Origin of the sequence: Streptomyces sp. NPDC006516, from assembly GCF_040611875.1 — a bacterium.
GTDB lineage: Bacteria > Actinomycetota > Actinomycetes > Streptomycetales > Streptomycetaceae > Streptomyces.
The window spans coordinates 56,552-111,368 of sequence record NZ_JBEXPD010000006.1 but is presented as its reverse complement, the minus strand read 5'-3'; the positions used below and the strand labels follow the sequence as shown (position 1 = coordinate 111,368).

Here is a 54,817-nt window from a genome sequence, read left to right as displayed (position 1 = left end):
CCGGGCTCCAGACCGCCGCCCGCTATGCTCCCGCGCGCGACGGGCTGGACATCGGAGGCGACTGGTACGACGGGTTCCTGCTGCCGGACGGGGCGCTCGGCCTCGCCATCGGCGATGTACAGGGCCATGACGTCGAGGCCGCCGCCTTCATGGGGCAGATCCGCATCGCCATGCGCGCCATCGCCAGCACGGCAGCCGACCCTGGTGAGGTCATGGGCCGCACGAACGATCTGATCCTCTCGATGGATTCCAGCCTCTTCGCGACCTGTTCCTTCCTCCGTCTGGATCCGGAGACCCGGGAGCTGCGGAGCGCCCGCGCCGGCCATGTCGCCTGTGTGTGGGCGACCGCGGACGGACGCTCAGGCATCACCGCGGACGCGGGGGGTCTGCCCCTGGGGATCGCTCTCCGCCAGCACTACCCCGTCACTCGGCGCGACCTCACCGTGGACGGTGCGTTCGTCCTGCTCACCGACGGAGTCATAGAGGGACCGTCGCTGTCGATCGACGACGGCCTGGAGCGGATCCGGCGGCTGGTGAGCGCCCATGCCGGAGCCGACGCGGAGGAACTCGCGGACCGGGTGCTCCAGGCCGCGGTCTTCACGGGCCACGAGGACGACGCGGCCGTCCTCGTTCTGCGCCACGACGCCACCCCGCCGGAACCGGGATGAGCGAAGGGCCACCGCGCGTGTCACCGGAGCCTGCCGTCATCAGCGGTGTCTGATGAGATGCGTGATCCGCAGCGAGGAAAACAGACGTCGAGCCGTGCTGGGTGTGCAGATGCTGGTCATCGCCGCTGCCTACTTCGGGTCCGCACAGCTCGGTCTGCTCAGACAGGTGGCGGTGGAGAGCTCGGTCGTCACCCCGCTGTGGCCGCCGTCGGGCATCGCCCTCGCCGCCTTCCTGTACGCGGGTCTACGGATCTGGCCGGGAGTCGCGGTGGGATCCCTGCTCACGGTCATGTCCTTGAGCGACGGCCTCACCTTCTGGGGCGTCGCCATCGTGGTGGGCAGCGCCCTGGCACCGCTATGCTCGTTTCTCGCGCTGCGCGTCGTGGGCTTCCGCACCGAACTGGACCGCCTGCGCGACGGCGTCGCCCTGGTCTTCCTCGGGGCGATGGGAGGCATGACCATCAGCGCCACCGCGGGAACCGGCGTCCAGCTGCTGAGCGGTTCTCTGCCCGCCAGCCAGTTCTGGCAGGTCTGGTCGGCGTGGTGGGCAGGCGACGCCATGGGGGTCCTCATGGTCACGCCGCTCCTCATCGTCCTGCGCAGGGTGCGGATGCCGCGGATGGACGACCGCTGGATCGAGACGGTGGCGCTCTCGGTCGTCGCGGTGGGGGCGACGGTCATCGCCACCAGGAGCTCCCTGTCCATGATCTACCTGCTCTTCCCGGTACTGGTGTGGGCCGCCCTCCGCTTCCAGCTGGCAGGGAGCGCCCCGTGCGCCCTCCTGATGTCCGTCATGGCGATCATCGCCGGAACGGAAGGTGTGGGTCCGTTCGCGAACCACTCCGTGCTCGAGGTCATGCTCAACCTGTGCATCCTCAACGGCTGCGTCGCACTCACCTCGCTCCTGCTCGCGGCCATCGTGACCGAGCACAACAACATCCGTCACGAGACGGAGGTGGCGTGCGAGGAGCTGGCCGCACTCGTGGAGGAACTCGCGCCGCGGCCTTCGGCGGGGAGCTGACCCGCCGGCCACGGAGCGGCACGGCATTCGGTGGAGCTCAGGCGTCACGGGGGAAGTGGTGCGCCAGGAAGCCGTTGCGGAACTTCCCGGCGGGGTCGAACCGGGCGGCGAGCCGGTCGAAGTCGTCGTAGTGCGGGTAGAGCCCTCGCAGCGTCCCGGGTGCCATGGTGAACACCTTGCCCCAGTGCGGCCGCGCGGCGAACGGGGCGAGGGCCTCCTCGACGGCTTCGAGCGCGGGTGTGACCGCTGCGGTGTCGGGCACCCAGGTGAAGTGGAACGCCACGGAATCCCGGCCCTGCGCCGGACTCAGCCACAGGTCGTCGCCGGCCACCGTGCGGATCTCGCCGATCTGGAGCACCGGGGCGAAGCGCTCCCGGATGCGGTCCAGGGCCTCGTAGGCCGCCACGGCGTCGCGCCGGGCGACGAAGTACTCCGACTGCAGCTCCTCGCCGTTGCTCGGGGTGAATTCGAGACGGAAATGCGGCAGCCGGGCGTGCCAGGGGCCGGGGACGCCCAACTGCTGCGTGCAGTGCTCGGCGGCCACGCCAGGAACCGGGTGCCGGGGCCCCGTGGCGAGCTTCGCGCCGTGCCACCGTTGCGGTGCGGTGCGGGGCCCGTCCTCGGTGACGCGCTGCTTCAGCCACACCTGGTCGACGGCCCCGCCGTGCCAGCCGGTGAAGAGGCTCACGCTGTAGGCCTCGGACATCACCTCGTCGAACCGGGAGAGCAGTCGCTCCTGGGGGAAGGCTTCGTACACCCACTGCTGGATGTCGAAGGCGGGTACGAGATCAAGAGTGAGGCGGGTGACCACTCCCAGAGCCCCCATCGACACCACCGCGCCGGCGAAGCCGGAGTCTCCCCGGCGCAGGGTCACCAGGCTGCCGTCCGCGGTGACGAGTTCCAGGGCCCGGACCGCACCGGCCAGGCAGTGGTTGCCCACACCCGAGCCGTGGGTGCCGGTGGCACAGGCGCCCGCGACGGAGATGTGGGGCAGGGAGCCCAGGTTGTGCAGGGCGAGGCCACGGCGGTGCAGCGTGTCCGTGATCTCGCCGAAACGCAGACCCGCGCTCACCGTCGCTGTCCGGGCGTCCTGGTCCACCTCGATCACGCGGGGCAGCCCGGCGACGGAGACGAGGGAGCCGACGGTGTCGGCGACGGTGTTGAAGGAGTGACCGGTGCCCAGCGCCCGCACCGCCGTCCCACCGGCGACCATCTCCTGGAGCTCCCCCACCGATGCGGGCATGTGCAGCTGCTGCGCACCGAAGGTGATGTTGCCCGCCCAGTTCGTGCGTCGGGCGGACCGGGCCTGCGCGGAATGATCGATCATGCCTACGGAGCATACGCCCCGCTCGCCGGCGGTCTCAGGGCTTGCGGCCCACACCGCTGACCGCGTGACCGGCGGCCGTCTCCTCGCCCCGGCCAGGTTCCGGACGCCAGTCGGACGTCCTGACCACGCCGGGGTCGAGCAGCCGCAGACCGTCGAAGAACTTCGCGATCCGCGCCGGGCTCCGCAGACGGTAGGAGTTCGCGGAATGCGCGTTGTACGCCTCGATCGCGTCGCTGAGCGCCTCACTGGTGTCCGTGCCGTCCGCAAGGACCAGATGACTTCCGCGCGGGAGCGCCGCCATCAGACGGGCGACCAGGGCCCACGGATCGTCGCTGTCGGGCAGCTGGCCCATGATGCCGAGCATGGTGAGGCCGACGGGCGCGTCGAGATCGAGGGTGCGGGAGGCCTGGTCGAGGATCCGGCCGGTGTCGCGGACGTCCGCGTCGATGTACGCGCAGGCTCCCTCCGGGGTGCTGGTGAGAAGGGCCCGGGCGTGCGTCAGGACGAGCGGGTCGTTGTCGACGTAGACGATCCGGGACTCCGGCGCCAGCCGCTGTGCGACCTCGTGGGTGTTGTCGGCCGTGGGGAGCCCCGTGCCGATGTCCAGGAACTGGCGGATTCCGGCGTCGGCTGTCAGATGGCGGACGGCACGTGCGAGAAAGGCCCTCTGGTCGCGTGCGATGCCGGCGATGTCGGGGAACGCCGTGAGAATCGTCTCCCCCGCCTCGACGTCGGCGGGGTAGTTGTCCTTGCCTCCGAGCAGGTAGTTCCAGACGCGCGCGGAGTGCGCTACGTCCGGGCGCAACCCCTCCGGGGGCCGGCGGTGATCGCTCATGTCGGCCTCGCACATCCTGGGCCCACGAGTCCCTCCAGGTCCGCGTGGGCGTCAGTACGGCAGGGGCCGGCCGGACGGGGTTCTCAGGTCCAGCGGGGGCGGCCCCGTGGGGGGCTGCGGTCGGCGGACGATCCGGATGCGGCCCACGGCCACCACCTCCCTGGTCATCCGGTATCTGCCCAGCCAGCCGCTCTTCACACGTCGAGGCCCCCCACAGGACGCTTCGGCTCCTGTCGCGGATGCGGACCTGGCGATGTGCGGTGAGGGTGGATGCGTGGGGGGAAGCCGAGCGAGGAGGATCCGCCATGTCCGCGATGGACAAGATCAAGAAGATGCTCAAGGGCCACGAGGACCAGGCCGGAAAGGGCGTCGACAAGGCCGGTGACATGATCGACGACCGGACCCAAGGCAAGTACGGCAAGCACGTAGACACCGGTCAGGACAAGCTCAAGCAGCAGTTCGGATCCGACCGCGACCCGGACAACCCGCCCCGCTCCTGACACAGCGGGCGCCGGTACGCCGGCGCCCGCTGCCCGTGCGCCGGAGCCGGCGGCGTCCCTCACCCCCGCCGCCGGCTCCGGCGTCCGGTGCGTTCGGATCCGGGAACGGATATCGAGCGCATGACCGGATTCCTGTTATTGTCCCCGCCGCACAGCGTCTCCCGAGTGTGGGAAGTGACGGAACAGGATCCCGGAAGAGTGAGCAGAGCATGGGCGAGGCACGCGACACGGCGTTGATCAAGGCCGCGCAGAAGGGCGATCCCGAGGCGCAGGACCGGCTCGTCGCGTCCTACCTGCCGCTCGTCTACAACATCGTCGGCCGGGCACTGAACGGCCACGCGGATGTCGACGACGTCGTGCAGGAGAGCGTGCTGCGCATGCTCCGCGGCCTGCCGTCGCTGCGCACACCGAAGAGCTTCCGGTCCTGGTTCGTGGCCATCACCATGAACGAGATACGGGGGCACCTCCGCGAGCGCGGGAGCGGGCCCGTGTCGGCGGATCCGATGGGAGACACGTACGACGTGGTCGACCCTGCCGCCGACTTCGTCGAGCTGACGATCGTCCGGCTCGGGCTGACGGGGCAGCGGCGCGAGGCCGCCGAGGCGACGAGGTGGCTGGACGACGACGACCGCGCGCTGGTGTCGCTGTGGTGGCTGGAGACCGCCGGGCAGCTGTCCCGGGCCGAGATGGCGAACGCACTTGACCTGTCCCCTCAGCACACCGCTGTACGCGTGCAGAGGATGAAGGAGCGGCTGGAAGCCGCGCGCGTGGTGGTACGCGCGCTGGCGGCGGACCCACGGTGCGTCCTGCTCGAGGACCTGACGGCCGGATGGGACGGAACGCCGTCCGCCCTCTGGCGCAAGCGCCTGGTCCGTCATGCCCGTGAGTGCACGGTGTGCTCCGGGCACCGGTCGGGCCTGGTGCCCGCGGAGGGTCTGCTGGTCGGGCTCGCCCTGGTGCCCGTGGCCGCTTCCCTCGGTGGACCGATGTCCGCGTCACAGCCGATGTCCGCCGCCGGGTTCGCGCCCGCCCGCGAGCCGCACCGGGCCGATGAGCTCTTCCACGCCACGGAGCCGTACTCCGCCGGGGGACCACCGGAAGGGCCGACGACTCCGGCCGCGTTCCTGCCCGATGCCGCCTACGTGTCGGGGCCCGGGCGCGCCGAGCGCCGGCGGGACGGTGCCCGGCGCCGCCGCCGCACCACGGTCCTCGCCGGGCTGGTGGCCGTCGCGGCACTGGGCGGCGGCGGAGCCGCGGTCCATCTCTACACGGACGACGGGGAGGAGGGGCCGGCGACGGCGATCGAGCCCCTCGCGGGTCCCTCCGCCGCGGTGACGACCCCACCGTCCCACTCCGCTTCCCCCTCCCCCTCCCCCTCCCCCACGCCTTCATCGGCCTCACCGACACCGTCGCGAACGGCGTCGCCATCACCGTCCAAGAGCCGGACGGCCTCGGCGGCCCCCGAGAAGGCGCCCGAACCGCGTCCACGGTCCTCCCGGCCGGCCGCCGCGCCGAAGCCCTCGTCCGCCCCCTCGGTGGCAGAAGAAGTCATCGCGCTGGTGAACACCGAACGTGCCAAGGCGGGTTGCGCGTCCGTGAGCGGCAACAGCCTTCTGGCGACCGCCGCCTCGCGTCACTCGGCCGACATGGTGGCGCGGAACTACTTCTCCCACACGTCGTTGGACGGCACGGATCCCGGTGCGCGGATCACCGCCGCCGGCTACCGCTGGAGCACGTACGGCGAGAACATCGCCAAGGGCCAGCAGACGGCCGAGTCGGTGATGGACTCCTGGATGAACAGCGAGGGGCACCGCGCGAACATCCTCAACTGCGCCTTCAAGGAGATCGGGGTCGGCCGGGAGGACTCGTCCAGCGGTCCGGTGTGGACGCAGAACTTCGCCGCGGCGCTGTGACGTCCGGTGCTCCCGCCGGCCGTCACACACCGGAAACACGCCGGTAGCGCCCGCTCCACCTGAAGGATCTAGGCTGAGGCCGCGCCCAGGCCGAAGGCGTCCGCCGGCGAAATGACGTTTCCCCTCGCGGACAGGAGCCTCGTGCACTCCTCTCGTCTTGCCACCCGGGTCCCCCCGTGGCTCGGCCACGTACTGCGGGCCCAGCGTGGTCCGGTCCCGTGGAACGCCGTGCTGCGCGGGGCGCTGGCCGGCGTACCCCTGCTGGTGGCGGTAGTGGCCGGGCAGCCGACCGCCGGCGTCCCCGCTGCGCTCGGCGCCATGCTCGCAGGCATCAACGACCGGCCCGGCAGCCGCCGCGCGGCGGTCACCCGGCTGGGGGTCCCCGCGCTGGCGGGCTCGGGCGGGCTGCTGCTCGGCACCCTGATCGCCTCGGCTGTGGGTGAGGGCCGTTCCCTGGTCCTCCTTCCCCTCGCGTTCGGTTTGCTGGGTCTGGTCGCCGGCGCACTGAGCTCCACAGGGCCCGTCGCGTCGGCGTGCGGTACGCAGGTGATGGTCGCGGTCGTGATCGGCGCCGGAATGCCGCTCCCCGAGCCCGGTCCGGTGCGCGCGCTGCTCTTCCTCGCGGGGGCGAGCTGGCTGCTGCTGCTCCGGTTGCTCCTGCCGTCCGAAGGCAGGAGCGGCAGCGGGCCGTACCGGCTCGACGGGGAGAGGCAGGCCGTCGCCGCCGTGTACGAGGCGGTGGCGCGGCTCCTGCGGGCGACCGGTGGCCCGCATGCCCGTGCCGAGCGCGCGGCGCTGAGCGCCGCGCTCGACCAGGCACAGGACGCACTGGCCGGACCCCGTCTGCGTCGCTACGCCAGTTCGGGGGCCGAGCGGCGTCTCCACGCCCAGTACGCGGCGGCGTTTCCGCTGGCCGAGGCCGCGACCGCCCTGGCCTGGGCCGGAGCCCCGCTGCCCGACCGGATCGCCGAAGGCCCCGGCCGGCTCGCCGCGGCGGTGCGCAGCGGTGGCCCCTGCGGTCCGTTGCCGGCTCCGGCACGGACGGATGCGGGGCTGCGGGCCCTGGACGACGCCCTGCTGAGGGCCGCGTCGGTCTTCGACGGCCCCACCGGTTCACCGCTCGGCGCACGCGGGAAGCGGTCGTCCGCCTCGGTTCCGCGCCGGGCGTGGAGTGCCGCGGGACGCGAGTACGGAGTGCGGGTCGCGTTGTGCTGCGCGACGAGCACGGTCGTCGCGCAGTGGCTCCACCACGACCACTGGTACTGGCTGCCCGCCACGACGGTCTTCCTGGTCAAGCCCGACCTCGGGCCCCTCGCCTCGCGGGTGGTCTGCCGCGCCGTGGGCACCGTCGTGGGCGCTGCGGTCTTCGGTTTCCTGGCCCTGGTGGCATCGGGGCCGTGGCCGCTCTTCGCGGCCGTGGTCCTGTGCGGCGCCCTCCTCCCGGTCGCCACTCGCCACTTCGCCGTGCAGACGGCGGTGGTCACCGTGCTCGTGCTGTCCCTCGTCATGCTGGGCGGGGAGCCCGCCGCCTCCTGGGGCCGTGTGGTGGAGTCCCTTCTCGCGTGTGCGACGGTGCTGATCGTCGGGCATCTCCCGCTGCCGGGACGGCCGGGCCAGGGCGTGCGCGCCGCTCTCGACACGGCGGTGGGAGCGGCGCACCGCTACCTGGGGCACGTCATGGCCGCCCCGCAGGACCATGCCGGGCGGGGGGCGCTGCGCCGCGAGGCCTACCGTTCGCTGGCGGCGGCCCGTACGGCGATCGACCTGTCGGCGGCCGAGCTCCCGGCAGTGGCACGGCACTCCGCCGGTTCCGAAGGTGTCGCGAAGGCCTTGGAGCGGCTCATCGACACGACGACGGCCTGTGCGGTGGAGCTGGGGCACCCCACCGCGGAGCTGCCTCCGTCGCACGCCGAGCTGCTCGCCAGGCATCTGGCCGAGCTGGACCGGGCGTACGCGGCGCCGGTTCGGTGAAGCCGTGCCGCCGCCCGGTCCCGGTGCGTCAGGGAGCACCGCGGGCCGCCGGGCCGAGGCCCGGGGCGATGGGCGTTACCGCGCCCGGCCGGGCATGTGTTCCGCTGTCGCGGCACCGGACGCCGACGCCCGGACCGTGGTCCGGGTACCGGGCGTCCGGGGTCAGCGGCTGATGAGGGTGAGCGCGGCGCAGCCTCCGCCGACGGTCCCCACGGTCAGGACGGACACGGCCACGCAGCGGGCACGGAGCCGGTCGTAGCGTGCGGTGTACTCACCGCGCAGTTCCACGGCCCTGCCGGCGATCCGGGTGAGCATCTCCTTGGAGACGGCCACCCTGTCCGTGACGTAGACGCGCTCGACCTCCTCCCGCTGGGCGGTGGTGAGCCAGGGCAGCGCGTCGGCGAAGCGCCGGGCGTGCCTGCGGGCTTCCTCGACCTCGGCGTTCCAGAGCAGGTATCCCTCGACCTGGGCCAGCCCTCTGGCGCTCTCCTTCTCCGGCTCCACCAGCTCCTCCTCTTCTGGGGCAGTCGTCCCGGATTCCTATTCCTGCTTGTCCCCGGGCGCCACCGTGACGGATTCCTGGGGACGGTTGGCGGACTCCTCGAGTTCACGGATCGAGGGGTAGTGCAGGTCGAATGCCGGCGACTCCGAGCGGATCCGCGGGAGGGTCAGGAAGTTGTGCCGCGGGGGCGGGCACGACGTCGCCCATTCGAGCGAGCGGCCGAATCCCCACGGGTCGTCGACCGCGACCTGCTTTCCGTACTTCGCGGTCTTCCACACGTTGTACAGGAAGGGCAGCATCGACAGGCCCAGCAGGAACGAGGCGATCGTCGAGACGGTGTTCAAGGTGGTGAAGCCGTCGGCGGCGAGGTAGTCCGCGTAACGACGCGGCATGCCCTCGGCACCGAGCCAGTGCTGCACCAGGAAGGTGCCGTGGAAGCCGATGAACAGCATCCAGAACGTCATTTTCCCCAGTCGCTCGTCGAGCATCTTGCCGGTGAACTTCGGCCACCAGAAATGGAATCCGGCGAACATCGCGAAGACCACGGTGCCGAAGACGACGTAGTGGAAGTGCGCCACGACGAAATACGAGTCGGACACGTGGAAGTCCAGCGGCGGTGAGGCGAGGAGTACGCCGGTGAGTCCCCCGAAGAGGAAGGTGACCAGGAATCCGATCGACCAGAGCATGGGGGTTTCCATGGACAGCGACCCCTTCCACATCGTGCCGATCCAGTTGAAGAACTTCACGCCGGTCGGTACGGCGATGAGGAACGTCATGAAGGAGAAGAACGGCAGCAGCACACCGCCGGTGACGTACATGTGATGGGCCCACACCGTGGCCGAAAGACCGGCGATGGCGATCGTCGCGCTGATCAGACCGACATATCCGAAGATCGGCTTCCGGCTGAACACCGGGATCACCTCGGAGACGATGCCGAAGAACGGCAGGGCGATGATGTACACCTCCGGATGGCCGAAGAACCAGAAGAGGTGCTGCCAGAGCAGTGCGCCGCCGTTGGCCGGGTTGAAGATCTGCGCGCCGAATTTGCGGTCCGCCTCCAGGGCGAGCAGTGCGGCGGCGAGGACCGGGAAGGCCAGCAGGACCAGGACACCGGTCAGGAGCACGTTCCAGGTGAAGATCGGCATGCGGAACATCGTCATGCCGGGCGCGCGCATGCAGATGATCGTGGTGATGAAGTTGACCGAACCGAGGATCGTGCCGAAGCCGGAGAAGGCCAGACCCATGATCCAGAGGTCCGCTCCGACACCGGGCGTACGGACCGAGTCCGAGAGCGGGGTGTAGGCGAACCAGCCGAAGTCGGCCGCGCCCTGCGGGGTGAGGAAACCGGACACCGCGATCAGCGAGCCGAAGAGGTACAGCCAGTACGCGAACATGTTCAGCCGCGGGAACGCCACGTCGGGCGCGCCGATCTGCAGCGGCATGATCCAGTTCGCGAAACCGGCGAACAGCGGCGTCGCGAACATCAGCAGCATGATCGTGCCGTGCATCGTGAACGCCTGGTTGAACTGCTCGTTCGAGACCAGCTGATTACCCGGGCGCGCCAGCTCCGCCCGCATGACGAGGGCCAGGACGCCACCGACGATGAAGAAGCCGAACGAGGTGGACAGGTACAGGGTGCCGATCGTCTTGTGGTCGGTGGTGGTGAGCCACCTGATGACCACGTTCCCCGGCTGCCGACGCCGCACAGGCAATTCGTCCTCGTAGGCGGCATCGGCTTCCACCGGTGCTGAGGGGCCCCTCGTCGTCACTGCGGCACTCCTTCGGTCGACGGCCGACTGCTGACTCGGCGACCAGGATGGACTCCCTGCGGCGGTGCCGCAGGTCATCGCCGTACGCACTGCACCAGTGGTTGGGAAAGGACACTCCATTGGCCGATGGCCGGGATGCCGTTGTTGACGGCGGAGCCGCTCTCAGGCTTCGGCCCAGGCGCGCATCGCCTCCCGCGTGGGAAAGTCGGCCACGTCCTTGTCGAGCGGCTCGTCGGTGTACTGGTGAATGAGCCAGTCCGCCTCGATGCGTGGTTCTCCCGCCGTGCCGTAGTCGGCGATCCAGAGCCCGTCACCCGCGTACGAGCTCGTGTCGTGGTCGAGCCAGAAGGAGCGGTTGCAGTACAGCAGGACACGGTGACTCGGCCTCAGCCGTTTCACCTCGCGGATGAAGCGGTCCTTGTCCGCGCTCGTCGCGCGGCTCCCTTCACCGGTCCGCTCCCAGTCGACGGCCAGGAGATCGCCCGCACGCTCGGGGGTTTGGTCGAGGAAATGAGCCGCCTGCTCCTTCGCGTGGCCGGGCCACAGGAAATGGTAGAAACCGATGACGCAGCCGGCGTCCCTGGCGCGTTTGACCTGGCTTTTCAGTTTCGGGTTGACGTAGGAACGGCCTTCGGTGGACTTCACGAAGACGAAATCCAGACCGGCCGTATCGAAGTCGGTCTGGTAGGAGCTGACATCGACACCGTGCAGCACGGGCATCGCCTCCAAGTGGGGCACTGAGATTCCGCTTTCTCTCTCCCATGGGTGCCCGTCCGGAGCGATCCCATCCCCCGCCCGGCTGCGGAACCGATTCAGCGCACCGGAATAGTGTCCGCACCCCGAGGGTTGTTGATCCGGCGAGAGCCTATTTCCCTGACACGCGGCAGCGAAAGGTCTGATCATGAAGATCGGCATCATCGGAGCGGGCAACATCGGCGGCAACCTGACCCGGCGCCTCACCGCGCTCGGGCACGAGGTGTCCGTCGCCAACTCCCGTGGCCCCGAGACGCTCAAGGCACTCGCCGAGGAGACCGGAGCGACGCCGGTCACGTCGGCCGAGGCGGCGCGTGGCGCGGACGTCGTCGTGGTGACCGTGCCGCTCAAGGCGGTCCCCGCCCTGCCCTCAGGGCTCCTCGACGGAGCGGCGGACGGCGTCGCCGTCATCGACACCGGCAACTACTACCCTCAGCAGCGGGACGGCCGAATCGCCGCGATCGAGGACGGCCTGCCGGAGAGCCGGTGGACCGAGCAGCAGATCGGCCATCCTGTGATCAAGGCGTTCAACGGCACGTACGCGCAGGACATCCTCGACAAGGGGCTCCCCCGCGGCGCGGCCGGCCGGCAGGCCCTGCCCGTCGCCGGTGACGACTCGGCCGCGAAGCAGACGGTCCGCGACCTGATCGACGAGCTGGGCTTCGACACCGTCGACGCGGGCGGCATCGACGAGTCCTGGCGCCAGCAGCCGGGGACTCCGGTGTACGGGAACCGTGGTGACGCGGCCGCCATCGAGAAGGCCCTGGCCGAGGCCTCCCCGGAGCGCACCGCCGAGTTCCGCGCCTGAACAGCCGGACGCGCGGGTCCCGGCCCGTCGCGCCGCGCATGTCCGGGGTGCGGCGCGAGGGGGCCGGGGAGGTGTCAGTTCTCGGCCGGAAGGCTGTCCATGAACGAGCTGACGGAGAACACGGCGCGACCCGCGCCCGCCGGACCGTATCCGGGCGGTGAGGAGAGCCCGTACTCCTCCATGGTCGCCCGGTAGGCCTCGAGCAGCCTGATGTGGTACTCCAGCGGCGCACCGTCCGGGTTGGTCCTGCCCAGGGGGGTGGTCGGCTCGGGGCACCAGGTGGTGAAGCGCGGTGTGATGCCGTTCGACATGAAGAAGCGCAGGCCCTCGGTGGTCGAGGCGATGGCCTCGTCGACGGTCTTGAATCCGTGCGGCTCGGCCATCTCCACGCCGGCGACGAAGTTGGGGATCACGTTGCGGGCGCCGAAGACATCCGCCGAGTCCAGGATGCGCCGGTGCCATTCGTCGCGGCCGACGTAGCGTTCCTTGCCCGGGCAGTAGAGCTCGAACAGACGGCGGTCCCACACCTCGTAGTTGGGGTGGTAGATCTGCACGCCGTAGTCGTGGAAGCGCTGGACGTCGGACTTGGGGAGGGCCTGGGCGACGACCTTTCCGGTCCAGCGCCCGGGGAACCGCTCCTCGATGGCCTTGGCGTAGCGGCCGTAGAAGTCGGCCTCGTCCCTCCCCTGGATGTGGGAGGTGATGGCGCCGCCGGTGAGCGTGTACGCCGTGGTCGTCCTCGCCGTGTCGTGGCGGTCGATGATCTCCAGGGCCTCCAAAACCTCGTCGACGTCCTTCACGCCCGTGTAGGGGCGGCCTGCCGCCTTGTGCTGGCGCCAGTTGTGGTTGATGTCGCAGTACTGGCACTCCTCCTTGGCACCGAAGTACTGGCAGACCCGGAACACCGTGAGGTAGATCAGATATCCCCACTGGATGGTGGGGGCGACCTCCATGACGGACTTGCCGTTCTCCAGGGTGTGACGGTAGTAGTCCGGCATCGGGGGCAGACCCACGTCGGAGATGCGTGCGCCGTCGAGATAGAGGCCCAGTACGCCGTCGGGCCCGGCGGCAACGCGGTACGGCGAGGCCGGGTTGACCCGGACGGACACCACCGTGCGGCGCAGGTCGTACGGGCCGCCCGTGAGCACGATCTCCTCGGGCGGCCTGCGCAGGGCGGCGGCTCCGAGCTCGGGCAGGGTGCCGTGGTCGAAGGAGAAGATGAAGTACGACTTCGGTTTGACGTCGCCGTGTTCGTTGTCACTGAGCGCCGACTCGTCGAACGCCATACCGCCGCGCAGCAGGTCCTCCTTGAGCACCGCCTCTCTCGGCACATGGGGGAACCGCTCCATGAGCCGCTCGACCAGACGCGTCCGTTCCCCGGCGGGCGGGGTGGTGCGGGTGGGTCCGAGCTGGATGTGGCTGGGCATGGACGGGCTCCTCGGGTCCGGTGTCCTGGTCACGACCGTGTGTACGACACACTGTCCAACGAACCAGCATCGCCGAGCGTTCGCACGTGATCCGTCGGGCTTCCGCCGGACGCCCCGGCGACAGAGGACGAGGAGTACCGCTCATGCCCCGCACCATGTCCGTGTCGGACAGCGTCCTGATCCGGGCGGCACCGTCGGCCGTGTACGAGCGGTTGAGCGACCCCACCGCGATGGGGCGCTGGAGTCCGGAGAACCTGGGCGCACGTGTGATCGGCGGGCGCCGGGACGCTCATGTGGGCATGGTCTTCGAGGGCCGCAACAAGCGCGGGCCCTTCCGCTGGACGACCAGGTGCACGGTGACCGCCGCCGATCCTGGCCTGCGGTTCGCCTTTCGCGTACACGCGATAGGTGTACGCCGTCCTTTGCTGTCCGGTCCCATCGCGCTGTGGGAGTACCGCTTGGAGGCGGTCGACGGGCGCACCCGGGTGACCGAGACCTGGACTGACCACAGGCGGGCATGGCCTGACCCGCTCGCCAACGCCTTCGACCGCTTCGCGACGCGGGGCCACACGTTCGCGGAGTTCCAGCGTGTGAACATCCGCACGACCTTGGAGCGCCTGAAGGCCGCGCTGGAGCACGAGGACGCGGGAGCGACCGGGTGTGACGAGGACGGTCCCGGTCCTGGGTGAGGAGTGGGCCGGGATGGAGCTGGACATGGATGCTTCGCCGCGGCCGGCTGGGGGCCGCACGGGGAGCACCGTCGTGCCGGGGGTGTACGGCTGGTCACACCGGCGGAGCTCGGCGACGGCCCCGCGCAGCGACGCCGTCGAGGGAGCGAACTCATGGCGAGCGCGGCGGTGTTCACGCCGCGCCGGGCCCGGCCGCGTCCCAGTGCGCCGGCCGGGTCAGGGACGGCGGCAGTCGCGTGGCGGCGTTGCCCTTCGCGGCGTTCAGCTGGGCCTGGGTGAGGTAGACGGCTCCGGTGAGGTCGGCGCCGGACAGGTCGGCGTCACGGAGATCCGCGCCGATGAGCTCCGCGGAACGTAGATCGGCTCCGCTCAGATCTGCCGCGATGAGGTAGGCCCCGCGGAGTTCGGCGCCCCGCAGGTCGGCGCCGGAGAGCTTGGCCCCGATGAGGTCGGCGCCCCGGTGGCTGCGCTTCGTGCGCCGGGGGAGGGTGGCGCGTTCGAGTGCGGCGGCGCGCAGCAGCAGTGGCGCCACCTTGTCGCGGTGTGCGGACACGTCGAGCTCCGCGAGTCGACCGGCGGGGAGGCGGGTGAGGCGTTCCGTGTCGTCGAGTGCTGCGCGGAGTTCGGCGGCGAGAGGGCTCGCGGCCGACAGGGAGAGCGCCTCGGTCAGATACCAGAGCAGTTCGTGCAGTTGACGCATGACCGGGAAGACCTGGAACATCTCCTGGGCCGCCGCCCCGCCCGAGCGCCAGTCCGTCCCGGAACAGGTGTCCTGGGAGACCTTCTGGCCCGCCCCGAAGCAGTCGTACACCGTGCAGCCGACGAAGCCGTCCGAGCGCAGACGGGTGTGTATGCCGCAGCGGAAGTCGTCAGCGAGGTTGGGGCAGGGTGTGCCCGCGTCCTTGTCGATCGCGAAGTCCGCGGAGGCGGTGAGCGTCAGGGCGACGCAGCACAGCCCGGCGCAGTTCGCACAGTCTGCCCGCAGGGCAGCCCGATCGGTGACGGGTGCGGTCGGGTGGTTGTCGGGCACGTGCGCGGTTCCTCCGTCGTGTGCGGTTGCAGCCGAGTTTATCGGTGTGGGGGCACAGCTGGTGCGGCCATTGTCGGTGGGCGGGCGCACACTTGAGCCCTTGGACTCGGCATCGGCGAAGGGGCAGGACGTGAGCGTTGCGCAGGAAGGGGGGTTCGAGCCCGCGACGGGCGACGGCCCGGCAACTTCCCTGCCGCCGGGCGTGCGTGCCGGGGAGGTGCGGACCGCGTTCGAGGGGATGCTCCAGATCAGACGGCTGACCCGTGCGGGCACCGCGGATCCCGAGGGGCAGCCGGCCGCGTGGGAGTTGAACAGGCCGGTGCGGGCCGTGGCGCTCGCGCTGGAGGCCGCGGGCGTCTCGCCCTCCGCCGTGGGCCCGTCCGGGGAGCGGACGGCCACGGGTTACCGGGTCCGCGCGGGCGAAGCGGCCGGCTCGGTGCGGGTCGAGTGGACCGGGCCGCCGGGCAGCGGGGCCGCACATGGCGAGGAGGAGGCGCTGACCGGGTGCGTGTCGGTGCTGCGACGGCTGGGCTGGACGGCTCTGCTGTACCGGGGGCCGCGCCGACGCCGGTTCGTCGAGGTCGAAGCTCCGCCCGCGGAACGTTCCTGAGCGCCCCTCCGCATCGCCCCGGGTGCGTTGTCAGACCCATGAGAGATGCTTGACGGTCCGACACCTCTGACGGGGAGATGCTGAGATGCACCAAGCAGAAATCGCCGCGGCCCAGGCGTATGTCCGTTTACTGGCGGCCACACGCGCCGCCCTCGCCGATCCGGCGGATGCCCCGCTCTACATGCCGCTGCTCGCCTCCCCGATCCAGGAGGCGGACGAGGCCCTGCGGAGTGCGGGCCTCTCGGGCAACGAGGACCGGTTCTTCGCTCTCGTACGGCAGTTGCAGCCGAGCCTGAGCGGTTCCGGTCGCTGACTCGCGCGCACGGCGGGCGCCGCGCACGGGGCCGTACGCCCCGGCGAGGCGCCCGCCGCCGCGGAGCGCAAATCCGGCTACCGGTCGCTGTACATGAGCGAGCCGGGCGTGGTGAGGAGTTCGCCCGTCTCCAGCCAGGTCTTCAGGCCGGAGAGGATCATCGGCCAACCGCCGTACAGCTCCTCGTTGGCACCCTCGCGCAGCTCGTCGTGGGTGACGGTGAGCCGGCAGGAGTCACCGACGGGCTCGATCTCCCAGGTGATCCGGCTCGGCCCCTCAGCGCGCACCTCGTCGCTCCAGAGGGCGACCATGCTCTGCACGAGCCTGCGCGGCGGATCCACCACCAGGTTCTGGCCCTCACCGAGCGGCCCGGGTGCGCCAGGCGCTCCCATCTCGAAGCGTGAGCCCTCGGTCCAGTCGGAGGTGACGCGGGCTCCGAAGTTGTACTTGCTCCTGATCTCGGGGTCGGTGATCGCCTCCCAGAGTCGCTCGGGGGTGGTGCGGATGTAGATCTCGAAGACCTTCTCCATGACATTCTCCAGTCGGCTCTTGAGCTCGCTGAGCCCGGCGGCCCAGGGCTCCGCGTACTTGCTGACCCACCGGTCGTGGACGAGCCGGATGGGCACCGGGTTCAGGAAGTGCAGCTTCTCCCGCCCCCGGCGTCGCGTGACGACCAGCCCTGCCGCCTCCAGCAGCTTGAGGTGTTTCATCACCGCGAAACGCGTGATGTCGAAACGGGACTCCAGCGCACTCAGTGTCTGCCCGTCCTCGCGGAAGAGCTCGTCGAGCAGACTGCGCCGCGTCGGGTCGGCCAGGGCCTTGAACACCTCGTCCATACACCCAAAATAGGTGACCTTTCGGTCACATGTCAATGCCTACAAGACCACCGGAAGCCCCTCATCAGGGGCGATGAATTGATTCAAGTCAGGAAGAAACTTGCCTAGCTGCTTGACTGGCAGCATGGCCCAAACCTAGCGTACGTTCCGGATGAAACGATTCACATCCCGATCCTGACCGGTCGCCGGATGACTCTGCTTACGAGGTGTTCATGTCTGATGTGTCGGCCGTCAAGGCAGCTCTGAAGTCTCAGGTCATCGAGACGCCGTCCTGGGGTTACGGCAACTCCGGGACCCGCTTCAAGGTCTTCGCCCAGCCCGGTGTCCCCCGTGACCCGTTCGAGAAACTGGCGGACGCGGCGCAGGTGAACGCGTACACGGGCGTCGCGCCGAAGGTCTCGCTGCACATACCGTGGGACAGGGTCGAGGACTACGCGGCGCTGACCCGCCACGCCGAAGAACTCGGACTGCGGATCGGCGCGATCAACTCCAACGTCTTCCAGGACGACGACTTCAAGCTGGGTTCCGTCACCCACCCGGACCCGAAGGTCCGCCGCAAGGCTGTCGATCATCTGCTCGAGTGCGTCGACATCATGGATGCCACCGGCTCGCCCGATCTCAAGCTCTGGTTCTCGGACGGCACCAACTATCCCGGCCAGGACGACATCGCGGGCCGCCAGGACCGGCTGGCCGAGGCGCTGGCCGAGGTCCACGACCGGCTCGGTGACGACCAGCGCATGCTCCTGGAGTACAAGCTCTTCGAGCCCGCGTTCTACACCACCGACGTCCCCGACTGGGGCACCGCCTACGCCCACTGCCTCAAGCTCGGCCCGAAGGCCCAGGTCGTCGTGGACACCGGTCACCACGCACCGGGCACGAACATCGAGTTCATCGTCGCGTTCCTGCTGCGCGAGGGGAAGCTCGGCGCGTTCGACTTCAACTCCCGCTTCTACGCGGACGACGACCTCATGGCGGGCGCCGCCGACCCGTTCCAGCTGTTCCGGATCATGCACGAGGTGGCGAGGAACGGCGGCTTGAAGGCCGAGACCAACGTCAATTTCATGCTCGATCAGTGTCACAACATCGAGGCCAAGATCCCGGCGGTCATCCGCTCGGTGACCAACGTCCAGGAAGCCACCGCGAAGGCGCTGCTGATCGACGTCGAGGCGCTGACCGCCGCGCAGCGCTCCGGCGACGTCCTCGCCGCCAACGGCGTGCTGATGGACGCCTTCAACACCGACGTCCGGCCGCTGCTCGCCGAGGTACGCGAGGAGCTCGGTCTGGCCCGGGACCCGTTCGCAGCCTACCTGGCCTCCGGCAACCAGGAGCGCATCGCCTCCGACCGCGTCGGCGGAGAGCAGGCGGGCTGGGGCGCCTGAGCGCCGCTCCCCCGCCGTACGTCCCGCACCCGCCCTTCCCTCTTCTCTTCCCGAAGGAACCCTCATGACGTCCGCGACGCACGCAGAAGTCGCCGCGCTCCTGGAGCGCGCCCACCGGATCGGCTCCGACCCGCGCAACACCAACTACGCCGGGGGCAACACGTCTGCCAAGGCCGCGGAGACCGATCCGGTCACCGGCGGCGAGGCCGAACTGCTCTGGGTCAAGGGCTCGGGCGGCGACCTCGGCACGCTGACCGAGGCCGGCCTCGCCGTGCTCCGGCTGGACCGGGTGCGCGCGCTCAAGGACGTGTATCCCGGGGTGGAACGCGAGGACGAGATGGTGTCCGCGTTCGACTACTGCCTCCACGGCAAGGGAGGTGCCGCTCCCTCCATCGACACCGCGATGCACGCTCTCGTCGAGGCCGCGCACGTCGACCATCTCCACCCGGATTCCGGCATCGCGCTGGCGTGCGCCGCCGACGGCGAGAAACTGACGGCCGAGTGCTACGGCGACAAGGTGGCCTGGGTGGGCTGGCGCCGGCCCGGCTTCCAGCTCGGTCTCGACATCGCGGCCGTCAAGGAGGCCAACCCGCAGGCAGTCGGAGTGATCCTGGGCGGTCACGGCATCACGGCCTGGGGCGACACGTCCGAGGAGTGCGAACGCAACGCCCTGTGGATGATCCGCACCGCCGAGACGTTCCTGGAGGAGCGGGGCAAGGCGGAGCCGTTCGGTCCGGTGCTCCCCGGACGGGAGGCCCTCGACGCCGAGGCGCGGCACGAACGGGCAGCGGCCCTCGCCCCCGTGATCCGCGGCCTCGCGTCCACGGACCGTCCTCAGGTGGGCCACTTCACCGACGCCGCACCCGTGCTGGACTTCCTCGCACGTGCCGAGCACCCGCGCCTCGCCGCACTCGGGACGTCCTGCCCGGACCACTTCCTCCGTACGAAGGTCAGCCCGCTGGTCCTCGACCTGCCGGCGGACGCGCCGCTGGAGGAAGCCGTGTCCCGGCTCCGGGTGCTCCACGAGGAGTACCGCGACGCCTACCGCGCCTACTACGAGCGCCACGCCACCCCCGGCTCCCCCGCGATGCGTGGAGCGGATCCTGCGATCGTGCTGGTCCCCGGTGTCGGCATGTTCTCCTTCGGCAAGGACAAGCAGACCGCCCGGGTCGCGGCGGAGTTCTACCTGAACGCCGTCAACGTGATGCGGGGCGCCGAGGCGGTGTCCTCGTACGCACCGATCGAGGAGTCCGAGAAGTTCCGCATCGAGTACTGGGAGCTGGAGGAGGCCAAGCTCCGCCGGATGCCGCAGCCGAAGGCGCTGGCCACCCGGGTCGCCCTGGTCACGGGCGCGGGGTCGGGCATCGGCAAGGCCATCGCGCACCGGCTCGTCGCGGAGGGCGCCTGCGTCGTCGTCGCCGACCTCGACGCAACGAACGCCCAGGCCGTGGCCGAGGATCTCGGCGGGCCGGACAAGGCCGTCGCGGTGACCGTCGACGTCACGTCGGAGGAGCAGATCGCCGAGGCGTTCAAAGCCGCGGCCCTCGCTTTCGGCGGCGTGGATCTGGTCGTGAACAACGCCGGGATCTCCATCTCCAAGCCGCTCCTGGAGACCACGGCCCAGGACTGGGACCTCCAGCACGACATCATGGCGCGCGGATCGTTCCTGGTGTCCAGGGAGGCCGCGCGGATGATGCGCGCGCAGGGCCTCGGCGGAGACATCGTCTACATCGCGTCCAAGAACGCCGTGTTCGCGGGCCCGAACAACATCGCGTACTCCGCCACGAAGGCCGATCAGGCGCATCAGGTACGGCTGCTGGCGGCCGAGCTCGGCGAGCACGGCATCCGGGTCAACGGGGTGAACCCCGACGGGGTGGTCCGGGGCTCCGGAATCTTCGCGGCCGGGTGGGGCGCCCAGCGCGCCGCGACGTACGGCATCGAGGAGGAGAAGCTCGGCGAGTTCTACGCCCAGCGCACGATCCTCAAGCGGGAGGTGCTTCCCGAGCATGTCGCCAACGCGGTCTTCGCGCTGACCGGTGGAGACCTCACCCACACCACCGGCCTCCACATCCCCGTGGACGCCGGTGTGGCGGCGGCCTTCCTCCGCTGACCACGTGTCACCGCGCCGCGCCCCGGGTGCTGTTCCTCGAACGCGCCGGGGCGCGGCTCCGTCCTGATCGGATGAGAGTTCCATGTCTGCGACTTCACGACACGACCCGGTGTTCGCCGCGGTGGACCTGGGCGCCACCAGCGGCCGGGTGATCACCGGCAGGGTCGGTCCGGACGAGCTGGTGCTGAACGAGACGCACCGCTTCGCCAACACCCCGGTCCGGCTCCCCGACGGGCTGCGCTGGGACGTGCTCGCCCTGTACCAGGGGATGCTGGACGGATTGCGCGCCGCGGCGCGGGGCGGTCCGGTCACCTCGGTGGGCATCGACACCTGGGCCGTGGACTACGGTCTCCTGGACGCCGACGGTTCGCTCCTCGGGGTGCCGTTCCACTACCGCGACAGCCGCAACACCGCCGCCGCCGAGGAGGTGCTCGCCGGGGTCTCCGCGAAGGAGCTGTACGGGGTCAGCGGTTTGCAGCACCTGCCGTTCAACACGGTCTTCCAGCTCGCCGCCCAGCGTTCGACCGCTCAGTTGGCTGCCGCACGCACGCTCCTGCTGATGCCCGATCTGCTGGTGTACTGGCTGACCGGGGCTGTGGGCGCGGAGATGACCAACGCTTCGACGACCGGTCTGCTCGACGCCCGTACCGGCGCCTGGTCCGACGCCCTGATCGAACGACTGGGACTGGAACGTTCGCTCTTCCCCCAGCTGCGCGAACCGGGCGAGCGGGCGGGAGCCCTGCTGCCGCACGTGGCGGAGTACACCGGCCTCCCCGTCGGTACGCCGGTGACGACGGTCGCCTCGCACGACACCGCGTCCGCCGTGGCCGCGGTCCCCGCGGCGGAGCCGGGATTCGCCTATGTGTCGTGCGGTACCTGGTCGCTGGCCGGTCTGGAACTGGACGCGCCGGTGCTGACGGAGGAGTCCCGGGCTGCGAACTTCACCAACGAGCGCGGGGTCGACGGCACCGTACGGTATCTGCGCAACATCATGGGGATGTGGCTGCTGGAGGAGTGCAGGCGTACGTGGGACCGCGACGGTACGCCGACGAGTCTGCCGGGCCTGCTGGCGGAAGCAGCCCGTGCCAGGCCCTTCGCCGCAGTGATCGACCCGGACGATCCCGTGTTCCTGGCGCCGGGCGACATGCCGGCGCGGATCGATGCCGCCCTCGCCAGGACGGGGCAGACCTCGCCTGACGGCCGTGGCGGATACGTGCGGTGCGTCCTGGAGAGCCTGGCTCTGGCGCACCGGCGCACGCTGCGCGAGGCCGCGCGGCTGGCCGGTCGCGAGCTGACCCGGATCCACCTCGTCGGCGGAGGGTCGCGGAACGAACTGCTCTGCCAGTGGACGGCGGACGCGACCGGTCTGCCCGTCACCGCGGGTCCCGCGGAGGCCACGGCTCTCGGGAATGTGCTGGTACAGGCCCGGGCGCACGGGCTGGTGGGCGGACTCGCGGACATGCGGCGGCTCGTCGCACGCACCCAGGACCTGCGTCACTACCTGCCGCGGGGGGACGTGGGGGCCTGGGACAGGGCCGCGGACCGGCTGGGCATCCGCGTATGACCGCGCGCGCCGGGTGGTCCGAGGGCGCCCGGGCATCAGCCTGGGCGACCCGCGCCCTCCGCGACGGGTCCCTCCTCAGCGGGAGACCAGGCCGAGCTCCTGGTCGCCGAGCGGCTCGAAGTGACGGGCGACCTCCGCAGCGGTGACGTCACCGTGCTCGGAGGGGTTCCATCGCGGGCTGCGGTCCTTGTCGATGATGCGTGCGCGGACGCCTTCCACCAGGTCGGGTCCCGTGAATGCCCGGCAGGAGACACGGAACTCCTGGTCGAGGACCGCTTCGAGACTGCCGAGCCGCCCGGCGCGGCGTACGGCGGCCAACGTGACCTTGAGTGCCGTGGGTGAGAGGGTCCGGAGCGCGGCGGCGGTCTCCTCGGCGGCCGGCACACCGCTCTTCAGCAGCCGTTCGATGATCTCCTCGACGGTGTCCGCCGCGTAACAGTCGTCGATCCAGACGCGCTGCTCGGCGAGTTCCCCTCCGGGGGCCTCGGTCGCGTAACGCCCCACGGTCTCCGTCACCTCGCCCGCGGTGGTGCTGCGGGACAGGTCGCGAACGAGGTCGTCGAGGTGGTGGGAGGGGACGAAGTGGTCGGCCAGTCCGCACAGGATGGCGTCCGCCGCGTCCACGGCACGGCCGGTGAGGGCCAGGTGCACACCGAGCTCGCCGGGCGCCGATGCGAGCAGACGGGTGCCGCCCACGTCCGGGACGAAACCGATGCCGGTCTCGGGCATCGCGACACGTGAGCGCTCGGTCACGATGCGCACGTCCCCGTGGGCGGAGACGCCCACTCCGCCGCCCATGACGATGCCGTCCATCAGCGCGACGTACGGCTTCGGGAAGCGCGCGATCTGCGCGTTGAGCCGGTACTCGTCACGCCAGAAGTCGACGGAGGCACGGCGGCCCGCGCGGGCGTCCTCGTAGATCGAACGGATGTCTCCGCCGGCACAGAGACCCCGCTCGCCCGCTCCCCTGATCAGGACGGCCGTGACCGACTCCTCGCCGGCGGCCCGGGTGAGCGCTTCCCCGATGCCGCGCACCATGGGGTGGGTGAGCGCGTTCAGCGCTCGGGGACGGTTGAGGGTGATGTGCAGGACGTGGCCCTCGGTGTGCAGCAGGACGGGCTCGTCGTCGTTCATGGGTGCGCTCCGGTCGGCCGTGGACGATCTCTGCGCGCCATTGTGCGACGGCGGTCCTGGGGGCTCCGCGCCGGGTCCGTCGGCACGACCGCTGTGGCACTCCCGGACCACGGGCTCGACAATTGGAATCCACGGGCCGCGACGTCCAGCAGCCCCGCCGGACGACCTCCGGAGCAGGCATGAGCGACACTCCACGGCGACCGCACGACGACGCTGCGTCACGGCTCCGGTTCGACCGCCGCAGCGCCGGTGAGACGGCTACCGCGGAGCGCCTCGCCCTGAACCGCACCGGCAGCTTCGAATGGGATCTGGACGCGGGGACGCTGGACGTCGACGAGGCGGGTCTCCTGGTCTTCGGCCTGGATCCCGCGACCTTCGACGCGCGGCCGTCGGCCGTGGTCGAACGGCTCGACGCGACGGAGCGAGCACGGCTGGACGGTGCGATCGACGAGGCGATCTCCGGCGGGAGCAGCTCCTACAGCGTTCACTTCCAGGTGCCCCAGGAGGACGGGACCCATCAGTGGACACACGTCCAGGCCCGGATCCTTCGTTCGGAGGACGGACGGGCACACCGTGTCATCGGTGTGGTGCGGGACGCCACGGCAGAGGTCACCCATTCGGCCTTCGTCCTGGACCTGGAAAAGCGGCACCGCCGCCAGACGAGCATCGTCGAACGCACCACGAAAGCGATGTCACGCGCGGTGACCGTGGACGACGTCACCGCCGCCCTCACGGGGCCGGGCGGGCTGGTGGGAATCGGCGCGGACGGGCTGGCGCTCGGTCTGGTGGAGGATTCGGCGCTCAACATCATCGCGCTGAGCGGCGATTCCGTGGGGGTCCTCGAAGGCCTGGGTTCGGACCAGCTCGACGCGTCACGTCCCCTCGGGGACGCGATCCTGAGCGGGCGCCCTCTGTTCATCACCTCGCTCGCCTCGCTGGTCAGGCGCTATCCGGTGCTGGAGCCGCACATCGGACGGCTGGACTTCCGTGCCGTGGCCTACCTTCCCCTGATCGCCCAGGCGCGCCCACTGGGAGGCCTCGCCCTGTTCTACCGCGACCGCACCGTCTTCAGCGCGGACGAGCGGATCCTCTGCCTGGGGCTGGCCGCCATCGTGGCCCAGTCGCTGCAACGGGCGATCCTCTTCGACGAGGAGCGGGAATTCGCGACCGGGCTCCAGTCGGCCATGCTCCCCCGGCGCATTCAGGAGATCGAGGGCGGCGAGATCGCGGTCCGCTACCACGCCGCGTGGAGCGGACGCGAGGTCGGCGGCGACTGGTACGACGTGATCACACTGCCGAGGAACCGTATCGGCGTGGTGGTGGGTGATGTGCAGGGCCACGACACCCACGCGGCCGCGATCATGGGCCAGTTGCGGATCGCCCTGCGTGCGTACGCCGCTGAGGGGCATCCCCCGGCCACCGTCATGGCGCGCGCCTCCCGGTTCCTCGCCGAACTGGACACCGACCGCTTCGCGACGTGTACGTACGCGCAGGTGGACCTCGCCACGGGCGAGGTACGCGTCTGCCGGGCCGGGCACTTCGGTCCGCTGATCCGGCACACCGACGGAAGGGTCGGCGTCCCCCAGGTGCGGGGAGGTCTGCCGCTTGGGATCTCCACGTACTTCCGGGACGAGGAGTTCCCCGAGACCCGCCTCGACCTGGTGCCCGGCGAGACGATGGTCCTCTACACCGACGGGCTCGTGGAGGAGCCGGGAGCCGACGTGGACACGGGGGTGGCGGCGCTCATCCACGAGGTGAGCGAGGGGCCCGACGGCGCCGAGGCACTGGCCGACCATCTGTCCGACCGGCTGTGGGAACGCTGGGGGTCGGGCGACGACGTCGCCCTGCTGGTCGTACGGCGCAGTCCTGATGTGGGTTCGTCCCGTGCGCCGCGACTGCACCAGTACATCCATCAGGCCGATCCGCAGGGGCTCTCGGAGGCCCGCTCGATCGTGCGTCAGGCCCTGAGGGACTGGGATCTCGGCGGTCTGGCGGACGACGCGGAGCTGGTCACCGGAGAGTTGCTGGTCAACGTGCTGCTGCACACGGAGGGAGGAGCGGTGCTGACCTTGGAGGTCCTGCCGGAGCCCGTGCGACGGATCAGGCTCTCGGTCCAGGACCGCTCCAGTGTCTGGCCGAGGCGCCGCACTCCGGGTGAGACCTCCACCTCCGGACGCGGTCTGCTGCTGCTCGACGCGGTGGCCGAGCGCTGGGGCATCGAGCCGCGCGGCGAGGGCAAGGCGGTCTGGTGCGAGATCGGCCCCGCATAGTCGCCGTAGGGCCACGGCCGGTGCCGCTGCTTCCCGCGCCGATGGGCGCGACAAGCTCCTGGACACGACAAGGGCGTACCGCGTCGTAACCGACACGGTACGCCCCGGTCACCGGGCCGCAGGCGTTCGACCGCCTACGGCCCGGGCTGTCTGGGTACGTCAGTGCTGCACGCTACGGCGCTTGCGGACGGACCACAGGATGCCGCCACCGGCGAGCAGAACCGCGAGCGCTGCTCCACCGATCACGGGCGTCGCGGACGACGAGCCGGTCTCGGCCAGGTCGGGGGCGCTGCTGCTCGGCTCGGCCGGGGCAGGCGCGGCCTGCGTGGCGGTCTCGCTCGGCGTCGCGCTGGGCTCGGGCGCCTCGGGCTTCGACGGCTCGGTGCTCGGGGTCTCCGAGGGAGTCTCCTCGGTCGGAGTGGGCTCCGGGGTGGTTCCCTCGCACACCGGCGCCGTCTTGGTCTGGTCGACCGAGTACCTGTCGTCGTCACCGGCCTTGACGACCAGGCGGACCGTCAGCTCCTTGTCGTGCTTCGGGAGCTGGAGCGGCGTCTTCGTGCTGTAGTCCCTGCCGAACTCGGTCGTGGGGAGCAGCACGTCGCCCCCCTCCACGGAGACGGTCACCTGGTTGGTGGCGTCGGCCGAGTACTGCGTCAGATTGAGCGTCACTTCGGAGCAGGTCACGGCCCAGGTGGGGGTGTGAGCTGCGGCCGGACCGGCGGAGATGACTCCGCCTGCCAGGCCGACCACCGCAGCGGCCGCGAATGCTCCCGCGCCACGCCACGATCTCCTGGGTATGGTCATGGATTTTTCCTCCATATGAGTTCCCCGCCGGTAAGGCGGTGGGGCGCACAGTACTGCCCCCACTCATAGGAAGCGCAGCCGCCCCCCACACATCGCCCACACATCATCGAGGCGCCAACCGCACCCACATCAGTGCTACTTGTGACATGACGGACACACTCAGGATGGCCGGAACACGTCCCACCGGCAGGTCCCCCGGCCGCCTGCGGAGGTGCTGTCAGAGCCGCTTGTGCATGATGTGCAGACCCACGTATCCCTCGGCGGGGTGATTGAAGCCCTCCGGGAGGGTTCCGATGACCTCGAAGCCGAGAGACCGGTAAAGCTTGACCGCATGGGTGTTCGTCTCCACCACGGCGTTGAACTGCATGGCGCGGTAGCCGGCCGTGCGCGCCCAGTCCACGGTGTACTCGCACAGGGCACGGCCGACGCCCTGCCCGGAGTACTGCGGGGCGACCATGTAGCTGGCGCTGGAGATGTGCGAGCCGTTGCCCATGTGGTTCCGGTTCATCTTGGCCGTGCCGAGGACCGTGCCGGCCTCGTCGACCGCGACCACCGACCGGTTCGGCTTCGTCAGGAGCCACCACTCCTGGGCCTGTTCGCGACCGAGATCCAGGGGATAGGTGAACGTCTCGCCCGCGGCGACGATCTCATGGAAGAACGGCCAGATGGCAGGCCAGTCCTCGGCAGTGGCTTCTCTGATCAGCATGGGGCAAGGATGGCCGCGAGGACTGCTCACGGCAATCGCATTAGTGATCTCTGCTCGCCGGCCTGCGCAGACCGATCCGGGCGAGCAGCCTCCGCCCCGGGTCCTGGCGTCGTGCGCCGGTGCGGCGCCAGGCAGGGCCGGTCCGCCCCGCCGTCTCCGGCACGGTCCTGGGCGTGGACTCCCGGCCCGGCCCGGGAGCCGGTTCGCGGCCTCGCCGGGGTACGGATGCGCAGCCCGGCCGGGGTGCGGGGCGCGTTTCGCGTGCCCGGTCCAGCTCCAGGGTCAGATTCACCCTGCGCCAGAGGATTTCGTCGGGATCATCCGCGAGCATCAGCTTTGCCATGGCCTCCTTTCCGGCCAGGGACCCGGGACGGCCGTATACGGGGTCGGGCCGCATCCGGGCGAGGTAGGCGCGCTCGTATGGGTCGTCCACCACCTCGGCGAGCTGCACCGGGTCCAGCCCGGAAGCGTGCAGGGCAGCGCGGACCCATGGGTCTTCCGTGCGGTTCAGCAGTCTGTCGATCCTGCGGGAACGCCAGTTACGCGCACGCCAGTCGGTGCCGGCGTCGAGCATGGCACGCATCCCGGCAGGGCTCTTCCCTCCGACCAGGTCCGGTTCCGCCGCGGCAAAGGCGAGAAGCTCCTCCACGCGGTAGAGCCAGACGACCGCGCGGTAGCGGTTCAGATAGAACGCCACCGGTGAGACGCACCCGATGCGCGCGAGGCCGGTGAAGCGCACCGGGCTCACTCCGAGCAGCGCCGCGCCTTCCGCCGTCCCCGCCGTACGCACACGGTCCCGCAGCGATTCGGGAAATCCGGGCAGGGAGCGCAGCCGGTCGATCTCCCCGCGACGGACCCGCGGCGACACCCCGCCCGCGCCCGCGGTCTGTTCGGTCTCGATCAGCCCCAGATGGACGGCGAGGTCGAACTCGCCGCGTTTCAGGTCCAGTTCCTGAGCGGCTCGCGCTTGGGACACGGGCGTCCGAGCCGTGGCTCCCGTGGCGTCCGCGGTGTGCCTGGTGTGCCCGGTGTGTGTGGCTTTCTTGGTGTGCGTGGCTTCCGTGACGGTCATGACCGTCCTCCCCCGTGAGGTCGAATACTCTCCGTGACCACGGTAGCCCGGGGGCGATGTTTCCGTGCCGGCCTGTGGACAACTTCGCCTGGTCCACAGACATGCAGGTCAGAGGCGGTCGAGCGGGTCGTCCGCGCCCTGTCGTACCGTCACACCGAGATGCTCACCGACGCGGTTGACCAGCAAGGTCATCTCGTAGGCGACCTGGCCTACATCGGCCTCGGCATCGCTCAGGACGCACAGGCAGCTGCCGTCGCCTGCCGCGGTCACGAAGAGGAGCGCCTCGTCGAACTCCACCATGGTCTGGCGCGCTCTTCCCGCCCCGAAGTGACGCCCGGATCCCCGGGCGAGGCTCTGCAGCCCGGACGAGACCGCCGCCAAGTGCTCCGCGTCCTCCCGGGCGAGACTTGTGCTGGCGCCGGTCACCAGCCCGTCGTTCGACAGCACGAGCGCGTGCTGGATCTGCTTCACCCGGCTGGTGAGATCGTCAAGCAGCCAGTCGAGTCCCCGGTCCAGCGCCATGTTTCCATCCTCCCCGTTCATATGTTCCCCGCATTCCGCGCAAGCCTTGCGCACGCCTCCCATGCGGGCAAGCACCCCTCCACCCGGGAGGCGCGGCTTCACGCCACCTCCCGGCCGCCGTCCTCGGTGGGCGTGCGGCGCACATGGTCGGCCGCCGCCGACCTGTGCGGTGCCGCACGCCGCCCTCACCTCGCACCCGGTCGCCCGGCCCGGCTTCTCACTCCGCCCCTGCCGCCGCCTGGCCCACCGAGTCCAGGATCCGGGCCGTGTGCATGCGGCCCGCGTACTCGACCATCCGGATCAGGACCTCCTTTCCTGAGGCACGGTCGCGCGCGTCGCACAGGACCACCGGCGTGCCGCTGTCCAGGTCGAGTGCGCGTGAGACGTCGTCCTCGGCATAGGTGCGGGCACCGGTGAAGCAGTTGACGGCGACGACGAAGGGGATACGGCGGTGCTCGAAGTAGTCCACGGCGGGAAAGCAGTCCTCGAGCCTGCGGGTGTCCGCCAGGACGACCGCTCCCAGGGCGCCCTGTGACAACTCGTCCCACAGGAACCAGAACCTGTCCTGTCCCGGGGTGCCGAACAGGTACAGCGAAAGGCCGGACCTGATGGTGATCCGCCCGAAGTCCATCGCGACGGTCGTGGTGGTCTTCTGGTCCACTCCGCCGGTGTCGTCGACGGACTGCCCGGCCTCGCTGAGGAGTTCCTCGGTCCGCAACGGACGGATCTCGCTCACCGCGCCGACCAGGGTGGTCTTGCCGACGCCGAAGCCGCCGGCCACCAATATCTTCAGGGCCAGGGCCGTGGATTCCCCGGACTCTTCGCCGCCTGCGCCGTCCACATGGTCGGAGGACATCGATCACTTCTCTCGCGCGTGCCGTCAGTAGGGGCGACAGCATGGCAAGCAGGGGCGGTCGCCGACGGGAGTGAACGGTTTTTGATTCACATGTCCGGACTGCTTCGTTCATTGCCCGGACGGCGTCGATATTCGTCGTGAGTGGGAGGTGCACATGACGGTTACGGAAGCTCTCAGAGCGCCCGGAGGCCGTCGATGACCTCGCGCAGGATGCGCTCGTCGGGTAGTTGCGCGGGAGGAACGGGCCTGCTGACGCGGACGCAGCCCGCTTCCAGCAGGTCGCCGAGGAGTACCCGTACCACTCCCACCGGGAGATCGGCATCCGCTGAGAGCTCGGCGACCGACTGGGTCTCGTCGCGGCACAGAGCGAGCAGGGCCCGGTGCTCGGGACCCAGCAGTGCCCCTTGGTGGCCGTCCGGACCACCGTCGTCGGCGGCCACGAGGGCGATCAGGTCGAAGCGCACCCCGCTGGGGCCCGGCTCGGTACGCCCACCGGTGACCGCGTACGGGCGGACCAGCGGCCCCGCGTCGGCGTCGTACCACTGACTGCCCAGAGGCTGGCCGCCCTCGTCGTCCGGTGGCGTACCGCTGCGCTGTCCCCCGTGTCCGGTGGCGCGAGGCACAACGCGCTCGGCTCCGGGCGGCACGCCGAACCGGTCGACGGGCTGCGCACCGGCTCCTGGCGGCACACCCAACCGGCCGGCCGGCGGCACATCGTGGTCGGCTCCGGGCGGCATACCGAACCCACCACTCGGCGTTGCTCCGCCCTCGCTCATCCGCACGCGCCTTCCTCAGCCCGTCGCCGGTGGTCCGGCGAGCCTCACCGGGGTGGCGAGGTGCTCGCCCACCCTCTTCACCAGGCGCGCCATCTCGTACGCCACCAGGCCGATGTCCGCGAAGGCCGTGGTCAGGACGGTGAGACAGGATCCGTCACCAGCAGCGGCGACGAAGAGGAACCCGTCGTCCATCTCGACCATCGTCTGGCGTACGCCTCCGGCGCCGAAGTGCCGCCCTGCCCCCTTGGCCAGGCTGTTGAAGCCTGATGCCACGGCGGCGAGGTGTTCCGCGTCCTCACGGCTCAGCGCCTGGGACGCGCCGACTGCCAGACCGTCGTTGCTCAGGACGACCACGTGCCGGATCTCGGCGACCCTGCCGACCATGTCGTCCAGCAGCCAGTCGAGTTCACCGGAGCGCCGGGACGCCCTCCCCGGCCTCTCGTTCACGATCATGTCTGCTCTCCTTCGGTGTGATGCCGGAATGGGGAGACGGATCCGCGTGCGGAGCGCCCGGGGTCGTTCGCCCCCGGTGCGGCCCCGCCTCCCCGGACCCAGCCGTTGCGATAGGCGGTCATACGGTCCCGGGCCTGCTCCGGGGTGCGCTCGGCCATGGGCACGGGGCCGGTGCCGTGCCGGCCCTCCGTCTTCGGCTGCTCCCGCAGCTGGGGTACGAGGCTGGCCTGCCGGACGCGGCGGGGCAGTTCACCGTCCGCGGCGCGCGCACGCCGGTGCAGAGTGGTCACCGGCGCCTGGGTGGGGACCGGCTCCGGCCGCGCCTCGGCGGGCACGCGTGGTTCGAGGGCCGGTACGGCGACCGGGGCGGGGAAGGCGGGCGGACGTTCAGCCGCCGGACCTGTGCGGCCGACGTCGTCCCGCGCCACCGGCCTTGAGGGTGCGCCGGACTCGGCCGGGCCTGCCGGTGACCCCTCCGGCAGGCTGCTCTGGAGCAGCGCTGTCGGCAGCAGGACGATCGCGGTGGTGCCCCCGTAGGCGGACGTGCGCAGCTGGACCTTGATGTGATGGCGGGCGGAGAGTCTGCTGACCACGAAGAGCCCGAGCCGGTCACTGTCGAAGAGATCGAGGGTCTCTGACTGTTCGATGCGCCGGTTGGCCTCGGCGAGCAGCTCCGGACCCATGCCGAGCCCGCGGTCCTCGATCTCCAGGGCGTAACCGTTTCCGACGGGTTCGCCGCTGATCCGCACCTTGGTGTGGGGCGGGGAGAATTGCGCCGCGTTCTCGACCAGTTCGGCCAGCAGGTGGGTGAGGTCGGCGACCGCCGTGCCCTTCACACCGGCGTCGGGCAGGGCCCGTACCTCCACACGGGAGTAGTCCTCGATCTCGGAGACCGCCGCGCGTACGACGTTGTTGAGGGGTACGGGCATGCGCCAGGCACGGCCGGGAGCGGAGCCGGACAGGATGATCAGGCTCTCGGCGTGGCGTCTCATACGGGTGGTGAGGTGGTCGAGGCGGAACAGGTCACCGAGTTCGCCCGGGTCCTCTGCCCGGCGTTCCATCCCGTCGAGGAGGGCCAGCTGCCGGTGGACCAGTACCTGGCTGCGCCGGGCCAGGTTGACGAAGACGCCGGAAATGCCGCTGGCGAGTTCGGCGCGCTCGACGGCGGCGTCGAGGGCGGCCCGGTGCACGGTGTCCAGGGCCTCGCCCACCTGGCCGATCTCGTCGTAGGAATGCCGGCCTGCGGGTGCCTCGGCCGCGACGTCGAGCTCCTCACCCGCGCGCAGGCGCCGCATCGCGTGCGGCAGCTTGCGCCGGGCGATCTCCAGTGCGCTGTCGCGCAGGCTGACGAGTTCGACGACGAGTGCGCGGCCGATCCGAACGGAGATCACGAGGGATGCGGCGACGGCGAGGAACCCGAGCACGACGGCCGCTCCGGCCGGGCTGAACAGTGCGCGTACGAAGGGGTTCGCGCGGTCGGCCGCCCGGTCACCCGCTGCCTTCTCGACCCCACGCAGCCCCGTGTGCACCTCGGCGGCGTCGCGCTCCCACGCCGCGGTGGACACCGCCTTCGCGGCGCGGCGGCCGGGCGGCGCGGCAAGAACGGTGTCTTCGGCGGCCGTGATCCTGCGGTAGGCGCCGCCGTCGGTGAGGGTCCGCCAGGCCGGCCGTGCGCCGGGCGGCAGATCGGCCCCCGCTGTTCCGGCCAGGCTGCGGCGGGTCGCCACGGCGCCCGTGAACAGCCGTAGTTGTTCGCCGGCGAGGTTCCCGGTCAGGGCGCCGGACGCGAGCAGGGCCTCCTCGCGGGACAGCATCTCCGCGCTGCGGGCGAGTTCGAGGAGCACCCGGGCCTCGGTGCCGTGCTCGGCGTCCTGGATGCCGGTCAGGGCGCCGGATACCCCGAAGCCCGCCGTGATGGTCTCGGTGTAGCGCGCGTAGGCGTAGCCCACCCCGCCGCCCGGGGCCGTCTCACGTCCGGAAGGAGCCGTCTCGCGCCCGGAGGAAGGGGTCAGGAGGCGGGTGCGGAGGGTGCGGAGAGCCTGTGCCGTGTCGAGGAAGGTCCCGAGGCGGGCCGCCGCCCCGGCGGGGAGGATGCCCGCGTCGGCGACGGTGTGACCGTCGCTCAGCCACAGGGCTTCCAGCGCCGCGTCCGTACGCTCACCCTGCTGTCTCAGGGCCGCGGCGTGCCCCGTGCCGGGGGCGGACAGCTGGCGCATGGCGGCCTTGCGTTCGCTCTGCAGCGCACCGACGGCGGAGGTGACCGGGGCCCGCACCGTGGTGTTCACGCGCTCGACCTCGCGCAGGCGCGCCACGTCCTGCGCCGTAGTGACGGTGGCGAATCCCCAGAGGGCGAGGAGAGAGACCACCGGCACCATCAGCAGCGAGATGATCTTCGCCCGCACGGTCCGGGGCCGCAGGGAACCACCTTCCGCCGGATTTCCGCTCGGCGAAGTCGGTCCCGCCTCGGGCTCGGGACGTTCGTCCGCCGGCGGCCCGGCGTGCGCGCGTCGGCCGCGCGGCGGGGTCACGGTCCGGCCGGTGTGCACACCGGGGTCCGGGGTCGTCGTGCGGGGTGTGGGCATGGCCTCCTCGTTCCGGGTGGGGAGCTCTGTGCCCCGAATGCTGTGTACGACGGGTGAGCCGCGGTCCCGCGGCGGGCAGAGGGCCGGGACCGTCGCGATCCCCCGGCGGTCGGAGGGCGGGGACCGTCGCAATCCCCGGCGGTCAGGGGGCCGGCGCCGTCGCGGGCCGTTCGGCGTGGTCGCCCGAAGGGAGGTTGACCCGCGCAGCGGGATGTTCCCGGGCGGGCGGCGAGAGCGCGACGAAGGCGGAGGTCAGGAAAAGGTACGACCCGAGGCCGACGGCGAGCGGGAAGATGAACTGCATGACGGTGGCCCCGGGGAGTTCGGAGCCCGAGGGAACGACCTCGACGCCGACCGCCAGCATGCCCGTGTAGTGCATGCTGCTCACGGCCGCTCCCATGACGAGCGAGGCGAGCGCGACCGCCCCCGGTGACCTGATGTTCAGGGCGGCCCACAGGGCAGCCGTGGCGGCGACGACGGCGATGACGACGGAGACCGTCACGAGCAACGGGTCGTAGGCGACGGTGCCGTGGAGGCGCAGGGCGGCCATGCCCAGGTAGTGCATGCTGGCGACGCCGAGCCCGGTGGTGAGACCGCCGATGAGGAGGGCTCGTGAGCGGTCGCGGCTGTAGCCGACGGTGAAGACGCCCGCTCCCACCACGAGCATGGCGACCAGCAGGCTGAGCAGCGTGAACGGCACGTCGTAGCGGATGTCGGTGCCGGTGACCCCGAAGCCGAGCATGGCGACGAAGTGCATCGTCCAGATGCCCGTCCCGATGGCGGACGCGGCGGTGAGCAGCCAGTTGCGGCGTGACCGGCCGCTGGTGCCGAGTGCACGCACGGTGCAGCGCAGGCCGAGTGCGGCGCCGATCGACGCCATCGCGTACGACAGCACGGGGGTAAGCCAGCCGAAGGTGGCGTGGTCCAGGTGTCCCATGGATCCGGGACGGTAGCCCGCCGCCGGGCGCACTTCAGGGGCTCATTTCGAAAGCTGCTGAAATATGACAGAGAGATGTCCCCGCACGATCAGGGCGGGTTCGAACGAGTGCACCGCCTCGCGTCGTTTCGTTCGGGTACGGACTGCGCGAGCATGTCTGTATGGCCGACGACCACGAGCACATCCAGGAATTCTTCTCCGCGCGGGCGGCCGACTGGGACAGCCGCTTTCCCGATGACGGCCCGGCCTATGCCGCTGCCGTCGGCGAACTGGGCCTGCGCTCCGGCGACGTGGTGCTCGACGCGGGCTGCGGTACCGCGCGTGCACTGCCGGCTCTGCGCGAGGCGGTCGGACGCGACGGCACGGTGGTGGGGGCCGACCTGACCTCCGCGATGCTGGACGCGGCGCTGCGGGCGGGAAGGGGGACGAGCGGAGCGCTGCTCCTGGCGGACGTCGAACGGTTGCCGCTGTGCGACGGCTCCCTCGACGCGGTGTTCGCCGCCGGGCTGATCTCGCATCTGCCGCACCCCGGCCGCGGGCTCACGGAGCTGGCCCGGGTGGTACGCCCGGGCGGCAGACTCGCGCTGTTCCACCCCGTCGGGCGCGCCGCACTCGCCGCACGCCACGGCCGCGCCCTCTCGGACGACGACCTCAGGGCCGAACCCCGCCTCGCGCCCCTGCTGGCGGAGGCGGGCTGGCGGCTGGAGTCGTACACGGACGAGGACGACCGTTTCCTGGCTCTCTCCGCGCGCATCGGCTGAGCGGCTGAGGAGGACCCGGCCCTGGGCTCGTCACTCGGCCGGCGTCTCCGCGGTCCTGCCGTGCGGTACGGGGCAGCCCCGCACTCCCGGGGTGGGGAAGGTGCCGAGCCCTGACACGACGTAGCCCTGCGGGTACCCCTTGATCTCGGGGTTCTGGCGGGCGTAGTGCGGGGTGGATCGCGGCGGGAGCAGACGGACGGCTCGCGCCCGCAGGCGCAAGGCCCCCCGGGTCAGCCCTCGGGCGACGGGCCCCGGCGGCTCGTACCGGAACGTCCGCAGCAAGGAGTCGTCCAGCAGCGCGAGGCTTGCCTTGCGTACGACGGGTGCGAGCGGGCGGGGATACCAGGAGCCCATGAGGCCGAGCGTGGCGTCCGAGACCGAGCGTGCCCCCTCGTCCCAGGCGAAGTGCTCTTCCTCGTACGCGTCGAGGGTGCGCTCGAAGTCCTCGAACGTCTGAGGAACGTCCTGGATGCCCATGCGGGCGCCGAGCATGCGGTAGTACGCGGCGAATGCGCGCAGTTCGTGGCTGGACAGCCTGCGCCAGCCGTAGAGGTCGAGCCAGCGTTTGGGGGTCACGACGAACGTGCAGAGCACGTAGCGCATGTCGTCGTTGCTGATGTCGTAGCTGCGGTGCATCCGGTTGATCCGGCGGACCGCCGTGCGGCCTTCCTCACTGTCGAAGCCGTGCTCCACGACGGCGTCCAGGAGGAGCGCGGTGTCGTCGTACCTCTTCTGTGGACGCTCCGTCAGTTCGCCTGTCTCCGCCAGGAGCCGCCCGATGCTGGGGACGGCGTATGTGCGGTACAGGGCGAGTTCGAGCGCGCGTGTGATGTCCCAGGGAAATTCGTACGTCACGGTGAGCCGGTAGATCTCCAGGAAGTCTCGCTCCGGGTCCAGACGCTGGATCTCCTTGAGCCGTTCGAACCGCTTCACCGTGCTCTCCCCCTCGTCGGCCGGATTCACCACCCTACGGGGGCGCGGCAGGGCGGCACCACGGCGCGAGGGGCCCGCGTGGCTCGTCCGCACCCTCTGGGCAGGTGAGCGTCATCCCTTGTCAGGGCCTCGACGACAGGGTTACCGAGTAGTTAAGGTGCGCCGACGGAAGAAGCGACCAGGGATGAGGGTGGGTGCTGTGGCAGGGACGGACGACTCGGTCGCCGACGACGACGCACTGTTCGTGCTGACCGCGGTGCTGCTGACCCCCGCGCAGTTCCCGAGCGTGCTCGGTGACGACTACGTGGCGGCGTGTGGCGCGCTCGGTCTGGAGCCGTACGCCGAGGGATACGGTCTGGTGCTCGGCCAGGACAGCGGCGGGGCGCGCTGGACGGTGGTGGTCGATGACGTCTCGCTGGTGGCGGTCGCCATCGCCTCCTGGGACTGCGGGATGGAGTACGACCTCTCCCCCGACGACCGCTCGGTGGTGTGCGCCCTTCCGGGGTGGCCGCTCGCGCTGTCGGTCGCGGCTCCCGGTGTGCCCGCGCCGCACGATCCTTTGCCCCACCCGGATGTGGAGGGTGAGCCCCTGAAGCCGCTGACGCCGCCGGACACCGAGGTCTGGGGTCCTCCGCAGCGGCGGCTCGGGGCCGATGAGATCGCTCTGCAGTGGGCGGCCTGGCGCGAGCAGATCGACGACGAGGCGGCCTTCGGCAAGGCGGGACAGGACCCGCCGGGCGAGGACGGCCGCAGCGAGAAGGCCGCGGCCTCGACGGCCGGCGGCGCGGACGGGGCACCCGATGAGGCCGCCGCAGGGGAAAGCACCCTTGAGGACAGCGGCGCCGAGAACAGCGCCTCCGGGAGCGGCGAACCCTCCGGGCAGCACCCTGGCGTCCGCAGGGCGCTCGAGGCGGCCCGCGCCTATGTCACCTCCCCGCCCCCGCCCGGGCGGATCCGCTCCGCATTCGCCCCCGGCGGGGCCCGCACGCTGCGTGCGGACGGGCCCGGCTGGTCCCTGGTGGCCCGGACCGACGACATCGCGTTCATCCTGCTGGACGAGGAGCCGGGCGAGATCATGACGGTCGGCCGCGGCCCCGAGCTGCCCGGGCTGCTGAAGTCGCTCGACGAACTGGCCGTCCGGCCGTCCTGACCACGGCCTACGGACCGTCGAGCTCGGCCTCGACGACATGTACGGCCTATTCCTGGACGTGCCCCTAGACGCGCTCCAGCGGCCGGTGCGGCTCGGCGGGGAGCACCGCCGTGATCCGGTCGCCCGGCCGCACGGCTCCGCCCGCCCTGACGACGCCCATGATTCCCGCCTTGCGGACGACAGTGCCGTCGTCCGCACGGCCGACGACCTGCTTGAGCAGTCCGTCCTGGAAGGCGTCGATCTGGGCGCAGGGATTGCGCAGCCCGGTCACCTCGACGACGGCTTCACCTCCGAGGTGCAGCAGCGTGCCCACAGGCAGGGCGAGAAGGTCGATCCCCTCGGTCGTGACGTTCTCCCCGAGGTCACCGGGGGCGACCTCGAAGCCGGCTTCCCGCAGCTCGTCGAAGAGTTCCTGATGGATGAGGTGGACCTGACGCAGATTGGGCTGCGTCGGGTCCTGGGCCACACGCGAGCGGTGCTTCACCGTGACACCGGCGTGGACGTCGCCCTCCACACCGAGTCCGGCGAGAAGGGTGATGCTGTCTCTGGTCGGCTTGGTGAACGAGTACACCCCGTTGCTGCTCACTGCCGCGACTGTGCTGTTCAGCGCCCTATCTCCTTGCGACTGATTCTGCGGAGCCTGCGTCGCTGCGACGGGTCGAGCATGAGGTAGCCCACGGTGGGCACCCCGATGAGGACCAGCAGCGACCACCAGAATCCGATGAACGGAATCAGGACGACTGCCGCTACGACTCCCCCGATGGCGATCTTTGCACCGTTCGACATGATCCGTGCCTCCTTCGCGGCCGGAACCGCTCCTGTGGGGAGAACGCCTGTGTGCGCCTCTCGGTTCCGGCTCCGGGGAACACGTGCCGAGGAGCACCCGCCGCGGAGCAGGCGCCGCGGACCGGTACCGAGGGCCTACCGGAGCGGCTCGCCGACCTCGTGCATGTGGCGCAGCGCCTGCCGGTAGGACTCGACGAGCCCTGTCTCCGCGTACGGCATGCCGATCGACGCGCAGTGCGCTTTCACCAGGGGCTGCGCGAGCCGCAGATGGGGCCTGGGCATGCTCGGGAAGAGGTGGTGCTCGATCTGGTAGTTCAGGCCGCCGAGGAACCAGTCGGTGAGGAAGGCACCGCGGACGTTGCGCGAGGTGAGGACCTGGCGCTGGAGATGACCCCAGCGGTCACCGTCGGGGTCGGGCATCTCCATGCCCTTGTGGTTGGGGGCGAACGCCATGCCGAGGTGGAGACCGAAGAGTGCGTGGTGCACCAGGGCGAAGACGACGGCCTTCCCGGGCGACATGGTCGTCAGCAGCAGCGTCGCGTACAGCGCGAGGTGGGCGACCAGCAGCCCACCGGCCAGGGCCCGTTCGCGGACGGGCATGCGGCGCAGGAACTGGAAGCCGTAGATCTTGAGGGCGATGCCTTCGAGGAGCAGCATCGGGAAGAACAGCCGGGCCTGGTTCCGGGTGAGCCAGCGGGCGAACCCCTCGCGCTGTGCCGCCTGCTTCTGCGTCCACACGAGGGCGCCGACGCCTACGTCGGGGTCCTTGTCGATGTGGTTGGGGTTGGCGTGGTGGCGTACGTGTTTGTCGTTCCACCAGGCCTCGTTCATGCCGAGGAGCAGGTTGGCGTGCACGAATCCGGTGATCCTGCTCGCCGTGCGGTCACCGGATATCTGGGCGTGGCCGGCGTCGTGCCCGAAGAAGGCCGTCCGCGTCCACAGGACGGCCAGCGGCAGGGCGAGGAGCAGGTTCCACCAGGAGTCGCCGATCAGGACGATGCCGGTGACCACCGCTCCGAGTGCGGCCAGGTTGGCCGCGATACCCGCCGCGTACCATCCGGTGCGCCGTTCGAGCAGCCCCTGCCCCTTGACGGTCTTCAGGAGCGGCGCGAAATCACTGCCGGTGTTCCGGGATCCCGCCGGACTCTTCGATCCGTCGCTCGGGTGTGGGGCAATGGTGGCTTCTACCGCCTGGGGCATGACGTCTCCGGTTTCTGGGCAACTGCGCTGACCTCGTCAAACGTACGGAGGGCGGGCCTCGGGCAGCCATGGCGCCATCACCCCGGCCCTGCGGGGGGAATCCCCCGTGTGCGGTGGTGGGGCTGGCTGTACCTCAGGCTTCAGAAGGCAGAAACGGGCGAGGGGGCTCCCTGCGTATTTCTCCCGGGAGGGGCCGTGGGTGATGTACCCTCGGCGACCCCGGGCTCACTAGTCAAATTTGAGGAATCTGACATCGCTGTGCACAGGCTCCCTGCGGCAACACTCAACGAGAACTCTGAACTGTCCCGCTGCTCCGCAGTCTTCCTCCCCGCGGATCCGGCCCGTACCGGCCTGATCGCGTTCTGGAACCCGGACGGTAGCACCCCTCCCGGTGATCTCGGGAGTCCGGAACAACTGACGGTCGTCGGAGGCGATGTACGCCCTTGCTCCGTACCGGCGTCGGTCATGCCGGTGGGGACCGCGCTGCCCCTCCTGACACGGGCGCGGGCGGACGCCGCCAGGGCCTCTTCCTCGGCCGCCTTCTGGGGGGCCGCGGGGGTGCTCGCGCTCCAACTCGTCGCGCGGGGGCTGCTCCTGCCGGGGCTGAGCCCCGGGGCTCATGACGCGTGGCGTGCCGGGCCGCTGACCGCCGACGACCTGGGACGGATCCGGACTCTGGCCGCCTCCATGCCGCCCGAGGCCCATGCCGTCCCGCTCGACGCGTCGGCCGACCCTCTGATGCTGGCCGATCCCGAGACGCTGCTGAGGTCGTTCATCGACGCCGTGGTGGACGGGCTGCCGCGCACGCCCGGAGCGGAATTCGCCGCAGGATCGGCGGCGTTCGCCGCTCCCGCCCCGCAGCACCTGCCCGGACTGCGGCCGTGGGCGGCCGATGTGGCGGCGGGGCACGACGCGGGCGTACGGCTCTCGCTCCGCGTCGAGGTCTCCGGAATCACCGGTGCGCGGGGCGTGGAGGACGAAGAAACCGGAGCACCTTCGTTCCGCGTGGTCCTGCAGATCCACAGCGTCCAGGACCCCGCCCTGGTGGCCGATGCCGCGGACGTGTGGGCCGACCGGTCCCCCGGCGCGTCACTGTTCGGTCCTCGTGCCCGGATGGACGCGCTGCTGGCCCTGCGTCGCGCCGCTCGCGCCTGGCCGCCCCTCACCCCCCTGCTGTCGGCTGCCGTGCCCGACGCGGTCGAGCCTGCCGACGAGGAGATCGCCGAGCTGCTCGGCCCCGCGGCCGGGGCTCTCGCGGCGACGGGTGTCCAGGTCCACTGGCCGAGGGAGCTGGCGCGGAAGCTCACCGCGCGAGCAGTGATCGGGCCGGAGGACGAGGAGGACGCGTCGCCCGCGCGGGCGGCATCACGGACGCCTTCCTTCCTCTCCGCCGACGCACTGCTCGCGTTCGACTGGCGCTTCTCCCTGGGCGAGCGGAGGTTGAGCCGGGCGGACATCGACCGGCTCGCCGAGGCGGGCCGGCCTCTCGTCAGACTGCACGACCAGTGGGTGCTGATCGACCCGGAGGAGGCGCGACGTGCCCGCGACACCCGGGACCGCAAGGTCACACCGATCGACGCGCTGGGCGCGGTGCTGACGGGGACCACCGATGTCGACGGCCGCCGGGTGGAGGTGGCCGCGACCGGCTGGCTCGAGCGGCTGCGCGAACGGATCGCCGATCCCCGCTCGGCGGAGCAGCACCCCGTTCCCCAGCCGGCGGCGCTCGACGCGCACTTGCGTGACTACCAGCTGCGGGGCCTGAACTGGCTGCACACCATGACCTCGCTCGGCCTCGGCTGCTGCCTGGCCGACGACATGGGCCTCGGCAAGACCATCACGCTGATCGCACTCCATCTGCACCGGCAGGACGGCGAATCGACGGCAGGCCCCACCCTCGTGGTGTGCCCCACCTCGCTGATGGGCAACTGGCAGCGGGAGATCGAGCGGTTCGCCCCGGGCACGCCGGTGCGCCGCTTCCACGGCGCGTCGCGCTCCCTGGACGGTCTGGCGGACGGCGAGTTCGTCCTCACCACGTACGGCACCATGCGTCTGGACGCGCCCCGGCTGGCCGCGGCGTCGTGGGGCATGGTCGTCGCCGACGAGGCCCAGCACGTCAAGAACCCGGCTTCGTCGACCGCCCGGCAGCTTCGCTCCATCGGTGCTCGGGCCCGTGTCGCGCTCACCGGTACCCCGGTGGAGAACAACCTCTCCGAGCTGTGGGCGATTCTCGACTGGACGACACCGGGTCTGCTCGGCCGGCTCGGCACGTTCCGTACCCGCTACGCGAGCGCGGTCGAGGGCGGAAACGATCCCGCGGCCACCGAACGCCTCTCCGCCCTGGTCCGCCCGTTCCTGCTGCGGCGCCGCAAGTCGGACCCGGGCATCGCCCCTGAGCTGCCGCCCAAGACGGAGACGGACCGAGCGGTGTCCCTCACCGCGGAACAGGCGGGCCTGTACGAGGCGGTGGTACGCGAGACGCTCGCGGAGATCTCCGGATCGGACGGCTTCGCGCGACGCGGTCTGGTCATGAAGCTGCTGACAGCGCTGAAGCAGATCTGCAACCACCCCGCCCAGTACCTCAAGGAGGAGGAGCCGCGGATCGTGGACCGCTCGGGGAAGGTGGAACTGCTCGACGAGCTGCTGGACACGATCCTCGCCGAGGGCGCGAGCGTGCTGGTGTTCACCCAGTACGTGCGGATGGCCCGGCTGCTGGAGAGGCATCTGGCCGCGCGCGGGGTCCGCACCCAGTTCCTGCACGGCGGGACCCCTGTGGGCGAGCGGGAGGCCATGGTGAACCGCTTCCAGGCGGGCGAGGCACCGGTGTTCCTGCTGTCCCTCAAGGCAGCGGGTACGGGGCTCAACCTCACCCGGGCCGGTCATGTGGTGCACTTCGACCGGTGGTGGAACCCGGCCGTGGAGGCCCAGGCCACCGACCGCGCGTACCGCATCGGGCAGACGCAGCCGGTGCAGGTGCACCGGCTGATCGCCGAGGGCACCGTCGAGGACCGCATCGCCGCCATGCTGGCGCGCAAGCAGGGGCTCGCGGACGCCGTGCTCGGCAGCGGCGAGGCCGCGCTGACGGAACTGACCGATGCCGAGCTGGCCGAACTGGTCGAGCTGCGAGGGGGCGCACGATGAGTGGGAATCACGAGCCGGAGCGCACGTTCGCCGCTCTGCCTCCCGCGCGGGGCCGCGGCTTCGCGTCCTCGTGGTGGGGGCAGGCATGGCTGAAGGCATTGGAGGACACCGCGCTCGACGGGGCGCAGCTCAAGCGTGGGCGCGCGTTCGCCCGGGAGGGCAGGGTCGGTGCGGTGTCCGTCCGGCCGGGCAGACTCACCGCCGTGGTGCAGCACGGGGATTCGACGTCGTACCGCAGTGATGTGCTGCTCCAGGAGCTGAGCGAGGAGGAGTGGAACCGGTTCCTGGACATGGCGTCCGAACGGTCCGGGCACATCGCGGCGCTGCTGGACCGGGAGATGCCCCCTCATCTGGTGGAGGACGCGAGCGCCGCCGGGGTCGAGCTGCTGCCGGGGATCGGCGACCTGGAACCGGAGTGCAGCTGCGAGGCGTGGGATCACTGTCCCCATTCGGCGGCACTCTGCTATCAGGTGGCGCGGCTGCTGGACCAGGACCCGTTCCTGCTGCTGCTGTTGCGCGGGCGCGACGAACGGTGGCTGCTCGACGAACTGCAGGTCCGCAGCGCCGCCCGGGCCGTCCGGCGGACGGGAGCCGCCACCTCGGCGCAGGACCCGGACGTCCCCTCCGCCACACACGCCGTCCGCGCCGACGAGGCCTTCGCGGCGCGGGACATCCTGCCGGCGCTCCCTCCTCCCCCGCCGATGCCCGCCGAGCCCGGCAGCCCGCCTTCGCTGGATGTGGACACGGGTCCGGCGGACGGCATCGAGCCCGACGCGCTGGAGTTCCTGGCGGCGGCCGGTGCCGTCCGTGCCTTCGCGCTGCTGTCAGACGCGCTCGCCGCGGGTCACTGCGGGCAGCCCCTGCCGGCCGTGCTGACGCCGGAGCAGGACGCGGTACGGCTGGCGGCGGACAGCAGGGCGGACGCGCGGACGGCGGCGCGTATCGCCGCGGCGGTGGACCGGCAGCCGGCCGGGCTCGACGCCGCGGTGCGGGCCTGGCGCTACGGAGGGGCCGCCGCGCTGGCCGTGTACGACGAGGAGTGGTCGCCCGGCCCCGAGGAGCTCGCCCGGGCCGGGGCGCAACTCGCGGCGGCCTGGGAGGAGGGTGAGGGCCCGCGGCTGCGCGTCGCCGGTAATCGCTGGACCGCGGCCGGTTCGGGCGTGCAGCTGCGGTACGGCCGGGACGGGCGCTGGTGGCCCTACCTCAGGGAAAGGGGTCGCTGGGTACCGGCCGGGCCTGCCGAGGACGACCCCGCCGCAGCCCTGACGGTTGCGCTGCCCGGCTTCTGACACCGGCGCCGGGGCCGCGCTCGTCACCGCCGGCCCGCCGCACGGAACCGTGCGGCGGGCCGGCGCGTGTTCTGCTGTGCACCGGACGACGCCCCACGGACAGGAGTGCTGATGCAGCGCAGACGGATTCTTCAGGGTGCGGCGGTCACGGCCACGGCGGCGATCCTTCCCGCCTCGGTCCGCGCCGTCGCTTCCCCTGCGGCGGACACGGACTACGCCGAGGCTCAGTGGTTTCCGGCGTCCCCGTCAAACTGCACCGTGTCGACCCGCCCTTCGGCGTATCCGGTCGAACGCGTCATCATTCACGTCGCCCAGCAGACGTTCACCGAGACGATCGGCATCTTCCAGAATCCGGCGAAGCAGGTGTCCGCGCACTATGTGGTGCGGTCGGGAGACGGTCTCGTCGGCCAGTGCGTGAGGGAACGGAACATCGCCTGGCACGCGGGGAACTGGGACTACAACACCCGCAGTATCGGCATCGAGCACGAGGGCTGGGTCGATCAGCCCTCGTACTTCACCCACACGATGTACGAGCGGTCGGCGCGGCTCACCGCGGACATCTGCGAGCGGTACGGCCTGCCCAAGGACCGCGCCCACATCATCGGCCACCACGAGGTCCCGGGCAGCGATCACACCGACCCCGGGGCCAACTGGGACTGGGTGCGCTACATCCGCCTCGTGAACCTGCTCTGACGCGGACCGGCGGTGAAGGCCCCGGCCCCACCGCCCGCGTGCAGGTCCGGCGCCTGTCGGTCGGCTGCGTGCGCCAGACGGGCAGGTCCAGGCTCCCGTACGCCCTGCGACGAGCCGTCGTACCCGGCCTGCCCCTCGTCGTCCCTGTTCAGCAGATACGCCGTGCCGCCCGCCGCGATACCGGAGCGCCGTCGGGGCGTACGCGGGTGCTGTGGGTGTGCAGGCCGAGCCCGCACCCTATCCAACTGGAGCGGAACCATCGCCTCCATCGCGTCTCCGTGCCTCTGCCCCGGAGCCACGCGCCCGCTCGGCGCGGTCCGGCTCGGCGGCTCGCTCGCCCTCGGGACCGGTTTCGGATCCGGGGTCCGCCGCGCCCTCCTCGTCCACCGGAGGCGCCATGGCACCCCCGCCCCGCAAGCGTTCCAGGTCTGACCCACGGACCTGGATGACCAGGAGGGCGATGAGCGCGGCTACGACGGCGAAGACGGCAGCGGCGATGAACGCGCTGGAGACTCCGGATGCCAGGACCTGGTCCCCCCAGGGTGAGGGGAGCTCACCCGTTCTGCGGAATTCCAGCTGCTGGGCGGGTGTGGCCTCGGCCAGGAAGCGGGGCACCTGGTCCGTCGCCTCGTTGCGGCTGGCCGTGCCGAAAACGGTGACCAGGATGGAGAGCCCCAGTGAACCGCCGACCTGTTGGGTGGCGTTGAGGACCCCGGACGCCGCCCCCGCTTCTCTGGACGCCACGCCGGACACCGCCATCAGCGTCAGCGAGACGAACTGCATGCCCATACCGAAGCCGAAGACGAGGAGGGGCCCCAGGATGCTGCCCAGGTAGGTGCTGTTGACATCGGTCAGGGTGAGCCAGCCGAGCCCGACGGCGGCCAGGACGGCGCCCGCCACCATGAAGGGCTTCGGCCCCCACCGCGGCAGAAACTGCGAGGCGATCCCCGCACTGACCGCGATGATCGCGCTCACCGGCAGGAAGGCGAGCCCGGCGCGCAGCGGGCTGAAGTCGAGGATGTTCTGCACGAAGAGGGTCAGGAAGAAGAACATCCCGAACATCGCAGCCGCCAGGCTCAGCATCATGCCGTAGGCGCCGGCGCGATTGCGGTCGCGGAACATGCGCAGCGGTGTGATGGGCTGCCGCGAGCGGCGCTCGACCGCGAGGTACACGGCAAGGAAGACGACAGCGGCGACGAAGGACCCGATCGTCAGCTTGTCGCTCCAGCCGTCCTCGGAGGCGCGGATGAAGCCATAGACGAGCAGGACCATACCCAGCGTCGATGTGAGGGCGCCGAGGACGTCGAAGTGGCCTGGATGACGTTGGGATTCCTTGATGTACCGGGGGGTGGCGAAGGCGATCAGCAGGCCGATGGGCACGTTGACGAAGAGCACCCACCGCCAGTCGAGCCACTCGACCAGGATTCCGCCGGCCAGCAGCCCGATCGCGCTTCCGCCCGCGGACACGGCGGCGAACACACCGAATGCCCGGTTTCGGGCGGGCCCCTCGTCGAAGGTCGTGGTGATGAGTGAGAGGGCCGTCGGCGAGGCGATCGCGCCGCCGACACCCTGCAGCGCACGCGCGGCGAGCAGTTGCCAGGACTCCTGGGAGAGGCCGCCGAGCAGTGACGCCAGGACGAAGAGCAGGACGCCGAAGATGAAGACTCTCCGGCGCCCGAGGATGTCACCCAGTCGTCCGCCGAGGAGCAGCAGCCCGCCGAACGTCAGGGTGTAGGCGTTGATCACCCACGAGAGGCTCTCGGTCGAGAAGCCGAGGGAGGTCTGGATGTGCGGGAGCGCGATGTTCACGATGGTGATGTCGAGAACCACCATCAGCTGACACGACGCGATGATGAGCAGCGCTATCCCCTTGCCGTGGCCCCGCTCCGGGGTTTCGGCAATCGGCGCGGACTTCGCTCGGGATGCGGTCATGGCGTCACGTGCAGTACGAACCGGTGGTGAACAGAAACATTCACTCATCGACGTTAGGTCGGAGCGGGCGCGCCCGCCAATCGATCACGCGGCAAGTACGCGGCGCCGCCCCCGAGAAGGGCCGCGCGAGGCCCCGCCGGACAGGGATCCGACGGGGCCGGGGAGCGTTCGGGCGACGGGTGGGGGTCAGGTGAAGTTCACGTCGCTGCACAGGAAGTACGTCTGTTCCATGTGCGACGCCTGCCGGATCGCGCAGACCTCATGACGGCCGCTGAGGCCGGAGGTGCACATCGGGCTCTCGTAGTTCTGGCTGGGGGGGTAGCTGCCGGTCTCGGTGACCAGCTGGAGGTCATCTCAGGTCAGCGCTCGCGGGGCCCGTACACGGAAGCAGACAGAGCAGGGTGGCGGCGAGGACGCCTCCGAGGCGCCGCGCCCACGCCCGGAATGACGCGGCCATGACATTTCATGCAATGCAATGCACTCCGCTTCGGGAGTGGGGGTTGACGTGGTGCGGGAGCGCTCCCGCACCACTGGGGTTCCACCCCCGCCATTCTCACCCCCGAAACATGTCCGCGGTCGGGTCACCAGTAGTGGCGACGACCCCCGACCGCATGCCCCACGGCTCCGAGAAGCCACAGGACGGCCCCGATCACGAGCAGGATGATCCCGATCGTCCACAGGACACCGATACCCGTCACCAGGCCGAGAACGAGAAGGATGGCTCCGATGATGATCATGACTGCCTCCGGTCGCCACGCCCTCACGCGAGGAGCTGGCACATATCGAATATATGCCCCATTCGATGCAATTCACACAGCTGTACGTGCACCGGCCTCGGAGCGCCGGCTCAGTCGCGTGGCAGCAGGCTTCCCAGCGGGCCGAGGTCCAGGTTGAGGTCCTCGGGGCGCACCCCGTGCTGTTCGCAGAGTTCCGCCATCCGCTGGTCGAGCAGCATGAGCGTGGTCCCGATCTCGTCCACCTGGCTGTCCGTGAGGTCGCCCTGATCGATACGGCGGATGGCCTGGCGTTCCATGAGCTGCCGCAGCAGTTCCACGACGGTCAGCACGAGTGCCACCAGGTCCCGGCCCAGCTGATCGGAGTCGACGTCGAGTCTCGAAGTGGTCACAGCGGGCCTCCGTCCGCCCACGGCGCCGGCACGCGTTCGTTGACCGAGGAGAGCAGTGCGTGCAGCGAGAGCCGCACGAGCGGGACGTCGGCGATGGCGATCACGAGGTCGCCGCTGATCACCACGCCGGTGGCCAGCACCCGGTCCAGCAGGTCGACGAGCGGTACCCCGATGGGCCCGCTCAAGGGCTCGGCGTTGTCCCAGGGCACCACTTCACGTTCCATCTCTACACCTCGCCGACGAAGGAATACGGCACCCAGGGGCCGCTGATCTCGATCTCCGCGCCGGTCGAGGCCCGCAGCGCCCGGGCCAGTTCCTCGAGCTCGGCCGACCGGTGCTCCCCCACCAGGTAGGTGGCGTTGAGGACCTGGAGGCGTCCCTTCCCCGGGGGCTCCTGGGGTTGCAGTCGCAGCCTGCGGCCGGCGGCTGCGACCTTCTGGAAGGCCGCGTCGACCGTTTCGGCGGACCGGAGTGCGTCCTCGTGCCGCCGCTCGCGACGCGCCTGCACTCCGCGCTTGCGCTCCAGGTAGGCGAGACCGGCTCCGGGGGCCGGCCGGAGACGCCCGCCCCCCGTGTCCGGCACACGAGGAGGAAGTGCACCGGGCTCCGGGTCCGCCGTCGGCGGCTCGCCCGCGTAGACCTTGACACCCCATTCGGAGTGGCCCGTCGTGCGCTCCAAGGCAGCACGGAACCGTTCGGTCTCGGCGGACAGCGCCTGGCGCGCCCGCTCCTCGCCGTGGTACAGCGTGGCGAGCGGCAGGGGAACGGTGGGACAGGAGGCGGCGGCTGCCGATACGACGTGGTGATGCGCGCGTGCGTACCGTTCGAGCTCGCCCCGGTCGGACATGCGGGCCTGCCACGCCTCGTCCGTGAAGTCGGCCGCCCGGACGGTCTGGACGATCGCCGCCAGCTCCCCGAACCGCAGTAGTCGCAACGGTTCACCCGTCGTGACGCCCCGCAGGTCAGCGATCACCGCCGGGTCCGGTTCCCGGCACACCGCGAACACGTAGAGGGCGTCGGCTTCCGGAAGTCCGGGTCCGCACTCCTTCATGAGGCTCGGTTCTCCTTGCTCGTCAGCTGGCCGTTTCTTCGTCCGACTTCGCCTCGAGCGCCTCCAGGCGCTCGCGCAGGTCACGGTTCTCGTCCTGCAGGGCGTGGCGGGCGGCGCGGGAACTCAGGGCGGGATCCGTCTCCCACCAGTCGATCCCGGCCTTCTTCGCGGTGTCGACGGATGCCACGAACAGCCGGAGGCGGATGGTGAGCAGCTCGATGTCGAGGAGATCGATCTTGATGTCGCCCGCGATGACGATGCCCTTGTCGAGGACCCGTTCGAGGATGTCCGCGAGGTTGGTGTTCTGCGGCCCAGGAATGGGATAAGCCTCCCGGCCGAGGTCGAGATCGGTCACCTGGATGCCTTTCGCCCTCGCCGCTTCCTGGGTGCGGCTTCTTCCTCGTCCTCGTCTTCTTCCTCTTCCTCTTCCTCTTCTTCCTCGGGCTCGCCGTCCTCGTCCTCCTCCTCTTCTTCGTACCCGTCCTCGTTCTCGTCCTCGTCCTCGTATTCAGGCTCCTCCTCGTCCTCCTCTTCGTCCTCCCCCTCGTCCTCCTCTTCGTCCTCCGGTTCCTCTTCGTCCTCGTACTCGGACTCGGACTCCGAACCGTCCTCGTCCTCCCCCTCCCCCTCTTCCTCCTCGTCGGGCTCCTCGTTCTCGGCTTCCTCCTTCTCCATGGCCTCTTCGTGCGTCACGACAACTTCCCCGTCGCGGATTTCACCGCGCCAGCCCTCGGGTTCCTCGTCGGTCAGCGTCACGAAGCGCTGGAAAAGCTTGAAGTCGAGACGCATGCGGCGGCCCTGTACGCGCCACAGGTTGCCCGTCTTCTCGAAGAATCCCGACGGGTAGTACTCGATCACCAGGACGATCCGGGTCAGGCTCGGTGCGAGTTCGTGGAAGCTCACGCAACCGCGTGTGGAGCCCTTGGACCCCTCGGAGGTCCAGACGATGCGGTCGTCCGGCACCTGTTCCTGGACCGTGGCCTTGAAGCCGCGCGAGGAAGGCCCGATCTTGACCTTCCAGTCGCTCGACATCTCCTCGTCCATGGAGACGCTCTGCACGCCCTTGGCGAAACTGCCGAACTTGTCGTAGCGCGTCCAGTGGTCGTAGGCGTCGCGCAGGGGCACTCCGACGTCGAGTACCTCGATGATGTTCATGGACTTGCCGCCGCCGGACTTGCTCTTGCCCTTCCCACCCCCGAACGTCTCCTTGGCCTTGTCCACGATGTTGTCCTTCACGCTCCCGGCCTTGTCCGCGACGAAGGCCTTCACAGGGGATTCCCCCTGAAGGACACGGGAGGCGACCGACGGCAGCGAACCGCCGTTCTCGGCCATGTCGGTGAGCTGCCCGGTCAGGCCGGTGAGCTTGTCACCCGCCTTCTGCGCGAGCTTCTCCGTCTTCGCGCCGAGAAAGTTCGTGACCTCTCCGCGAAGGCGGTCCATGCCCGATTCGTTCGCCTCTTTTGCGTCACTGTCGGTCCTGGCCATGACTGCCTACCTCCGCCGTCCGCCGCGCGTGGACGCGGCTCGCTTCGATGACGTCGTCTTCTTGGACGAGGCACTCTTCCGGGACGACGACTTCTTAGCCGGCGCCGACTTCTTGGCGGGTGCCTTGCGAGCGGCTGACTTCTTCGCCGGAGCCGACTTCTTCGCCGGAGCCTTCTTGGCCGGGGCGGTCTTCTTCGCTGCTGCCTTCTTGGCCGGAGCCGACTTCTTCGCGGCCGGCGCGGACTTCTTGGCCGGCGCCTTCTTGGCCGGAGCCGCCTTCTTCGCCGGAGCCGACTTCTTGGCAGCCGCCTTCTTCGCAGGCGCCTTCTTCGCGGGCGCCTTCTTGGCCGCGGCCTTCTTGGCCGGCTCGGCCTTCTTGCCGGCCCCACGCCCGGCCGTGTCGGAGGGCTTACGCCGAGCGCTCGGCCGCTCTTCTTCCGGCTCCTCCTCTTCCTCTTCTTCCGGCTCCTCTTCTTCCTCTTCTTCCGGCTCCTCTTCTTCCTCTTCTTCCGGCTCCTCTTCTTCCGGCTCCTCTTCTTCCTCGGGTTCCTCCTCTTCCTCTCCCTCTTCCTCCTCCTCTTCTTCCGGTTCCTGGTCCTCGAATTCCTCTTCGTCCTCTTCCGGCTCTTCCTCCGGCTCTTCCTCTTCCTCCGGCTCTTCCTCGTCGTACTCCTCGTCCTCGTGATCCTCTTCGTCCTCTTCCGGCTCCTCCTCGTCCGGCTCACCGAGGCGAGCCGTCCGCTCGCTCAGGGCGTCCGCCAGGGAGTTCATGCCCCGGTCGGCCGCCGCGGTCAGTGCCTTTCGGCCGGATTCGAGGACTTCGCCCTTCAACTGTTCCTGCAGCGCGGCGAATTGAGGCATCTCGCCCAGTCGGCGCATGCCTTCCGCGGCGAGCTGGCGCGGTTCCAGGCCGAAGCGCCTGCCTGCCAGGTAGGTCGCGACGGAGAGGGCCATGCGGCCCTTCTTCGTCCGGCCGAGTACGTATCCGCCCACCATGGCTGCTGCGAGCGTCACCTTTGTCTGATCTTCCATGAGTGAGTCACCTTCGATGGTTCGGTGCGGGGCGGACTCGCGCGGCATGAAGCCGGTCGAGCAGCTCCTCCTCTTCCCGTTCGAACTCCTCCAGACTGATGTGGCCGTCCTCGAGCTCCTGGTTCAGGGCGAGCAGCTGTGCCCGGATCACACCCGGGTCGTGGAGTTCGCGGTCGGCCGCGTCGTTCACCTTCTCCGCGACCCAGATCACGCCTCGCACCGGCGCGAGGGGCGCCAGGAGCAGGCCGGTGATCAGTCCCATGTCAGACCCCTGCGACCGATGCCCGGCGACCGTGCGAGGGAACGAAGCTGTAGCAAGGCAGCGGCCCCGCGACGCGGAGCTCGACGTGCTCGCGATGCGCATCGGCGAACGTCCGCGCCGTCGCACGGAAGGCGTCGCTTGCGCTCCGGTCGACGAGGAACGACACGTTCAGCGCGCAGCCATGGACCTCCGGTCCTGTGGCCACCGCACGGGCCATGGGGGTGAGCCTGTGAAGCAGTTTCTTCCCCGCTTCGCCCGCCCTGCGGGCCAGCGCGGTGGCGACGGCCTCGCCGAGGCGCACGTTCGCCTCGTAGTCGGGGCGCCTGCGGACGGCCTCACGCAGGCGCCGTACGTTCTTCTCCTCGGCGACGACCGAGGCGAGCGAGTCCTGGGCGGGAAAGGCCTTGAGGTTGATCTCGACGGCGCCGTCCAGGTCCCGCAGCGTGGCGAGGTGTTCCGTCTGCGATCCGGCCAGCTGGGCGCGCACCGACTCCTCGTCCGGCGCGACCGCCCCGAAGCGCATGGGCAGCACGGGGCCGTCGTCCGAGAGGCGCAGCAGGATGTCCTGATGTGCCAGCAGATCGCGTCGCCTCGCCCGGAGTTGCACCGGCGCGTCGCTCACCACGGCGGTGAGCTTTCCTTCCCGCACCGGTCGCAGCGCGGCCGGAGGGCTGCCCACCCCTGCCGTGCCCGGCGGGAGGTCCGCTCCCGCCGGGAGGATCGCGTACACGTACACACCGCTACCGGTCACGCTCATGCCTCCACGCGTCGGCGTCGGTTCGACCCGTCACGTGCGGGCGCCCGGCGCTTCTTGGGCCGCTCCTCCTGCTCCTCCTGCTCGTCCTCGTCGTCCTCGCCGCCGCCCACCGCCTTGCGCACGGAATCGCCGACCGACTCCGCCGCCTTGCGCACCTTCCGCTTGCCCACCGACTTGGCGGCGCGTCCGCCGAGCAGCTCGGGGATGGTCGTGCTGCCCGAGTCGCGTTCCAGGTCGAGGCGGTTGCACGCCTCGGCGAAGCGCAGGTAGGTGTCCACGCTGGCGACGACGATGCGCGCGTCTATCTTGAGGATCTCGATGCCGACCAGCGACACCCTGACGAACACGTCGATGACCATTCCCCGGTCCAGGATGAGTTCCAGGACGTCGTAGAGCGTGCCGGCCCGGGGCGGGCAGGGGGCGACTTCGTCGGCGTACATGGTCGTGGTCATGGAGCGTCCTTCCGGGTGGGGACGAAACGGGTCATTCGTCGGCTGAGCCACGCCGGTAGCGGCGGACTCTGCTGTACTCGACGAGTTCGCCCCGCTCGTCGATCTGGACCTCGTAGGAGGCCAACAGGCTTGTCGTGTCGGGAATGCGGGGGACTTCGAGTACGTCGACCACGACGCACCATCCGTCGTCCTTCCGCCTCACGGCCGACACCCCCTCCGCGGGGTGACAGATCAGCCGTTCCAAGCTCTCGCAGGCAGCACGGGCAGCGTGCTCGGGGCCTCGCCGGGACGAGGTGCGGGGTGCTGCCGTTTTCGTGGTGTGCCCGGAGCGGGCGCGACGATTCTCTGCCATGGGAACCAGTCTGGTCAGGATCCGGCGGGGCGCATCTCGGCGCCGCCGCGCGGGGTTCGGAGCCGCTCACCCTTTCGCCGTCCCCGCGGGACGTGTCACGCGGTTCACGTGCACAGTCGTAGGTATGAGTGAGACCCGTGAAGCGAGTGGGCCGGACGAAGAACACGTACGGCCGTCCGGGGTCGGCGACACGACTGTCGAAGCGCTCGGCGCGCTGACGGAGGCGCTGGAGAGGGTGGAGCGGGCCAGAGGGCAGCTCTACGGGTTCCACCAGCTCACGGGCGGTGCGGACCTGACGCTCGACCGCGCGGTGGAACTACTCCGGACGGGTGGCCACCCGGAGCACGCCGACCTCGTGGAGCGCGAGATCCTGGGCCGCAACGTCATCCCCGGCTGCTGGACGTTCCAGCTCGTCGAGGCGTACGACGACACCTACTACCGGCCCTTCGTCGAAGTGGAGAAGAGAGTGCGCCAGGAACTCCTGGGAGGACGCCGGCACCTGTACGAGGCGGAGATGAAAGAAGCCCGGCGCACCCACGGGCACCCTCAGCACACAGCGCGGCCCTGACCGTGGAGCCGGTGGACGCGCTGCGGCGGATCGCGTTCCTGCTGGAGCGGTCGCAGGCGGCGACGTACCGGGTGAAGGCCTTCCGTACGGCCGCTGAGGCGATCGGCACCATGGACGGAAAGGAACTCGCCGACCGGGTGACGAGGGGTTCGCTGGAGTCGGTGCGCGGGATCGGCCCGAAGACGGCGCAGGTGATCCGCGAGGCGGTGGAGGGCTCGACGCCCGGCTATCTGGAACGGCTGGAGGAGGAGGCGTCGGCAGCGCCGGCCGCGGGCGGTGACTCGCTTCGCGCCGCGCTGCGCGGTGACTGTCATCTGCACTCCGACTGGTCGGACGGTGGCAGTCCCATCGACGAGATGGGCCGCACCGCGGCCGAGCTGGGGCACGAGTGGGCGGTGCTCACCGACCACTCCCCGCGGCTGACCGTCGCCAACGGCCTGTCGACCGACCGGCTGCTGCGGCAGCTGGACGTCGTGGCGGAGCTCAACGAGCGGTGGGCGCCGTTCCGGCTGCTCACCGGCATCGAGTGCGACATCCTCGACGACGGCTCGCTCGACCAGGAAGCCGAGGTGCTGGAGCGCCTGGACGTGGTGGTCGTCTCCGTGCACTCCAAGCTGCGCATGGACTCCGCGGCGATGACAAGGAGGATGGTCGCCGCCGTGCGCAATCCGCACGCGGACATCCTGGGACACTGCACGGGCCGGCTCCTCGGTGGGAAGAAGCGGCCGGAGTCCACGTTCGACGCCGAGCAGGTCTTCGCGGCCTGTGCGGAGTCGGGCACGGCGGTCGAGATCAACTGCCGGCCCGAGCGCCTGGACCCCCCGCGTGGTCTGCTCCGGCAGGCGGTCGCGTCGGGTGTGCTGTTCTCGGTCGACACCGACGCGCACGCGCCGGGTCAGCTGGACTGGCAGCCATACGGCTGCGCGCGGGCGGAGGAGTGCGAGGTGCCGGCCGAGCGGATCGTCACCACCTGGCCGGTGGAGCGGCTCCTGGAGTGGACGAGGCACGGGGAACACCGATAGGCCCCCGCTACGCGGGGGGACGGGCGAAGACGGGCCGGTCCCGAGCGTTCGGCGTAAAGTCGATCACGGTTGCCCATGTGGCTCCCGTGCAGGTCGGGGCAGGAGGAAACACATGTCCAGTCAACGCACAGGCCCTCACCTTCCGCAGACGCGCGGTCCGCTCTCCTCAGGCGTGATCACCTACCTGAGGGGCGACGGCGCGCTGCCCGATACCGACGCCGCCCGTTCCGCCGATCCGTACGGCGACGATCTGCAGCTCGCCCTCTACGTCTGTTACGAGCTGCACTACCGCGGGTTCGCCGGCGTGGACGCCGACCTGGAGTGGGATCCCGCCCTGCTCGGTGTGCGCGCCGCGTTGGAGGACCGATTCCTCACGGCGCTGCGGCACGACGCCACGGAGACCAGGAGCCTGGACGACATCCTGGCCGGTCTTCTCGTGGAGCCGGTGCGCGGTACCGGTCTCTCCTGGTTCCTGCAGGACGAGGGCGAACTGCGTCACCTGCGCGACTACGCGGTCCAGCGCTCCCTCTACCACCTCAAGGAGGCCGATCCGCACGCCTGGGTGCTGCCCCGCCTCAGCGGCCGGGCCAAGGCGGGCATGGCGGCGGTCGAGTACGACGAGTTCGGCGCGGGGCGCGCGGACCGCGTCCACGCGCAGCTGTTCGCGGATCTCATGACCGATCTGGGTCTG

55 protein-coding genes and 1 pseudogene (2 of these 56 cut by a window edge) are annotated in these 54,817 nt (G+C 70.5%); 21 read left to right on the top strand and 35 right to left on the bottom strand.

Features of this window, described 5'->3' with window-relative positions; all coding sequences use genetic code 11:
• Positions 1-668, top strand: partial view of a PP2C family protein-serine/threonine phosphatase gene (locus tag ABZY45_RS18740; RefSeq protein ID WP_356741274.1) — the 3' portion only. 166 nt of this gene lie to the left of the window's left edge; the window shows 668 of its 834 coding nt (coding positions 167-834); its start codon lies off the left edge, out of view; it ends in the stop codon at positions 666-668.
• A 61-nt stretch (positions 669-729) separates the two neighbouring features.
• Positions 730-1,689, top strand: coding sequence for an MASE1 domain-containing protein (locus ABZY45_RS18735; RefSeq protein WP_356741272.1), 960 nt, complete (start codon positions 730-732; stop codon positions 1,687-1,689).
• 37 nt (positions 1,690-1,726) lie between these two features.
• Here ABZY45_RS18735 and ABZY45_RS18730 read toward each other — a convergent pair whose 3' ends face one another.
• Both ABZY45_RS18730 and ABZY45_RS18725 read right to left on the bottom strand, forming a co-directional pair.
• On the bottom strand, positions 1,727-3,016 hold the full coding sequence (locus ABZY45_RS18730) for an FAD-binding protein (RefSeq protein ID WP_356741270.1): 1,290 nt from the start codon (positions 3,014-3,016) through the stop codon (positions 1,727-1,729).
• A gap of 34 nt (positions 3,017-3,050) precedes the next feature.
• A complete protein-coding gene (locus ABZY45_RS18725) occupies positions 3,051-3,851 on the bottom strand; it encodes an SAM-dependent methyltransferase (RefSeq protein ID WP_356741268.1) in 801 nt (266 codons plus the stop codon).
• A 305-nt stretch (positions 3,852-4,156) separates the two neighbouring features.
• Here ABZY45_RS18725 and ABZY45_RS18720 point away from each other — a divergent pair, with 305 nt between their 5' ends.
• The 3 genes from ABZY45_RS18720 (at position 4,157) to ABZY45_RS18710 (ending at position 8,235) form a co-directional block, all read left to right on the top strand.
• A complete protein-coding gene (locus ABZY45_RS18720) occupies positions 4,157-4,351 on the top strand; it encodes an antitoxin (protein ID WP_356741266.1) in 195 nt (64 codons plus the stop codon).
• 209 nt (positions 4,352-4,560) lie between these two features.
• Complete coding sequence (locus ABZY45_RS18715) at positions 4,561-6,264, top strand: sigma-70 family RNA polymerase sigma factor (RefSeq protein ID WP_356741264.1); 1,704 nt, start codon at positions 4,561-4,563, stop codon at positions 6,262-6,264.
• Between the two features lie 228 nt (positions 6,265-6,492).
• Positions 6,493-8,235 carry an FUSC family protein gene (locus ABZY45_RS18710; protein ID WP_356741625.1) on the top strand — a complete coding sequence of 581 codons (1,743 nt, stop codon included), beginning with the start codon at positions 6,493-6,495 and terminating at the stop codon, positions 8,233-8,235.
• A 162-nt stretch (positions 8,236-8,397) separates the two neighbouring features.
• Here the strand turns inward: ABZY45_RS18710 and ABZY45_RS18705 are convergent, their stop codons facing one another.
• The 3 genes from ABZY45_RS18705 to ABZY45_RS18695 all read right to left on the bottom strand — a co-directional run bounded on the left by ABZY45_RS18705 (position 8,398) and on the right by ABZY45_RS18695 (position 11,220).
• The gene (locus ABZY45_RS18705) at positions 8,398-8,739 is read right to left on the bottom strand and encodes a hypothetical protein (protein WP_356741262.1); all 342 of its coding nucleotides are present in this window, start codon (positions 8,737-8,739) and stop codon (positions 8,398-8,400) included.
• Positions 8,740-8,775: 36 nt separating this feature from the next.
• Positions 8,776-10,506 (bottom strand): cytochrome c oxidase subunit I, encoded by a 1,731-nt coding sequence (gene ctaD / locus ABZY45_RS18700; protein ID WP_356741260.1) that lies wholly within the window; start codon positions 10,504-10,506, stop codon positions 8,776-8,778.
• Between the two features lie 162 nt (positions 10,507-10,668).
• On the bottom strand, positions 10,669-11,220 hold the full coding sequence (locus ABZY45_RS18695) for a glycoside hydrolase family 25 protein (protein ID WP_356741624.1): 552 nt from the start codon (positions 11,218-11,220) through the stop codon (positions 10,669-10,671).
• Positions 11,221-11,407: 187 nt separating this feature from the next.
• On the opposite strand from ABZY45_RS18695, the gene ABZY45_RS18690 reads away from it, so the two are divergent.
• Positions 11,408-12,067, top strand: a complete 660-nt coding sequence (locus tag ABZY45_RS18690; protein ID WP_356741258.1) for an NAD(P)-binding domain-containing protein — start codon at positions 11,408-11,410, stop codon at positions 12,065-12,067.
• 74 nt (positions 12,068-12,141) lie between these two features.
• On the opposite strand, the gene ABZY45_RS18685 is transcribed toward ABZY45_RS18690, so the two are convergent.
• Positions 12,142-13,494 carry a radical SAM protein gene (locus ABZY45_RS18685; RefSeq protein ID WP_356741256.1) on the bottom strand — a complete coding sequence of 451 codons (1,353 nt, stop codon included), beginning with the start codon at positions 13,492-13,494 and terminating at the stop codon, positions 12,142-12,144.
• A 143-nt stretch (positions 13,495-13,637) separates the two neighbouring features.
• Here ABZY45_RS18685 and ABZY45_RS18680 point away from each other — a divergent pair, with 143 nt between their 5' ends.
• On the top strand, positions 13,638-14,183 hold the full coding sequence (locus ABZY45_RS18680) for an SRPBCC family protein (RefSeq protein ID WP_356741254.1): 546 nt from the start codon (positions 13,638-13,640) through the stop codon (positions 14,181-14,183).
• A 172-nt stretch (positions 14,184-14,355) separates the two neighbouring features.
• Here ABZY45_RS18680 and ABZY45_RS18675 read toward each other — a convergent pair whose 3' ends face one another.
• Positions 14,356-15,213, bottom strand: a complete 858-nt coding sequence (locus tag ABZY45_RS18675) for a pentapeptide repeat-containing protein (protein ID WP_356741253.1) — start codon at positions 15,211-15,213, stop codon at positions 14,356-14,358.
• A 130-nt stretch (positions 15,214-15,343) separates the two neighbouring features.
• Here ABZY45_RS18675 and ABZY45_RS18670 point away from each other — a divergent pair, with 130 nt between their 5' ends.
• Together ABZY45_RS18670 and ABZY45_RS18665 are read left to right on the top strand one after the other, a co-directional pair.
• On the top strand, positions 15,344-15,823 hold the full coding sequence (locus tag ABZY45_RS18670) for a hypothetical protein (RefSeq protein ID WP_356741251.1): 480 nt from the start codon (positions 15,344-15,346) through the stop codon (positions 15,821-15,823).
• An 85-nt stretch (positions 15,824-15,908) separates the two neighbouring features.
• Complete coding sequence (locus tag ABZY45_RS18665; RefSeq protein WP_356741249.1) at positions 15,909-16,136, top strand: hypothetical protein; 228 nt, start codon at positions 15,909-15,911, stop codon at positions 16,134-16,136.
• A 77-nt stretch (positions 16,137-16,213) separates the two neighbouring features.
• Here ABZY45_RS18665 and ABZY45_RS18660 read toward each other — a convergent pair whose 3' ends face one another.
• The gene (locus ABZY45_RS18660; RefSeq protein WP_356741248.1) at positions 16,214-16,972 is read right to left on the bottom strand and encodes a metalloregulator ArsR/SmtB family transcription factor; all 759 of its coding nucleotides are present in this window, start codon (positions 16,970-16,972) and stop codon (positions 16,214-16,216) included.
• 212 nt (positions 16,973-17,184) lie between these two features.
• On the opposite strand from ABZY45_RS18660, the gene rhaI reads away from it, so the two are divergent.
• The 3 genes from rhaI to ABZY45_RS18645 all read left to right on the top strand — a co-directional run bounded on the left by rhaI (position 17,185) and on the right by ABZY45_RS18645 (position 22,025).
• Positions 17,185-18,351, top strand: coding sequence for an L-rhamnose isomerase (gene rhaI / locus ABZY45_RS18655; RefSeq protein ID WP_356741246.1), 1,167 nt, complete (start codon positions 17,185-17,187; stop codon positions 18,349-18,351).
• 64 nt (positions 18,352-18,415) lie between these two features.
• A complete protein-coding gene (locus ABZY45_RS18650; RefSeq protein WP_356741245.1) occupies positions 18,416-20,461 on the top strand; it encodes a bifunctional aldolase/short-chain dehydrogenase in 2,046 nt (681 codons plus the stop codon).
• An 82-nt stretch (positions 20,462-20,543) separates the two neighbouring features.
• Positions 20,544-22,025, top strand: coding sequence for a rhamnulokinase family protein (locus tag ABZY45_RS18645; RefSeq protein ID WP_356741244.1), 1,482 nt, complete (start codon positions 20,544-20,546; stop codon positions 22,023-22,025).
• Between the two features lie 75 nt (positions 22,026-22,100).
• Here the strand turns inward: ABZY45_RS18645 and ABZY45_RS18640 are convergent, their stop codons facing one another.
• Entirely contained in the window at positions 22,101-23,159 is a 1,059-nt protein-coding gene (locus ABZY45_RS18640; protein WP_356741242.1) for an enoyl-CoA hydratase/isomerase family protein, read from the bottom strand.
• A gap of 179 nt (positions 23,160-23,338) precedes the next feature.
• On the opposite strand from ABZY45_RS18640, the gene ABZY45_RS18635 reads away from it, so the two are divergent.
• On the top strand, positions 23,339-25,429 hold the full coding sequence (locus ABZY45_RS18635) for a SpoIIE family protein phosphatase (protein ID WP_356741240.1): 2,091 nt from the start codon (positions 23,339-23,341) through the stop codon (positions 25,427-25,429).
• A gap of 159 nt (positions 25,430-25,588) precedes the next feature.
• Here the strand turns inward: ABZY45_RS18635 and ABZY45_RS18630 are convergent, their stop codons facing one another.
• From ABZY45_RS18630 to ABZY45_RS18590, 9 genes are all read right to left on the bottom strand, one after another.
• Positions 25,589-26,233: an LAETG motif-containing sortase-dependent surface protein gene (locus ABZY45_RS18630; RefSeq protein WP_356741238.1), complete on the bottom strand. Its 645-nt coding sequence runs from the start codon at positions 26,231-26,233 to the stop codon at positions 25,589-25,591.
• A gap of 217 nt (positions 26,234-26,450) precedes the next feature.
• Entirely contained in the window at positions 26,451-26,939 is a 489-nt protein-coding gene (locus ABZY45_RS18625; RefSeq protein ID WP_356741236.1) for an N-acetyltransferase, read from the bottom strand.
• 40 nt (positions 26,940-26,979) lie between these two features.
• Complete coding sequence (locus ABZY45_RS18620) at positions 26,980-28,011, bottom strand: DUF6397 family protein (RefSeq protein WP_356741235.1); 1,032 nt, start codon at positions 28,009-28,011, stop codon at positions 26,980-26,982.
• 108 nt (positions 28,012-28,119) lie between these two features.
• On the bottom strand, positions 28,120-28,533 hold the full coding sequence (locus ABZY45_RS18615) for a roadblock/LC7 domain-containing protein (protein WP_356741234.1): 414 nt from the start codon (positions 28,531-28,533) through the stop codon (positions 28,120-28,122).
• Between the two features lie 217 nt (positions 28,534-28,750).
• Positions 28,751-29,389, bottom strand: a complete 639-nt coding sequence (locus tag ABZY45_RS18610) for an ATP/GTP-binding protein (protein WP_356741232.1) — start codon at positions 29,387-29,389, stop codon at positions 28,751-28,753.
• A gap of 173 nt (positions 29,390-29,562) precedes the next feature.
• On the bottom strand, positions 29,563-29,943 hold the full coding sequence (locus ABZY45_RS18605) for a DUF742 domain-containing protein (RefSeq protein ID WP_356741623.1): 381 nt from the start codon (positions 29,941-29,943) through the stop codon (positions 29,563-29,565).
• 237 nt (positions 29,944-30,180) lie between these two features.
• Complete coding sequence (locus ABZY45_RS18600; protein ID WP_356741230.1) at positions 30,181-30,618, bottom strand: roadblock/LC7 domain-containing protein; 438 nt, start codon at positions 30,616-30,618, stop codon at positions 30,181-30,183.
• Positions 30,615-33,200, bottom strand: coding sequence for a nitrate- and nitrite sensing domain-containing protein (locus ABZY45_RS18595; protein WP_356741228.1), 2,586 nt, complete (start codon positions 33,198-33,200; stop codon positions 30,615-30,617). Before ABZY45_RS18595 ends, ABZY45_RS18600 begins: the two co-directional genes overlap by 4 nt.
• A 142-nt stretch (positions 33,201-33,342) precedes the next feature.
• Positions 33,343-34,137 (bottom strand): MHYT domain-containing protein, encoded by a 795-nt coding sequence (locus tag ABZY45_RS18590; RefSeq protein WP_356741226.1) that lies wholly within the window; start codon positions 34,135-34,137, stop codon positions 33,343-33,345.
• 161 nt (positions 34,138-34,298) lie between these two features.
• Here ABZY45_RS18590 and ABZY45_RS18585 point away from each other — a divergent pair, with 161 nt between their 5' ends.
• Positions 34,299-34,898 carry a methyltransferase domain-containing protein gene (locus tag ABZY45_RS18585; protein ID WP_356741224.1) on the top strand — a complete coding sequence of 200 codons (600 nt, stop codon included), beginning with the start codon at positions 34,299-34,301 and terminating at the stop codon, positions 34,896-34,898.
• A 30-nt stretch (positions 34,899-34,928) separates the two neighbouring features.
• On the opposite strand, the gene ABZY45_RS18580 is transcribed toward ABZY45_RS18585, so the two are convergent.
• On the bottom strand, positions 34,929-35,831 hold the full coding sequence (locus ABZY45_RS18580) for an oxygenase MpaB family protein (protein ID WP_356741222.1): 903 nt from the start codon (positions 35,829-35,831) through the stop codon (positions 34,929-34,931).
• Between the two features lie 199 nt (positions 35,832-36,030).
• On the opposite strand from ABZY45_RS18580, the gene ABZY45_RS18575 reads away from it, so the two are divergent.
• Complete coding sequence (locus tag ABZY45_RS18575; protein ID WP_356741220.1) at positions 36,031-36,981, top strand: hypothetical protein; 951 nt, start codon at positions 36,031-36,033, stop codon at positions 36,979-36,981.
• A 64-nt stretch (positions 36,982-37,045) separates the two neighbouring features.
• Here ABZY45_RS18575 and ABZY45_RS18570 read toward each other — a convergent pair whose 3' ends face one another.
• From ABZY45_RS18570 to ABZY45_RS18560, 3 genes are all read right to left on the bottom strand, one after another.
• The gene (locus ABZY45_RS18570) at positions 37,046-37,588 is read right to left on the bottom strand and encodes an MOSC domain-containing protein (protein ID WP_356741621.1); all 543 of its coding nucleotides are present in this window, start codon (positions 37,586-37,588) and stop codon (positions 37,046-37,048) included.
• On the bottom strand, positions 37,585-37,767 hold the full coding sequence (locus tag ABZY45_RS18565) for a hypothetical protein (RefSeq protein WP_028442276.1): 183 nt from the start codon (positions 37,765-37,767) through the stop codon (positions 37,585-37,587). The genes ABZY45_RS18570 and ABZY45_RS18565 overlap by 4 nt, the downstream gene beginning before the upstream one ends.
• Positions 37,768-37,902: 135 nt before the next feature.
• Positions 37,903-38,967, bottom strand: a complete 1,065-nt coding sequence (locus tag ABZY45_RS18560; RefSeq protein ID WP_356741218.1) for an acyl-CoA desaturase — start codon at positions 38,965-38,967, stop codon at positions 37,903-37,905.
• 258 nt (positions 38,968-39,225) lie between these two features.
• On the opposite strand from ABZY45_RS18560, the gene ABZY45_RS18555 reads away from it, so the two are divergent.
• The 3 genes from ABZY45_RS18555 (at position 39,226) to ABZY45_RS18545 (ending at position 44,087) form a co-directional block, all read left to right on the top strand.
• Positions 39,226-42,105 (top strand): DEAD/DEAH box helicase, encoded by a 2,880-nt coding sequence (locus ABZY45_RS18555; RefSeq protein ID WP_356741216.1) that lies wholly within the window; start codon positions 39,226-39,228, stop codon positions 42,103-42,105.
• Entirely contained in the window at positions 42,102-43,394 is a 1,293-nt protein-coding gene (locus tag ABZY45_RS18550) for an SWF or SNF family helicase (protein ID WP_356741214.1), read from the top strand. Before ABZY45_RS18555 ends, ABZY45_RS18550 begins: the two co-directional genes overlap by 4 nt.
• A 111-nt stretch (positions 43,395-43,505) precedes the next feature.
• Positions 43,506-44,087, top strand: a complete 582-nt coding sequence (locus ABZY45_RS18545; protein WP_356741212.1) for an N-acetylmuramoyl-L-alanine amidase — start codon at positions 43,506-43,508, stop codon at positions 44,085-44,087.
• A 237-nt stretch (positions 44,088-44,324) separates the two neighbouring features.
• On the opposite strand, the gene ABZY45_RS18540 is transcribed toward ABZY45_RS18545, so the two are convergent.
• The 13 genes and pseudogenes from ABZY45_RS18540 to ABZY45_RS18480 all read right to left on the bottom strand — a co-directional run bounded on the left by ABZY45_RS18540 (position 44,325) and on the right by ABZY45_RS18480 (position 52,536).
• A complete protein-coding gene (locus tag ABZY45_RS18540; RefSeq protein WP_356741210.1) occupies positions 44,325-46,019 on the bottom strand; it encodes an MFS transporter in 1,695 nt (564 codons plus the stop codon).
• A 186-nt stretch (positions 46,020-46,205) separates the two neighbouring features.
• Positions 46,206-46,385: pseudogene (locus tag ABZY45_RS18535) on the bottom strand (cellulose-binding protein); the annotation flags it as partial.
• 215 nt (positions 46,386-46,600) lie between these two features.
• Complete coding sequence (locus ABZY45_RS18530; RefSeq protein ID WP_356741208.1) at positions 46,601-46,756, bottom strand: DUF6131 family protein; 156 nt, start codon at positions 46,754-46,756, stop codon at positions 46,601-46,603.
• A gap of 110 nt (positions 46,757-46,866) precedes the next feature.
• Positions 46,867-47,145, bottom strand: a complete 279-nt coding sequence (locus tag ABZY45_RS18525; RefSeq protein ID WP_356741206.1) for a gas vesicle protein K — start codon at positions 47,143-47,145, stop codon at positions 46,867-46,869.
• Positions 47,142-47,369, bottom strand: a complete 228-nt coding sequence (locus ABZY45_RS18520; RefSeq protein WP_356741204.1) for a gas vesicle protein — start codon at positions 47,367-47,369, stop codon at positions 47,142-47,144. The genes ABZY45_RS18525 and ABZY45_RS18520 overlap by 4 nt, the downstream gene beginning before the upstream one ends.
• Positions 47,370-47,371: 2 nt before the next feature.
• The gene (locus ABZY45_RS18515; RefSeq protein ID WP_356741202.1) at positions 47,372-48,196 is read right to left on the bottom strand and encodes a GvpL/GvpF family gas vesicle protein; all 825 of its coding nucleotides are present in this window, start codon (positions 48,194-48,196) and stop codon (positions 47,372-47,374) included.
• Between the two features lie 22 nt (positions 48,197-48,218).
• Complete coding sequence (locus ABZY45_RS18510; protein WP_356741200.1) at positions 48,219-48,551, bottom strand: gas vesicle protein; 333 nt, start codon at positions 48,549-48,551, stop codon at positions 48,219-48,221.
• Positions 48,548-49,681, bottom strand: coding sequence for an SRPBCC family protein (locus ABZY45_RS18505; protein WP_356741198.1), 1,134 nt, complete (start codon positions 49,679-49,681; stop codon positions 48,548-48,550). The genes ABZY45_RS18510 and ABZY45_RS18505 overlap by 4 nt, the downstream gene beginning before the upstream one ends.
• A 6-nt stretch (positions 49,682-49,687) precedes the next feature.
• Positions 49,688-50,713, bottom strand: coding sequence for a histone protein (locus ABZY45_RS18500; protein WP_356741196.1), 1,026 nt, complete (start codon positions 50,711-50,713; stop codon positions 49,688-49,690).
• Between the two features lie 7 nt (positions 50,714-50,720).
• Positions 50,721-50,975 carry a gas vesicle protein GvpG gene (locus ABZY45_RS18495; RefSeq protein ID WP_356741194.1) on the bottom strand — a complete coding sequence of 85 codons (255 nt, stop codon included), beginning with the start codon at positions 50,973-50,975 and terminating at the stop codon, positions 50,721-50,723.
• 1 nt (position 50,976) lies between these two features.
• Positions 50,977-51,726 carry a GvpL/GvpF family gas vesicle protein gene (locus ABZY45_RS18490; RefSeq protein WP_356741620.1) on the bottom strand — a complete coding sequence of 250 codons (750 nt, stop codon included), beginning with the start codon at positions 51,724-51,726 and terminating at the stop codon, positions 50,977-50,979.
• Positions 51,727-51,728: 2 nt separating this feature from the next.
• Positions 51,729-52,184, bottom strand: coding sequence for a gas vesicle structural protein GvpA (locus ABZY45_RS18485; RefSeq protein WP_356741192.1), 456 nt, complete (start codon positions 52,182-52,184; stop codon positions 51,729-51,731).
• A 31-nt stretch (positions 52,185-52,215) separates the two neighbouring features.
• Entirely contained in the window at positions 52,216-52,536 is a 321-nt protein-coding gene (locus tag ABZY45_RS18480) for a gas vesicle protein (protein ID WP_356741190.1), read from the bottom strand.
• 124 nt (positions 52,537-52,660) lie between these two features.
• On the opposite strand from ABZY45_RS18480, the gene ABZY45_RS18475 reads away from it, so the two are divergent.
• From ABZY45_RS18475 to ABZY45_RS18465, 3 genes are all read left to right on the top strand, one after another.
• The gene (locus ABZY45_RS18475) at positions 52,661-53,104 is read left to right on the top strand and encodes a hypothetical protein (RefSeq protein WP_356741188.1); all 444 of its coding nucleotides are present in this window, start codon (positions 52,661-52,663) and stop codon (positions 53,102-53,104) included.
• Between the two features lie 2 nt (positions 53,105-53,106).
• Complete coding sequence (locus ABZY45_RS18470; RefSeq protein ID WP_356741187.1) at positions 53,107-54,126, top strand: PHP domain-containing protein; 1,020 nt, start codon at positions 53,107-53,109, stop codon at positions 54,124-54,126.
• Between the two features lie 112 nt (positions 54,127-54,238).
• Positions 54,239-54,817, top strand: partial view of an iron-containing redox enzyme family protein gene (locus tag ABZY45_RS18465; RefSeq protein WP_356741186.1) — the 5' portion only. It continues 384 nt past the right edge of the window; the window shows 579 of its 963 coding nt (coding positions 1-579); its start codon is at positions 54,239-54,241; its stop codon lies off the right edge, out of view.

Excerpts from the sequence above, each read along its gene's own strand:
- ABZY45_RS18730 (WP_356741270.1), bottom strand. The coding sequence starts at position 3,016 with ATGATCGATCATTCCGCGCAGGCCCGGTCCGCCCGACGCACGAACTGG.
- ABZY45_RS18725 (WP_356741268.1), bottom strand. The coding sequence starts at position 3,851 with ATGAGCGATCACCGCCGGCCCCCGGAGGGGTTGCGCCCGGACGTAGCG.
- ABZY45_RS18720 (WP_356741266.1), top strand. The coding sequence starts at position 4,157 with ATGTCCGCGATGGACAAGATCAAGAAGATGCTCAAGGGCCACGAGGAC.
- ABZY45_RS18715 (WP_356741264.1), top strand. The coding sequence starts at position 4,561 with ATGGGCGAGGCACGCGACACGGCGTTGATCAAGGCCGCGCAGAAGGGC.
- ABZY45_RS18690 (WP_356741258.1), top strand. The coding sequence starts at position 11,408 with ATGAAGATCGGCATCATCGGAGCGGGCAACATCGGCGGCAACCTGACC.
- ABZY45_RS18685 (WP_356741256.1), bottom strand. The coding sequence starts at position 13,494 with ATGCCCAGCCACATCCAGCTCGGACCCACCCGCACCACCCCGCCCGCC.
- ABZY45_RS18680 (WP_356741254.1), top strand. The coding sequence starts at position 13,638 with ATGCCCCGCACCATGTCCGTGTCGGACAGCGTCCTGATCCGGGCGGCA.
- ABZY45_RS18665 (WP_356741249.1), top strand. The coding sequence starts at position 15,909 with ATGCACCAAGCAGAAATCGCCGCGGCCCAGGCGTATGTCCGTTTACTG.
- ABZY45_RS18660 (WP_356741248.1), bottom strand. The coding sequence starts at position 16,972 with ATGGACGAGGTGTTCAAGGCCCTGGCCGACCCGACGCGGCGCAGTCTG.
- rhaI (WP_356741246.1), top strand. The coding sequence starts at position 17,185 with ATGTCTGATGTGTCGGCCGTCAAGGCAGCTCTGAAGTCTCAGGTCATC.
- ABZY45_RS18650 (WP_356741245.1), top strand. The coding sequence starts at position 18,416 with ATGACGTCCGCGACGCACGCAGAAGTCGCCGCGCTCCTGGAGCGCGCC.
- ABZY45_RS18645 (WP_356741244.1), top strand. The coding sequence starts at position 20,544 with ATGTCTGCGACTTCACGACACGACCCGGTGTTCGCCGCGGTGGACCTG.
- ABZY45_RS18640 (WP_356741242.1), bottom strand. The coding sequence starts at position 23,159 with ATGAACGACGACGAGCCCGTCCTGCTGCACACCGAGGGCCACGTCCTG.
- ABZY45_RS18635 (WP_356741240.1), top strand. The coding sequence starts at position 23,339 with ATGAGCGACACTCCACGGCGACCGCACGACGACGCTGCGTCACGGCTC.
- ABZY45_RS18630 (WP_356741238.1), bottom strand. The coding sequence starts at position 26,233 with ATGACCATACCCAGGAGATCGTGGCGTGGCGCGGGAGCATTCGCGGCC.
- ABZY45_RS18625 (WP_356741236.1), bottom strand. The coding sequence starts at position 26,939 with ATGCTGATCAGAGAAGCCACTGCCGAGGACTGGCCTGCCATCTGGCCG.
- ABZY45_RS18620 (WP_356741235.1), bottom strand. The coding sequence starts at position 28,011 with ATGACCGTCACGGAAGCCACGCACACCAAGAAAGCCACACACACCGGG.
- ABZY45_RS18615 (WP_356741234.1), bottom strand. The coding sequence starts at position 28,533 with ATGGCGCTGGACCGGGGACTCGACTGGCTGCTTGACGATCTCACCAGC.
- ABZY45_RS18610 (WP_356741232.1), bottom strand. The coding sequence starts at position 29,389 with ATGTCCTCCGACCATGTGGACGGCGCAGGCGGCGAAGAGTCCGGGGAA.
- ABZY45_RS18600 (WP_356741230.1), bottom strand. The coding sequence starts at position 30,618 with ATGATCGTGAACGAGAGGCCGGGGAGGGCGTCCCGGCGCTCCGGTGAA.
- ABZY45_RS18595 (WP_356741228.1), bottom strand. The coding sequence starts at position 33,200 with ATGCCCACACCCCGCACGACGACCCCGGACCCCGGTGTGCACACCGGC.
- ABZY45_RS18590 (WP_356741226.1), bottom strand. The coding sequence starts at position 34,137 with ATGGGACACCTGGACCACGCCACCTTCGGCTGGCTTACCCCCGTGCTG.
- ABZY45_RS18585 (WP_356741224.1), top strand. The coding sequence starts at position 34,299 with ATGGCCGACGACCACGAGCACATCCAGGAATTCTTCTCCGCGCGGGCG.
- ABZY45_RS18565 (WP_028442276.1), bottom strand. The coding sequence starts at position 37,767 with ATGTCGAACGGTGCAAAGATCGCCATCGGGGGAGTCGTAGCGGCAGTC.
- ABZY45_RS18560 (WP_356741218.1), bottom strand. The coding sequence starts at position 38,967 with ATGCCCCAGGCGGTAGAAGCCACCATTGCCCCACACCCGAGCGACGGA.
- ABZY45_RS18550 (WP_356741214.1), top strand. The coding sequence starts at position 42,102 with ATGAGTGGGAATCACGAGCCGGAGCGCACGTTCGCCGCTCTGCCTCCC.
- ABZY45_RS18545 (WP_356741212.1), top strand. The coding sequence starts at position 43,506 with ATGCAGCGCAGACGGATTCTTCAGGGTGCGGCGGTCACGGCCACGGCG.
- ABZY45_RS18540 (WP_356741210.1), bottom strand. The coding sequence starts at position 46,019 with ATGACCGCATCCCGAGCGAAGTCCGCGCCGATTGCCGAAACCCCGGAG.
- ABZY45_RS18530 (WP_356741208.1), bottom strand. The coding sequence starts at position 46,756 with ATGATCATCATCGGAGCCATCCTTCTCGTTCTCGGCCTGGTGACGGGT.
- ABZY45_RS18520 (WP_356741204.1), bottom strand. The coding sequence starts at position 47,369 with ATGGAACGTGAAGTGGTGCCCTGGGACAACGCCGAGCCCTTGAGCGGG.
- ABZY45_RS18515 (WP_356741202.1), bottom strand. The coding sequence starts at position 48,196 with ATGAAGGAGTGCGGACCCGGACTTCCGGAAGCCGACGCCCTCTACGTG.
- ABZY45_RS18505 (WP_356741198.1), bottom strand. The coding sequence starts at position 49,681 with ATGGCCAGGACCGACAGTGACGCAAAAGAGGCGAACGAATCGGGCATG.
- ABZY45_RS18500 (WP_356741196.1), bottom strand. The coding sequence starts at position 50,713 with ATGGAAGATCAGACAAAGGTGACGCTCGCAGCAGCCATGGTGGGCGGA.
- ABZY45_RS18495 (WP_356741194.1), bottom strand. The coding sequence starts at position 50,975 with ATGGGACTGATCACCGGCCTGCTCCTGGCGCCCCTCGCGCCGGTGCGA.
- ABZY45_RS18485 (WP_356741192.1), bottom strand. The coding sequence starts at position 52,184 with ATGACCACGACCATGTACGCCGACGAAGTCGCCCCCTGCCCGCCCCGG.
- ABZY45_RS18480 (WP_356741190.1), bottom strand. The coding sequence starts at position 52,536 with ATGGCAGAGAATCGTCGCGCCCGCTCCGGGCACACCACGAAAACGGCA.
- ABZY45_RS18475 (WP_356741188.1), top strand. The coding sequence starts at position 52,661 with ATGAGTGAGACCCGTGAAGCGAGTGGGCCGGACGAAGAACACGTACGG.